This window comes from Streptomyces vulcanius, assembly GCF_042653945.1.
GTDB classification, from domain to species: domain Bacteria; phylum Actinomycetota; class Actinomycetes; order Streptomycetales; family Streptomycetaceae; genus Streptomyces; species Streptomyces mangrovi.
The window spans coordinates 169,320-226,990 of sequence record NZ_JBHSFK010000012.1; the positions used below are offsets into that span (position 1 = coordinate 169,320).

44 protein-coding genes and 2 pseudogenes (2 of these 46 cut by a window edge) are annotated in these 57,671 nt (G+C 71.1%); 11 read left to right on the top strand and 35 right to left on the bottom strand.

Translation table 11 applies throughout. From position 1 onward, the window contains the following. Window positions 1–7,637: the 5' portion of a hypothetical protein gene (locus ACFPIH_RS20330; RefSeq protein ID WP_381173546.1), read on the bottom strand. Its footprint begins 967 nt before the window's first position; the window shows 7,637 of its 8,604 coding nt (coding positions 1–7,637); its start codon is at window positions 7,635–7,637; its stop codon lies off the left edge, out of view. 231 nt (window positions 7,638–7,868) lie between these two features. Between ACFPIH_RS20330 and ACFPIH_RS20335 the strand changes: the two genes are divergently transcribed. The 3 genes from ACFPIH_RS20335 to ACFPIH_RS20345 all read left to right on the top strand — a co-directional run bounded on the left by ACFPIH_RS20335 (window position 7,869) and on the right by ACFPIH_RS20345 (window position 9,553). Next, window positions 7,869–8,810, top strand: coding sequence for a serine/arginine repetitive matrix protein 2 (locus ACFPIH_RS20335; protein ID WP_381173543.1), 942 nt, complete (start codon window positions 7,869–7,871; stop codon window positions 8,808–8,810). A gap of 33 nt (window positions 8,811–8,843) precedes the next feature. Next, on the top strand, window positions 8,844–9,155 hold the full coding sequence (locus ACFPIH_RS20340) for a hypothetical protein (protein ID WP_381173540.1): 312 nt from the start codon (window positions 8,844–8,846) through the stop codon (window positions 9,153–9,155). Between the two features lie 68 nt (window positions 9,156–9,223). Next, window positions 9,224–9,553, top strand: a complete 330-nt coding sequence (locus ACFPIH_RS20345; protein ID WP_381173538.1) for a hypothetical protein — start codon at window positions 9,224–9,226, stop codon at window positions 9,551–9,553. Between the two features lie 55 nt (window positions 9,554–9,608). Here the strand turns inward: ACFPIH_RS20345 and ACFPIH_RS20350 are convergent, their stop codons facing one another. From ACFPIH_RS20350 to ACFPIH_RS20385, 8 genes are all read right to left on the bottom strand, one after another. Next, window positions 9,609–14,186 (bottom strand): FtsK/SpoIIIE domain-containing protein, encoded by a 4,578-nt coding sequence (locus ACFPIH_RS20350; protein WP_381173536.1) that lies wholly within the window; start codon window positions 14,184–14,186, stop codon window positions 9,609–9,611. Then, entirely contained in the window at window positions 14,183–15,439 is a 1,257-nt protein-coding gene (locus ACFPIH_RS20355) for a hypothetical protein (RefSeq protein WP_381173534.1), read from the bottom strand. Before ACFPIH_RS20355 ends, ACFPIH_RS20350 begins: the two co-directional genes overlap by 4 nt. After that, on the bottom strand, window positions 15,436–15,945 hold the full coding sequence (locus tag ACFPIH_RS20360) for a sigma-70 family RNA polymerase sigma factor (protein ID WP_381173532.1): 510 nt from the start codon (window positions 15,943–15,945) through the stop codon (window positions 15,436–15,438). The genes ACFPIH_RS20355 and ACFPIH_RS20360 overlap by 4 nt, the downstream gene beginning before the upstream one ends. A gap of 245 nt (window positions 15,946–16,190) precedes the next feature. After that, entirely contained in the window at window positions 16,191–17,246 is a 1,056-nt protein-coding gene (locus tag ACFPIH_RS20365; RefSeq protein WP_381173530.1) for an aminotransferase class V-fold PLP-dependent enzyme, read from the bottom strand. 96 nt (window positions 17,247–17,342) lie between these two features. After that, entirely contained in the window at window positions 17,343–18,059 is a 717-nt protein-coding gene (locus tag ACFPIH_RS20370; RefSeq protein ID WP_381173528.1) for a DsbA family oxidoreductase, read from the bottom strand. A 65-nt stretch (window positions 18,060–18,124) separates the two neighbouring features. After that, window positions 18,125–18,601: a GNAT family N-acetyltransferase gene (locus tag ACFPIH_RS20375; RefSeq protein ID WP_381173899.1), complete on the bottom strand. Its 477-nt coding sequence runs from the start codon at window positions 18,599–18,601 to the stop codon at window positions 18,125–18,127. Window positions 18,602–18,606: 5 nt separating this feature from the next. Then, window positions 18,607–19,215, bottom strand: coding sequence for a DUF1349 domain-containing protein (locus tag ACFPIH_RS20380; protein ID WP_381173525.1), 609 nt, complete (start codon window positions 19,213–19,215; stop codon window positions 18,607–18,609). A 47-nt stretch (window positions 19,216–19,262) separates the two neighbouring features. Next, entirely contained in the window at window positions 19,263–20,792 is a 1,530-nt protein-coding gene (locus ACFPIH_RS20385) for an aldehyde dehydrogenase (NADP(+)) (RefSeq protein ID WP_381173523.1), read from the bottom strand. A gap of 121 nt (window positions 20,793–20,913) precedes the next feature. Here ACFPIH_RS20385 and ACFPIH_RS20390 point away from each other — a divergent pair, with 121 nt between their 5' ends. The 3 genes from ACFPIH_RS20390 (at window position 20,914) to ACFPIH_RS20400 (ending at window position 23,703) form a co-directional block, all read left to right on the top strand. Beyond that, window positions 20,914–21,687 carry an IclR family transcriptional regulator gene (locus ACFPIH_RS20390; RefSeq protein WP_381173520.1) on the top strand — a complete coding sequence of 258 codons (774 nt, stop codon included), beginning with the start codon at window positions 20,914–20,916 and terminating at the stop codon, window positions 21,685–21,687. Between the two features lie 2 nt (window positions 21,688–21,689). Continuing rightward, window positions 21,690–22,160, top strand: a complete 471-nt coding sequence (locus ACFPIH_RS20395; protein ID WP_381173517.1) for a GNAT family N-acetyltransferase — start codon at window positions 21,690–21,692, stop codon at window positions 22,158–22,160. Window positions 22,161–22,245: 85 nt separating this feature from the next. Then, a complete protein-coding gene (locus ACFPIH_RS20400) occupies window positions 22,246–23,703 on the top strand; it encodes a peptidoglycan D,D-transpeptidase FtsI family protein (protein WP_381173514.1) in 1,458 nt (485 codons plus the stop codon). 9 nt (window positions 23,704–23,712) lie between these two features. Here ACFPIH_RS20400 and ACFPIH_RS20405 read toward each other — a convergent pair whose 3' ends face one another. Next, window positions 23,713–25,113: an NCS2 family permease gene (locus tag ACFPIH_RS20405; protein WP_381173511.1), complete on the bottom strand. Its 1,401-nt coding sequence runs from the start codon at window positions 25,111–25,113 to the stop codon at window positions 23,713–23,715. 206 nt (window positions 25,114–25,319) lie between these two features. Here ACFPIH_RS20405 and ACFPIH_RS20410 point away from each other — a divergent pair, with 206 nt between their 5' ends. Both ACFPIH_RS20410 and ACFPIH_RS20415 read left to right on the top strand, forming a co-directional pair. Continuing rightward, the gene (locus ACFPIH_RS20410; protein WP_381173509.1) at window positions 25,320–25,883 is read left to right on the top strand and encodes a SigE family RNA polymerase sigma factor; all 564 of its coding nucleotides are present in this window, start codon (window positions 25,320–25,322) and stop codon (window positions 25,881–25,883) included. Beyond that, a complete protein-coding gene (locus ACFPIH_RS20415; RefSeq protein ID WP_381173507.1) occupies window positions 25,880–26,752 on the top strand; it encodes a hypothetical protein in 873 nt (290 codons plus the stop codon). The genes ACFPIH_RS20410 and ACFPIH_RS20415 overlap by 4 nt, the downstream gene beginning before the upstream one ends. Before the next feature lie 12 nt (window positions 26,753–26,764). Here the strand turns inward: ACFPIH_RS20415 and ACFPIH_RS20420 are convergent, their stop codons facing one another. Then, window positions 26,765–27,919, bottom strand: coding sequence for a right-handed parallel beta-helix repeat-containing protein (locus ACFPIH_RS20420; protein ID WP_381173505.1), 1,155 nt, complete (start codon window positions 27,917–27,919; stop codon window positions 26,765–26,767). Between the two features lie 164 nt (window positions 27,920–28,083). On the opposite strand from ACFPIH_RS20420, the pseudogene ACFPIH_RS20425 reads away from it, so the two are divergent. Continuing rightward, window positions 28,084–29,226, top strand: a pseudogene (locus tag ACFPIH_RS20425) (family 43 glycosylhydrolase); the annotation flags it as partial. Here the strand turns inward: ACFPIH_RS20425 and ACFPIH_RS20430 are convergent. The 23 genes and pseudogenes from ACFPIH_RS20430 to ACFPIH_RS20540 all read right to left on the bottom strand — a co-directional run bounded on the left by ACFPIH_RS20430 (window position 29,219) and on the right by ACFPIH_RS20540 (window position 54,611). Continuing rightward, window positions 29,219–30,016: an HAD family acid phosphatase gene (locus ACFPIH_RS20430; RefSeq protein WP_381173502.1), complete on the bottom strand. Its 798-nt coding sequence runs from the start codon at window positions 30,014–30,016 to the stop codon at window positions 29,219–29,221. The pseudogene ACFPIH_RS20425 and the gene ACFPIH_RS20430 overlap by 8 nt on opposite strands. A gap of 109 nt (window positions 30,017–30,125) precedes the next feature. After that, entirely contained in the window at window positions 30,126–31,241 is a 1,116-nt protein-coding gene (locus ACFPIH_RS20435) for a right-handed parallel beta-helix repeat-containing protein (RefSeq protein WP_381173897.1), read from the bottom strand. A gap of 53 nt (window positions 31,242–31,294) precedes the next feature. After that, window positions 31,295–32,365 carry a dienelactone hydrolase family protein gene (locus tag ACFPIH_RS20440; protein ID WP_381173499.1) on the bottom strand — a complete coding sequence of 357 codons (1,071 nt, stop codon included), beginning with the start codon at window positions 32,363–32,365 and terminating at the stop codon, window positions 31,295–31,297. Then, window positions 32,346–33,380: a pectinesterase family protein gene (locus ACFPIH_RS20445; RefSeq protein ID WP_381173497.1), complete on the bottom strand. Its 1,035-nt coding sequence runs from the start codon at window positions 33,378–33,380 to the stop codon at window positions 32,346–32,348. The genes ACFPIH_RS20440 and ACFPIH_RS20445 overlap by 20 nt, the downstream gene beginning before the upstream one ends. 1 nt (window position 33,381) lies before the next feature. Then, on the bottom strand, window positions 33,382–34,491 hold the full coding sequence (locus ACFPIH_RS20450; RefSeq protein WP_381173495.1) for a pectinesterase family protein: 1,110 nt from the start codon (window positions 34,489–34,491) through the stop codon (window positions 33,382–33,384). 87 nt (window positions 34,492–34,578) lie between these two features. Next, window positions 34,579–35,892, bottom strand: coding sequence for a pectate lyase family protein (locus ACFPIH_RS20455; protein ID WP_381173493.1), 1,314 nt, complete (start codon window positions 35,890–35,892; stop codon window positions 34,579–34,581). A 28-nt stretch (window positions 35,893–35,920) separates the two neighbouring features. Next, complete coding sequence (locus ACFPIH_RS20460) at window positions 35,921–36,715, bottom strand: rhamnogalacturonan acetylesterase (protein WP_381173491.1); 795 nt, start codon at window positions 36,713–36,715, stop codon at window positions 35,921–35,923. A gap of 100 nt (window positions 36,716–36,815) precedes the next feature. Next, window positions 36,816–38,156, bottom strand: coding sequence for an ABC transporter substrate-binding protein (locus tag ACFPIH_RS20465; protein WP_381173488.1), 1,341 nt, complete (start codon window positions 38,154–38,156; stop codon window positions 36,816–36,818). A 77-nt stretch (window positions 38,157–38,233) separates the two neighbouring features. Next, window positions 38,234–40,204, bottom strand: coding sequence for a pectinesterase family protein (locus ACFPIH_RS20470; protein ID WP_381173486.1), 1,971 nt, complete (start codon window positions 40,202–40,204; stop codon window positions 38,234–38,236). 44 nt (window positions 40,205–40,248) lie between these two features. Beyond that, window positions 40,249–41,748, bottom strand: coding sequence for a glycoside hydrolase family 43 protein (locus tag ACFPIH_RS20475; protein WP_381173484.1), 1,500 nt, complete (start codon window positions 41,746–41,748; stop codon window positions 40,249–40,251). Further along, a complete protein-coding gene (locus tag ACFPIH_RS20480; protein ID WP_381173481.1) occupies window positions 41,745–42,599 on the bottom strand; it encodes a DUF6807 domain-containing protein in 855 nt (284 codons plus the stop codon). The genes ACFPIH_RS20475 and ACFPIH_RS20480 overlap by 4 nt, the downstream gene beginning before the upstream one ends. Next, window positions 42,599–43,864, bottom strand: coding sequence for a Gfo/Idh/MocA family protein (locus ACFPIH_RS20485; RefSeq protein ID WP_381173478.1), 1,266 nt, complete (start codon window positions 43,862–43,864; stop codon window positions 42,599–42,601). Before ACFPIH_RS20485 ends, ACFPIH_RS20480 begins: the two co-directional genes overlap by 1 nt. Then, window positions 43,861–45,153 carry a pectate lyase family protein gene (locus tag ACFPIH_RS20490; RefSeq protein ID WP_381173475.1) on the bottom strand — a complete coding sequence of 431 codons (1,293 nt, stop codon included), beginning with the start codon at window positions 45,151–45,153 and terminating at the stop codon, window positions 43,861–43,863. The genes ACFPIH_RS20485 and ACFPIH_RS20490 overlap by 4 nt, the downstream gene beginning before the upstream one ends. Continuing rightward, window positions 45,150–46,049 carry a carbohydrate ABC transporter permease gene (locus ACFPIH_RS20495; RefSeq protein ID WP_381173473.1) on the bottom strand — a complete coding sequence of 300 codons (900 nt, stop codon included), beginning with the start codon at window positions 46,047–46,049 and terminating at the stop codon, window positions 45,150–45,152. The genes ACFPIH_RS20490 and ACFPIH_RS20495 overlap by 4 nt, the downstream gene beginning before the upstream one ends. Then, a complete protein-coding gene (locus tag ACFPIH_RS20500) occupies window positions 46,046–46,981 on the bottom strand; it encodes a carbohydrate ABC transporter permease (protein ID WP_381173471.1) in 936 nt (311 codons plus the stop codon). The genes ACFPIH_RS20495 and ACFPIH_RS20500 overlap by 4 nt, the downstream gene beginning before the upstream one ends. A 94-nt stretch (window positions 46,982–47,075) precedes the next feature. Continuing rightward, window positions 47,076–48,833 (bottom strand): L-arabinonate dehydratase, encoded by a 1,758-nt coding sequence (araD, locus tag ACFPIH_RS20505; protein ID WP_381173469.1) that lies wholly within the window; start codon window positions 48,831–48,833, stop codon window positions 47,076–47,078. Beyond that, window positions 48,830–49,741 (bottom strand): dihydrodipicolinate synthase family protein, encoded by a 912-nt coding sequence (locus ACFPIH_RS20510; RefSeq protein WP_381173467.1) that lies wholly within the window; start codon window positions 49,739–49,741, stop codon window positions 48,830–48,832. The genes araD and ACFPIH_RS20510 overlap by 4 nt, the downstream gene beginning before the upstream one ends. Then, the gene (locus ACFPIH_RS20515) at window positions 49,738–50,490 is read right to left on the bottom strand and encodes a GntR family transcriptional regulator (protein WP_381173465.1); all 753 of its coding nucleotides are present in this window, start codon (window positions 50,488–50,490) and stop codon (window positions 49,738–49,740) included. Before ACFPIH_RS20515 ends, ACFPIH_RS20510 begins: the two co-directional genes overlap by 4 nt. A 164-nt stretch (window positions 50,491–50,654) precedes the next feature. Next, window positions 50,655–51,407 (bottom strand): MBL fold metallo-hydrolase, encoded by a 753-nt coding sequence (locus ACFPIH_RS20520; protein WP_381173463.1) that lies wholly within the window; start codon window positions 51,405–51,407, stop codon window positions 50,655–50,657. Window positions 51,408–51,595: 188 nt separating this feature from the next. Next, window positions 51,596–52,189, bottom strand: coding sequence for a TIGR03086 family metal-binding protein (locus ACFPIH_RS20525; RefSeq protein WP_381173895.1), 594 nt, complete (start codon window positions 52,187–52,189; stop codon window positions 51,596–51,598). A 144-nt stretch (window positions 52,190–52,333) separates the two neighbouring features. Then, window positions 52,334–52,402, bottom strand: a pseudogene (locus ACFPIH_RS20530) (DUF6010 family protein); the annotation flags it as partial. Window positions 52,403–52,503: 101 nt separating this feature from the next. Beyond that, window positions 52,504–53,667 carry a hypothetical protein gene (locus tag ACFPIH_RS20535; RefSeq protein WP_381173461.1) on the bottom strand — a complete coding sequence of 388 codons (1,164 nt, stop codon included), beginning with the start codon at window positions 53,665–53,667 and terminating at the stop codon, window positions 52,504–52,506. After that, the gene (locus ACFPIH_RS20540; RefSeq protein WP_381173459.1) at window positions 53,664–54,611 is read right to left on the bottom strand and encodes a 5-dehydro-4-deoxyglucarate dehydratase; all 948 of its coding nucleotides are present in this window, start codon (window positions 54,609–54,611) and stop codon (window positions 53,664–53,666) included. The genes ACFPIH_RS20535 and ACFPIH_RS20540 overlap by 4 nt, the downstream gene beginning before the upstream one ends. A 233-nt stretch (window positions 54,612–54,844) precedes the next feature. Here ACFPIH_RS20540 and ACFPIH_RS20545 point away from each other — a divergent pair, with 233 nt between their 5' ends. Both ACFPIH_RS20545 and ACFPIH_RS20550 read left to right on the top strand, forming a co-directional pair. Continuing rightward, entirely contained in the window at window positions 54,845–55,654 is an 810-nt protein-coding gene (locus tag ACFPIH_RS20545) for an NAD-dependent epimerase/dehydratase family protein (protein ID WP_381173457.1), read from the top strand. 248 nt (window positions 55,655–55,902) lie between these two features. After that, window positions 55,903–56,673, top strand: coding sequence for a DeoR/GlpR family DNA-binding transcription regulator (locus ACFPIH_RS20550; RefSeq protein ID WP_381173455.1), 771 nt, complete (start codon window positions 55,903–55,905; stop codon window positions 56,671–56,673). Window positions 56,674–56,750: 77 nt separating this feature from the next. Here the strand turns inward: ACFPIH_RS20550 and ACFPIH_RS20555 are convergent, their stop codons facing one another. Then, window positions 56,751–57,671: the 3' portion of a helix-turn-helix domain-containing protein gene (locus ACFPIH_RS20555; RefSeq protein WP_381173453.1), read on the bottom strand. 78 nt of this gene lie beyond the right edge of the window; 921 of the gene's 999 nt are visible here — the last part of the coding sequence; the start codon falls outside the window, past its right edge — the gene reads right to left on this strand; it ends in the stop codon at window positions 56,751–56,753.

Sequence of the window (57,671 nt, forward strand, 5' to 3'; positions counted from 1 at the left end):
CCGTCGCCGAGGTCGGTCTTGCGGCGGATGTCGATGCCGTTGTCGAACTCCTTCCACACGTTGGAGTTGAAGGTGCCGCCCACGTCCGAGACGTACTCGCGCACCCGGAACGGCGCGTCGGTGGCCCAGGAGTGGATCGCGCCGGTGGCCGGGCGGGCCGGGATCTCCTGCACGGTCATGGTGTTGACGTTGGCCGGGTTGTTCGGGTCCGGGGTCGTCACCTGGTCCTGCCAGCGGGCGTTCGGGTGCCACTGGGTGAGCACGGTGCCGTTGGGGTCGATCCAGGTGCGGGGCCGGTTCGCGGCGCCGTCGCCGAAGTCCATGACGTTGCCGTGCCGGTCGATCTTGTTCCACTGCCAGGTCTCGGCGCCGGTGTTGGGGTCCCGGCTGACACGCCAGGCGTCGACGGTGGTGCCGTCCCCGAGCAGCCGGTGCTCGCGGATCAGCCGTCCCCCGTCGAAGTCCTGGAACGACTCCTTGTCCCAGGCCCAGGTCTCCATGCCCCGCTTGTGCTCCGTCACCCGTGGACCGCGCGTGTTGTTCGGGCCGCGCCACTCCAGGTTCTTCGCACCTGCCGAGCCCGTCGCCGTGATCGTGACGGTGTTGTTGCCGCCCGCGGCCGGGTCGGGCCAGGTGTCCTTGCGGGCGACGACCATGCCGTGCGGGTCGTACCTGGTCCAGTCGCCGTTGCCCGCGTGGACGTTCTGCCGGAAGGCGATGTCCCCGTTGCCCGCCTGGCCGTCCGGGCGGACGGCGGGGGCGGGCCGGTACTCGACCACCGAGCCGTCCTTCAGCCCGGTCCGGGCGACTTCCCACTGCTTGGTCGCGTCGGGCGAGTACCAGTCGCCGTTGGCCCGGTTGGTGGTGAAGCGGTCCTGGAAGAGGATGTCGGCCTGCCGGTAGCCGGCGCCCGGCTGCACGGTGAAGTCGCCCTGGTTGTACGTACGGTGGCCGTCGAGCTTGCCCGCGCCCTCCGACCAGGGCAGGTAGTTGTTGCCCTGCGCGACCGGCCGGCCGTTCGGGCCGTTCGGCAGCGGGACGTTGCCGACGGTGAGGTCGTTGCCGCTGCCCACCTTGCCGGTCACCCGGACGACAGTGCCGTTCCTCGCGATGTCCGTCGTGACACCGCTCATGCTGACGAACCGCACACCCCGCATGGGCGCTCCGCCGTCGGCGGGCATCAGCCTCCACTCGTGGATCTGGTACTTGCCGTCGAACCGCAGCCAGCTCGCGTTGGCCAGACTGGTGGCCCGGTAGTCCCCACTCATCGCCCAGCGGGCGAAGAACGGCGGGCGCTGCTCGGCGAGCCGCTGGGTCTCCAGGAAGTCGCCGTTGCTCAGCGTCGTGCCGCGGCCGTTCTCCTTGCCGTGCGCGGAGTGGGACATCCAGTCCCGCTTGGGGAGACCGTCCGGGCCCATCTCGACCTGGAAGTAGCGGCGTACGTCGTGCGGGGTCGGGGTGAAACGGCCGAACTTCTCGTGGACGAGGGTCGACGCGTTCGTCTTGGGGTGGTTCATGGTGTCGGTCCAGCCCCGGCCCGGACCCCACTTCCTGGCTCCTTCCGCCAGGTGGTTGTAGTCCGCGTCGAAGCGGTGCCAGGTGCTGCGGCCCGCACTCTGTGTCCAGACCGTGCGGTCCAGGTTCGCCAGCACATGGCCGCCGTCGGGGTTCTGCTGGAAGTGGTGGACGCGGGTGTCGACGCCCCGGGCGGTGGTGACGTCGAAGTAGCTTCGGCCACTCTCGCCCCAGTGCCGGGTGCCGTGGCGGGTGGCCGCGCCGGTCCCGTCGAACTCGGTCCACACCCCGCGCTGGTTGAAGCGGCCGAAGGCGCCGGCCCCGGCGGAGGAGTGGTACGCGTCGATCGAGCCGCCGTTGCCGAACGGCAGCGGGCGGCGCTCGAACACCTCGGCGCCGGAGTGGCCGAGCAGCCGGAGCCGGCCGTGGTCGAGGCCCTTGAGGTCGACCGTCCCGCCGTCGTACCAGGGCCGGTTGGCGTTCTGTGGCCGCGGGTTGCCGGCCGCGTTCAGGTGGATGCGTTCCCAGGTGGGTTTGGTGCCGGTGGCCGGGTTCGGGTAGGTGACGTCGATGCGCTGGCCGGGCTTGATCTGGCCTTCGTGGATGACGTTGATCTGCTGGAAGTTGAGCCGGCCGTCGGCGTCGTACAGCTTGAACTCGCCCGCGTGCGGGGCGCCGACGCCGTCGACGCGGTACTGGGTGCCGTTCGCATGGGGGGTGACCGTGCCGGGCGTCGGGGTCAGGTCGCCGTCCAGGACACGGAGATGGTTGAGGTCCGTGCGCAGGAAGCGGGTGCCGATGCCGTCGCCGAGTTGGACGGTGTCGTACAGGCGGGTGCCGTTGGCGTCGTCGACCCGGAAGATTCCGCCCTGGCCGGTGTTGACGACGGAGTGTTCCAGCCTGCCGTTGTTGCCGTGGAGCTGGAAGCCGCCGTCCGCCTGCTCCACGCGGTGACCGCCGCCGGGGCGCGCGGTGACCTTGACGTTCGGGATCTCGGCCAGTTGGTTGTCCAGCAGCTCCAGGGCCCCGCCGGGGTGGATGCGGACGCTCTGCCCGAGGAGCCCGCCTGTCGAGTCCTGGAGCCGGAGGTTGTCGGTTTCGACAGTGCCGTCCGACGCCCGGTGGACTCGGAAGGTGGTCGGGTGATCGACGACGAAGCTGCCGTCGGCGCGGACCGTGAGGGTGGAGTTCGGGAAGCCGGAGCCGTCGGCCTCCTTGAGCACGGCCGGTCCCCCGTTGGCGGGCATGTGGACGAACTCGCCGTTCGCGTGGGGGGCGGTGCCGCCGGTCAGCTCGCGGACGGTGGCGGTGTGGACACCGCTCGCGTCCACGGCGACATGGTCGGTGCCGCGGATGACGCGGAAGCCGTTGCCGTCGCCCGGCTGGGCGACGACGGTCGCGGCCCGGGGACCGTTCAGACTGGGCGTGCCGTTGGCATCGATCCGCAGCACCCCGCCGTGCAACGCGCCCCCGTTCAGGGCGAGGTGGTCGTGCGTGTGGGTGTAGTTGGCATTGTAGAAGGCCGTACGGTTGTTGGCGCCCGGGACGTGGTACTCGCCGCCGACCCGGGTGACCCCGGCCGCCTCGACCGCCCCGGCCGCGTCGGTGCGGATGAGCACGGGCGGCCGGCCCGCCACGCCTCCCACCGGCGTGTGCACGAACTGGCCGTCCGCCGCACCGCCGTTGAGCGGCCGGGCGGTGTGCGTCTGGGTGCCCGCGTTGTCGACCACGACGTGCGGCTGGCCCGCGCCGTGATCGATCCGGAAGCCGCCCGAGCCCGACTGCGGCTGCACGTGGGCGCGCGGCAGCTGGCCGCCGGTCGCGTCCAAGAGGTCGTGGGCCGTGCGACCGCCCTCCGGGAAGCGGACCATGTTGTCGCCCGGCACGGGCAGTACCCGGTGGACGTAGGCGCCGTCGTTCCCGTACACCCTCAGCCAGCTGCCGGTCGCCTCCGACACATGGAAACCGCCATTGTCCGGAACAGTGACACGCACAGTCGGCTGGCCCACCAGATGGGCCGTGTCGTCGGGGTCGATCCGCAGCACCTCGCGGTTCAACGCGCCGCCGTTCAGGGTGAGTTGGTCGTGCGTGTGGGTGTAGTTGGCGTTGTAGACGGCCGTACGGTTGTTGGCGCCCGGGACGTGGTACTCGCCGCCGACCCGGGTGACCCCGGCCGCCTCGACCGCCCCGTCCGCGTCGGTGCGGGTGAGCACGGGCGGCCGGCCCGCCACGCCTCCCACCGGCGTGTGCACGAACTGGCCGCCCGCCGCACCGCCGTTGAGCGGCAGGGCATCGTGGGTGTGCACACCGGAGCTGTCGACGACCGTGTGCGGCTGGCCCCCGCCGTGATCGATCCGGAAGCCGCCCGAGCCCGACTGTGACCGCACTTGGGCACCCGGCACCTCGCCGCCGGTCGCGTCCAAGAGCTCGTGGTCCGCGCGACCGCCCTCCGGGAACCGGATCATGTTGTCGCCCGGCACGGGCAGCACCCGGTGGACGTAGGCGCCGTCGTTCCCGTACACCCGCAACCAGCTGCCGGTCGCCTCCGACACCTGGAAACCGCCATGGGCCGGAACAGTGACATTCACAGTCGGTTGGCCCACCAGGTGGGCCGCCGTGCCGTTGGCGTTGATCCGCAGCACCTCGCCGTTCGACGTGCCGCCGTTCAGCGGGAGTTCGTCGTACGCGTGCTGGAAGTCGGCGTCGTAGACGACCGTACGGTTGTCGGGGCCGGTGACGCGGAACTCGGCGGCCTGGGTGCCCCTGGCCGGGACGTGGGTGCCCCCGTCCGTCTGGAGCGCGCCGTCCGCGTCGACGCGCTGAACGCCGCCGGTGCCGCTCGGCAGGACGTCCGTCGTGACCGTGTGACCGTCGAAAGTGCCGCCCCGCAGAGTGACCTGGTGCTCGGCGCCGACCGGCCGGGTGCCGTTCGCGTCCACGTCGAAGTCCCAGCGGCGGGTCTCGCCCCCGTCGACGTGCGTGATGCGGACGACGTTCCCGTCGCCGATGGGGTCGACGCGCAGCCCGTCGACGGCGTTCGGGTTGGTGATGCTCGGGCGGGACCCGGGAGTGAGGTCGACGCGGACGCCGTTCAGGCCGGGCAGGTTGACCGTGTGGGCGTTGTTGGTCCCGGAGGGTCCTGCCACGGAACCGCCGAGCGGCGGCGGGGCCTGCCGGGCGAGGGGCTGGAGCTCGATGCCCTCGATGACCCTGGTGCCGATCTGCTGGTGGTTCAGGGAGGCGTCCAGGTGGTAGTCCGTCTGGCGGACCGAGCCGCGCCCGAGGTCCTCCTCCACCCGGAGGAACTGGTTGCCGCCGTCCTGCGGGGTCTCGTACCAGGCCCGGACCCCCGGGGTGGCGGGGACGACCCGCGGTCCGGTGGCCGTCGGGGTGACCTCGACGCGCACAGCGGGCGACAGCCCGGGGATGTTGGTGAAGGTGTGCTGGAAGTCGAGGGACTGGCCGCGCTCCATGAACACCTGGATGGTCCGGTGCTGGTCGCGGAACGCGGTCAGGTCGACACGGCCGAGCTTCGGCAGGTCCACGATGAGGCTGTCGTCGCCGGGCAGGCCCGGGGTGCCGTTCCTGCCCGGTCCCCCGGTTGCGGGCGTCGGGACGTCGAGCCCGCCGCCGGGGGTGTGCGGGACGCCGACCGTCGCCGGGGTCACCGCCCCCGGGCTCACGGTGGGTGTGGCACTGACGGGCACGTCCACCCGGCCGAGGGCCGAGACGGGCGGTACGTCCACATGGGCGGCCCCGGTCGGGACGTTCGACACGACTCCCCTGGACCCGGTCACGTTCGCGCTGGCCGGGGTGTCGAGGCGGCCGACGGACGGCATGTCGACGTGGCCGACCGACGCCACGTTGACGCCTCCGGTGGCCGGGATGTCCACGCGGCCCAACGACGGCACGTTCACGCTCCCGGTGGCCGGGACGTCCATCCGGCCCACCGACGGCACGTTCACGCTGCCGACCGACGGGACGTTCACACTCCCGATCGAGGGGACGTTCACGCTGCCGACCGGCGGGACGTCGACCCGTCCCAGGGCCGAGCCCATGCCGTTCGCCGAGGGGATGTCGGTCAGCCGGGCGGACATCGCCGGGGCGTCCACCCGGACGACCGTCGGGCCGGACGTCACCGACCCCAGACTCGGCGTGGTGACCTGGTGCACGCCCACCACGGGGACGTCCGGCACGCCGCCCGTGTTCACCGTCGGCACGTTGACCTGCCCGAGGCCCGTCGTGGGCACGTTGACCTGGGAGACGGACGGGATGTGGACCTGGCCGACGGACGGGTTGGACAGGGACCCGATGCCGTTGGCGGAGGGGATGTCGGTGACCCGCGCGTCCATCGACGGCATCTCCACCCGCACCGCGGTCGGCCCGGACGTCACCGCCCCCAGACTCGGTACGTCGATCCGGGAGACGCCGATGCCCGTGACGCCCCCCGCCGCGAGATCGGCGCCCCTGAACGCGCCGCCGACCGCCCCGACCTGGCTGATCTGGCCCAGCTGCGGCAGGCTCACATTGCCGATGCCGCCCAACTGGGGCATGTTGACGCTGCCGAGTCCGCCGAGCTGGGGCATCTGCACACTGCTGATCCCGGTGACGGCCGGCAGGTCGGTGAAGCGGGCGCCGATCGCTGGCACGGGCGCGTTGAAGGAGCCGCCGAGCCCGCTCAGACCGCCGGTGAGGTTGACGTTCCCGATCGAGGGCGACAGGTTCAGCGGCGGCAGATTCGTCAGCGCCGAGCCGAGTCCGCCGGTCGGGCTGGGGGTGAAATTGCTCAGGTTGATGTGGGACAGGCCGCCCAGGTCGGCCCCGGGCCGCAGCAGCGTGAGGCCCGACGCGGCGGCTCCGCTGATCTTGCTGGAGACGCCGAGGAACTGGCCCCCGGCGAAGGCCCCGTACCGGTACATGCCGAACACACCACGGTCGATGACGCCGATCTTCAGCGCGAAGAGCAGGCCGTTGCCCATCTCGTCCGCGGCGACCGGCAGGAAGAACCGCAGGCCGTTGAGCCCGCGCACGCCGTTCAGCATCGTGCTGCCCAGTGAACTGCCCAGCCGCCCGATGCCGTTGAGGCCGCTGATCACCGTGCGCATCGCGAAGAAGCTCTTCACGCCCAGCAGGTTGATGACGGTCAGTTCGCTGGCCACAGGGACGACGCCGAAGCCCTTGCCGAGGCCGGTCCCGCCCATGGTGAAGCCCTTGAGCCCCGGCATGAACGTCAGGGGTGTGAACCTCACCCCGTTGATGCCGCGCAGCCCGCCGTTCAGCCACACCCCGGTGGCCCGGAAGCCGTCGTCGATACCCAACGTCAGACGGCCGAGCAGCCCGAGCGCGTTGGGCCCGCCCAGGAGCAGGTTCTTGCCGCCCTGGAAGGCCGAGATACCGGCCCCCTTCAGCCCCTTGAACACCGCACCGACGTTGATGCCCTTGGTGGTGGGCGCGATGACGCCCAGGATGGAGAGCACCAGTTCGGTGACGCTCGCCTTGCCCTGGGAGAAGTCCACCGCCGTCTTGATCAGCAGCGCGACGTTGAGCCCGATGGCGAACAACGCCAGCGGCCCGCCGACGATGATCGCCGGGATGATGAGGATCAGCGCCAGCCAGCCCAGCGCCTTCCAGAACGCCTCGCACTCGTCGATCGGCGAGGCGATGCTCTCGGCCGCCGTGGTCAGCGCGGAGGCCGCCGTGTCGGCGGCCTGCGACAGGACGTCCTTGGCGTCCTCGGCGGTGGCCTTGTGCGTCTCGCGTCCCGCGTCGTCGTCCTCGGCCAGGGCGGCCGCCGCGGTCAGGGCGGCGTCGGCCCGCTCCTGCTGGGTGCGCATCACCCCGACGAAGGTCCGCAACGCGGCCTGGGCGTCCTCGTGGGCCTGGCGGAACGTGCTGACGTAGTTGCGCAGATCGCCGTCGATCACCTTGCGCAGCGCGTCCGCCGTCTCACCGATGAAGGCGCCGTCCGTGGTGTTCTTGATCTCCGTCAGACCGGAGTCGATGGTGTCCGCCAGGGTGACCAGAGCGCCCTGAGAGGTGATGATCTCGTCGATCCGGGCGGCGTCGCCCGGGGTGGGGTCGCTGCTCAGGCCGAGCGCACTCCAGTCGGCGGGACGAGCCATCGGGGCGCCTCCTTCTGCTTCCGGGACGTACGCCGGGACGCACGCGGGACATGACAGACGTACTGACGGGCCGTGCTTCGGACGCCCTTGCGGGACATCGTCTGTACCGTCCACGCACCGGGACCCCGAGAAGGTTCAACGCGCCAGAAAACCGTGTCCGTTGAACCTTCCCGGGGTCCTCGTGCGTGGACAGGGCGGAAGAGCCGGACGGCACACCAGGAGGTACGACGCGTGGCGGACTTCTCCATCGACTACTCGGCGCTGCACACGGTCCAGAAGAAGATGCACGAACTGGCCGACCAGGCCGACTCGGGTGGCGCGACCGGTGCGTTCAAGGAGGTGGGCGAGGACACCTCCAGCGAACGCAGGGCGGTCTTCGGCGACGCCGGTCTCTCCTCCGCCTTCAACCTCTTCTACCGCCGCTCCAGCTCCCGTACGAAGCAGGCCAAGGACGGGCTCGGCCAACTGGCCGACGTCTTCAGCTCGGTTGCCAACACGTTCTTCGACGCCGACTCCCAGCTCTCCAGCGCGGCAGGGCTGATGGGCGCCAGCATCGGCCTCGACGACTGGAAGAACGACAAGGAGGCGCACGACGCCTGGCAGGCGGACAAGACCGCCTGGGACGCGTACCTCGACAAGATCGGCGCCGGCGACTACTTCGACCAGCATCCCGACGCCGACATCGGCGAGGTCTGCCGGGCCGACGGCGCCCCTTCCTGGTGCGAGACCTGGCAGAACGACACGGACGCCCCCGATCCGCCGGGCCCCGAGCCGGAGAAGCCCGCCGCCGACCCGCCGACCACGTACACCTACGAGGACGAGAACGGGAAGGTCGAGGTCAAGGTCGAGCTGAACGACAAGTACGACGTCATGAAGGAGACGTCGACGATCACCACCCCCGACGGTCAGTCCTACACGTCGGTCACCACCTACGACTCCGCCCCGAAGATCATCGATCCGGAGGGCAACGGCAGCAAGGACGCCTTCGACGCCCGCGACTACACCATGGTCACCACCTACGCGGACGGTTCGAAGACCACCAGCGTCTTCGTGATCGGCGACGACGGTTCGGGAACCATGACGAGCACCGACCAGGACGGCAAGGTCACCGTCTCCACCCGCTCCGGCCCGGACGCGGAATGGGTGACCCCCGAAGACGACGACGAAGAGTGACGAAGAGCAGAGACCGGGAAAGGAACCCTCCCCATGCCAGCCAACATCAGCCTCTCCTACGGCGAGATCGAGCGTGTCGCCAACCTCCTGGACACGAGCGTCGACCACACCCTCGTCCCGCGGATGGACGAGGCCAAGCTCGAAGTGGACAGCCTGCTGGAGACCGCCCTGGTCCTCACCGAGTCCAGCCCCGCCCTCCAGGCGCAGTACGAGAAGTTCACCGTCTCGCTGAAGGAGGCCACCGACAGCATCAAGGGCTACGCCGAGCAGTTCCGCAAGATCATGGAGTCGGTGAAGGGGATGGACCACGACATCGCCGAGAAGGTCAACAGCAGCGGCCAGTAGCCCGCTGTCACCGTCACCGTCACCAGCCCCGTAGCCCGAGCAGTCGGCCAACCCCCAGGAGGATCACGATGGCAGCAGGAAATCCCGATGTCCTTTTCGATTACGACGAGATCGCCCGGGCCGCCACGACCATGGGCAACAAGCTCACCGACATCTCCAACGAACTGACCGACCTGGAGACCACGGTGAGCGGTCTGCTCCACGACGGCCTCGTCTTCGAGAAGGCCAGCCCCGCGCTCAAGGACGCCTACGACTCCTTCAGCAAGCAGATGAAGTCCTCGGCCAGCAACATCGGGGAGTACGGCAAGAGCTTCCAGGACATCGGCGACTCGATCGCCCAGTCCGACCAGGACATCGCCAACGAGGTCATCAAGGCCCAGAACGAGGCGAACGCCTGACGTGGGATCAGCAGGAGGGGGTGGGCCGCTCGGCCCACCCCCTTGCTTCGTCCGCTCAGCCGTCCAGCACCGTGAGCGGTACCTGGACCGCGATCGGGGTGCCCGCCTCGCTCGCCGTCCAGGCGCGGCCGGGGGCCAGCGGGGTACGGACCTGTTCGGAGGAGATCCGCACCCCGATGAGGTCGCCCTCCCCGATCGACTTCGGCCCGAGCAGGATGCCGCGCCGCGAGCGGCGGGCCATGCCGACCCAGCCGAGGGAGCTCATCGACTCGGGCAGCCCGGCCAGGAGCAGGCCCTGTCGGCGGTCGCGCCCCGAGGTGGCGACCTGCCGGAGCACTTTGTCGGCCCCGCAGGAAAGGAGCAGGTCCGCGTCGTCCACGACGACGACCACCGGCTGCCCCGCGACCGCGCTCAGGGCCTGGGTGACCGAGTCCGCCGAGGGGTCGTGGTCGCTGATGACCTGGGCGAGGTCGTGCGCGGCGAGCTGCCGCAGCTGCGAGTCGCGCGGCGCGAGGACGACGAGTGCCGTGCCGCCGAGGAGCAGGGACACGCACATCGAGGCGAGCGTGGTGCTGCGCCCCGAGCGCGGGGGGCCGGCGACCACGAAGGAGCCGCCGCCGGCCGCGAAGTCGAAGCCGAGGGGTTCGGCCGTGTCGCCGCCGATGCCCACCAGGGCCCACAGCGGGCGGCGCTCGGACTCCGGGACGCGGTCCACCGCCTCCTGGAAGCCGATCAGGGAAGGGAGTTCCTCGATACGGAAGGGGCGTCGGACGACCGGGAGCGCGGAGTCGCGTGCAGTCGTGCGGCGGCCGATCTCGGCCAGGGCCTCGCCCTGGTCGGTGCCGTCCTCGGTGGGCAGCAGCGCGATCTGGGCCTCGACGCCGCTGGGGGCGTGCCAGCCGCGGCCGGGCGGGATGTGCGCCGGGACCTTGTTGCGGCCCATTCCGGCGACGTTGTAGTCACTGAGGTCGGCCTGCTTGAGCAGGAACCGGCTGTCGTTGTGGGCGGCGAGGCGGCCGCCCAGCAGGATGCGCTCGGAGGTGGCGATGACATGGATACCGGCCGCCGCGCCCTCCCTCAGCAGGCGTACGACCTCGGAGTACAGCCGGCCTCCGTCGTAGTCGTCGAGCATCGCGCTGAGCGCGTCCCAGCCGTCGATGAGCAGCAGCAGATGGGCCGGGCGGCGGTCCTTCGGGAGCTTGGCGCGCAGTTCGCCGATGCCGGCGGCGCTGTGCTGCGAAACCAGGCGCTGACGGACCGTCAACTCCGCGGTGAGGCGGGCGATCAGCCGCTCCAGGCGTTCCGTGTCGTGCCGTGAGACGACCGCTCCGCAGTGCGGCAGGGACTCCAGGGCGGCGAGACCGCCGCCGGCCGCGTCGATGCCGTAGATGTGCAGGTCGGAGCTGGGGACGACGAGGGCGGCGGAGCCCGCGACGGTCCGCAGGACCTGGGTGCGCCCGGAGCGGGGCGAACCGATGACGTAGAGGTGGCCGAAACTCGCGAAGTCGATGGTGCCGAGCCGCTGCTGCTGGAACTGAGGGACGTCCATGAGGGCGTACGGCACCAGTGGCAGCCCGCCGGGCTCGGGCGGCGGGCAGGGCGGCAGGGACTCCATCGGGACGGTCTCGGCCAGCGGGGGCAACCAGGGGCTGCGCTGCGGCTTGTAGTCGTCGAGGAGTTCGGCGGCCCGGCCGACGGCCTCGACCAGGGCGCTCAGGTCGGTGACGGGCTCCTCGCTGTCGGTGAGGTGCTCGGCGAGGTAGTGCTCATCCTCCGCCTCCGCGGTCAGGTCGGCCGGGCGGCCCAGCCGGTTCCAGGTCAGCTCGACCCCTCGTACGGGACGGGAGGGCGTCACCGAATCGGGGGTGGCGGCTCCGGCACGCTCGGCGCCCACCCAGGCCGTCTGGAACGGGGTGGGGGCGTCGGAGCCGCGCCGGATGAGGGCGCGGCCGGGAGTGGAGGGCGAAATGCTGGCCGCCTCCGGCGCGTTGATGATGTCCTGGCTCTCGGAGCGGTCGGTCACCCGCAGGGCGATCCGGAGGTTGGTGTTGGCCTTGATCTCGTTGCTGACCGAGCCGCCGGGCCGCTGGGTGGCCAGGACGAGGTGCAGCCCGAGCGAGCGGCCGCGCTGGGCAAGGCTGATCAGACCGGGCACGAACTCGGGCAACTCCCTTACAAGAGTGGCGAATTCGTCGATGACCAGAAGCAGGCGGGGCAACGCGGGCAGCCTCGGGTCGCGGGCCCGCTTGGCCCGGTACTCGGGGTGGTCCTTGGCCTCGACGTCGGCCAGTACGCGCTCACGGCGGCGCAGTTCGGCGTCCAGCGAGGCCAGGGCCCTCTGCACCAGATGGCCGTCCAGGTCGGTGATCATGCCGAGGGTGTGCGGGAGTTCGGCGCACTCGCGGAAGGCGCTGCCGCCCTTGTAGTCGACCAGCACGAAGGCCAGCTCGTCGGGCCGGTTGGCGACGGCCAGCGAGGCGATCATGGTCTGCAGCAGCTCGGACTTGCCGGAGCCGGTGGTACCGCCGATCAGCCCGTGCGGCCCGTCCCTGACCAGGTCGAGGCGGAGTTCGCCCTCGTACCCGGCGCCGAGCGTGAACGTGGTGGAGGCGGGGCGGCGGGCCCAACTCGCCGCCAGCGCGGCCGGGTTGGGCGGTTCCTGGCCGAGCAGCGGCAGCAGCCGTACGCCGGAGGGCAGCCCGGAGTCGCTGTCGACCGTGACGTCCCGCACGGGCGCGAGCGCCCGGGCGACCTCCTCGCACCAGTCGGCGCCGACCAGGTCGGCCCTGACGTCCTCGACGGAGGGCACACCGGAGGCCCGTACGGTCAGCCGGTTGCCCTCCGTCGTGATCACGGCGGTGCACTCCTCGGGCAGCAGCCGTTCGCGCTCGTCCACGCACAGGCTGAAGATCCGCACACCGGGCCCGCCGGTCAGGACCTGGACGACGCCGGGCACGTCCCGCAGCCGCCGGGCGCCGTCGAGGACGACGAGCACGTCCGGTTCGCGGAGCAGGGTGTGGCTCAGAGGGGAGGTGGCGGCGGACGTCCGGGCCTGGATGTCGGCGATCAGTTCGTTCACACGGTGGGCGGTGCTCTCCGGGTCGTTGCCGAGCGCGATGACCGAGCCGCGGCGGTCGGGCCGCAGGTGCGGCAGCCAGCGCACCCAGTTCCAGGCGTCCGCGTGCGCGTCGCTGGTGAGGACGACGATCCTCAGGTCCCGGGGACTGTGCAGGACCGCGGCCTGCGCGACGGCCCAGCAGGCCACCGTACGAGGGGTGTCGCCGGGCCCGGACAGGCCCACGACGCCGAAGTCGGCCAGCTCGACGCCGAACGGCACGTCGGCCAGGCGCCAGTGCACCTGGCGGTGGTTGGACTCGCGGGCCTGGTCGTCGATGCGCTTGAGGGACGGGCGGGTGACCGTGCCGAGCCGGAGGGTGAGGTGGTCGGGGTCGCGGCGGCGGCGCTGCCACAGCAGGCTGCCGGGTCCGGTGGCGGTGAGCAGGACTGTGGCCGGGTCGGGGAACGTGATGTTGCGCAACTGCCGTTCCGCCACGGTCGCGTCGCGCATCTCCAGCTCCAGGGAGGCGCGGCGCAGCCGGTAGATGCGCAGCGCCTCCTCCTGCTGCTTGCGCCCGGTGCGGCGGCCCATGATCCAGTTGCTGACCGCCATCATCGGCGTGAAGAAGATGAAGATGATGAAGTAGAAGGAGCGGAACAGGCTCATCATGACGAGGCCCATGACCAGCGGCATCAGCATCATCAGCAGCGGGAACGGCCGTGAGCCGCGTTCGCCGGGCGGGCCCTGCATACGAATCTGCTCGCCGTCCAGGTGCGGGGCGATGCGCGGCGGCCGGTTGTACTCGATGGCCAGACCGTCGGCCGAAGGGTTGACGGCCGCGTCCGGGTCGAACAGCGGGCCGAGCCGCAGCAGCTGGTCGCCGAGCGAGAGGTCGGCGTACACGGGCCAGTCCGCGGAGCCGTCGTCCGGCGGCGGAAGCATGCCGACCGGGGGCAGCGGGGGCTGTTGCGGCAGGCCGTCGGGGCCCGGCGGGGCGGGCTGCGGGGTGTGCCCGCCGGGGCCGCCGTCCTGCGGGCCCGCCGGTTCCTCGGCGGTCAGCGGGGTCCCGGTCTCCGGGTCCACGGGCGGCGGCGGGGTGAGGCTGCGCAGCCCGCAGCGGGCGGGGTCGGCGTCCTCGGGCAGCCGGTAGGTCACCGTGCCGTCCGTGCCGACGGTGATCCACACGCCCTGCTCGGGCGCGCCCCCGCCGTCGAGCCGCAGCGCGCAGCCCCGGTCGGTGCCGGCCTCGTGACTGCCGGGACCCAGCCGCCAGGACCGCCCGGCGCCGGGCCCGCCCACGTGCCTGATCTCCACCAACTCCGGGTCGGAGGACGGCGGTTCCCAGGCGCGGGTGGCGGTACTGGACGGCACGGGGGCGTCCAGGCCGAGCAGGACGCCCTCGCGGATGCCGCTGGCGCCGATGGGCAGATCGGGGCCGAGCAGCCGGTCGCCCAGATACAGCTGCCCCGCCTGCAGGGCGGCGCCGAGGTCGCCGACGGTGGCTCCCTCGGGCAGGTCCAGCAGATGGTCCGCCCGGCGCCCGGCCGGGTCGGCGGTGGTGAGGATCAGGTTCACGTGGGTCCAACCGGGGGCGAGGGGTCAGCTGTGCGTGGGCGTGGTGCCGGGGGCCGGGGCGGGAGCCGGGCGGGATCCGGGCGGGATGCGGCCGCGCGGGAGGCGCCGGGGAGCGGGGCCTCGCCGCTCTCGTGCAGGGACGTGCCGGACGCGTCGGGCGTACTGCGGGACACGCTCGGCGCTTCCGCCGCCTCTTCCTCTTCTTCGAACAGATCCCGCGCGGAACGGCCGGACAGCCCGGTCGAGGCCTCGGCGGCCGGGGCGGGCGGCAGGACGGGCGGGATCGAGGGCAGCACCCTGGCCACGGCAACGCTCAGCGGGCCGCAGCGGGCCAGCAGCGGGGTCCCGGTGACGGCCACCCGGCCGTGCCGGTCGGTCAGCAGTGAGCGGACGTATCCCCGGCCGGGGCCCAGGACCACGGCCCGGACCGCGGGGTCGTCCCCGGGCGGGGCGGCGAACTCGGGGGGCAGCGGGTCCGGCAGTTCGGCCGCGATCAGCACGGGCGCGATGCCGAGCCGGGGCGGGGTCTCCCGGGCGGTCCGGTAGGCGGACCGCACCGGGGGGCCGGGGTAGTCCCGGTGCACGCCCTCGGCGACGACGACCAGCGGACTCGGCAGCCGTACGTCGAGCTGCGCGGCGACCGCCTGGACCAGGGCCGTGGCCGCCCGGTCGTTCCCGGCGACGGAGAGCACGGGCGGGCCGACGGCCAGGTCGAGGAAGGCCGCCGACCGGCCGGCTTCGCCGACGGCGACGATGATCGGGCGGACGTCGGCCGCCTCCGGTGTCACCGAGGGCAGATCCGCCCGGGCCACGAACCAGCGCTCCGGTTCGTCCGGCTCCGTCCACCACGCCCCGTCGGGGTCGGGTTCGGGTGGTCCGGTCCCGGCGAGGAGCACGGCGACCGAGTCGGAGTCCACCAGCGCGGCGTACGGCCGGGCGGGCGCGGCGGCCAACCGGGCTGCGGCCAGGGCCCGTTCGGCGTCCCGCCAGGTCGCGGGGGCGCCCAACTGCCGTACGAGCAGGCGCAGACTGCTCCGGTGGCGGTACCAGGCCCGCGCGGGCGCGGTGAACGCGTCACGGCTGACGGCCACTTCACGGCGCAGCCGTGCCCAGGCCGTGCGCCAGCCGCCCCAGCGCATCGCCCACACGCGCAGCAGCAGGTAGACCAGCAGCAGCGCCCCGGCGATGCCGAGCAGACGGTAGATGGTGTCGCTGTGCTGCCGGAAGAAGACGAAGGGGTCGGTGTTCCTCATGCCGCCTGGATCCGGTCTCTGAGCGCCAACAGTGCGTAGTGATTGCGCGACTTGACCGTGCCCTGCGGGACCCCGATGGTCCTCGCGGCCTCCGCCCGGGTGCGGTCGCGCAGATGGATGTGGAACAGCACCTCGCGGTGCTCGGGCGACAGCGCCGCCAGGGCCAGCCGGACGACCTGGCGGTCGGCGACACCGTCGGCCAGGTCGCCCGCGCTGTCCGGGCGGTGCAGCATGTCGTCCGGGATCACACCGACCGGGACGGCCCGGTCGCGCCGGTGGGCGTCGACGGCGAGGTTGCGGGCGACGCGGTAGAGCCAGGCGATCCGGCGTTCCTCGTCGTGCCGGTCGAGGTCGTCGGCGGTGAGCCAGGCCCTCAGCATCGTCTCCTGCACGATGTCCTCGGCGCGGTGGCGGTCTCCGGAGGTGAGCCGGTACGCATAGCGGAGCAGCCGGGCGCGGTAGCGCTCAGCGGTGGGGGGAGAGCCAGATAATGGGACGTGAGGCATGTTTTGGCTCCAACGACGCTCTCGGTGGGTCGCCATGGGGACGCTGGGCCCACGGCGGGCCACATTGGCACTCCGAGGCTATTTACATTCCGCGGATTTTTCTTGTGCCATCTTCCGCCCAATAAGAACAAATCAGAGCAGAGTCACCTCAGATAAAGCTCAAAGTTAAATAACCAGCCGGTCGCGTAAACCGCGTGAAATCCAGACTCACAGCGTGGCTTCACCCCGGTGGGCACAGCGGCCGTTCAGCCTCCCAGCACGTCCAGCAGACGGTCGACGTCCGCGGGGGTGTTGTAGAGGTGGAACGACGCGCGCAGGTTGCCCGCGCGGTCGGAGACCTCGATACCGGCGGCGCTCAACTCCGGCTGGCGGAAGCCGAGTCCGGGGACCGAGACGATCGCGGAGCCGGGGGCGGGCAGGGGTTCGTGGCCGAGGGTGGCGAGTCCGGTGCGGAAGCGGTCGGCGAGGGCGAGGTTGTGGTCCCGGATGGCCTCCACGCCCAGTTCCTCGACGAGTTGGAGTGAGGCGCGCAGGCCGGCGTAGGTGAAGAGGGCAGGGCTGACGTCGAACCGGCGGGCGGAGTGGGCGAGTTCGGTGACCGGGCCGTAGCAGCTGTCCCAGGGCTTCTCCGCGGCGACCCAGCCGGCCAGCGTCGGGGCGAGTCCGCCGAAGTCCTCGGGGACGACGAGGAAGGCCGCGCCGTGCGGGCCGAGCAGCCACTTGTAGGTGATGGAGACGGTGAAGTCGTAGGCGTCGGCATCGTACGGCAGCCAGCCGACGGCCTGCGAGAAGTCGACGTAGGTGCGCGCGCCGTGGGTGCGGGCCGCCTCACGCAGGGCGGGCAGGTCGGCGATCCGGCCGTCGGCGGACTGGGCGGCGCTGACCGCGACGAGCGCGGTGCCGGGGCGCACCGACTCGGCGAGCCGCTCCAGGGGCACCGCGCGTACCTTGAGGTCGCCGCGTACGTGGAACGGGTTGAGGACGGAGGTGAAGTCGTCCTCGGCGGTGAGGACCTCGGCGCCGGCGGGCAGCGCGGCGGCGATCAGCCCGGTCTGCGCGGCGGCCGAGGGGCCTGCCGCGACCCGCCGGACGGGCACCCCGGCCAGCCGGGCGAAGGCGGCGCGGGCGGTCTCCACGTCCTCGGAGAGGGCGCCCAGCGGCCGGCCCTCGGCCCGCAGCGCCACCGCCTCGTGGAGGGCGGTGACGGCTCGGGCCGGGAGCAGTCCGTTGCTCGCGGTGTTGAGGAAGGTGTTCTTCGGGGCGAACTCGGCACGGACGAGGGTCTCGAAGGTCGTCTCCATGCCTCCACTGTGCGACCGGGAGACGCCGAAGTCCATCACGGATTGTTACACCGTTCCCCTAAGGAATGCTTATACCCCGGCCGCCGCCTGCCGTTCTCAGTTCTGCGGTACCGCGCATCCGTCCGGGCCGCAGGCCTCCGCGCCGCCGTCGTCGATCAGCTTCAGCGGGGAGCGGTCGCCCCACGCCCGGGTGAGCGCCTGCGCGAAGACCTCGGCGGGCTGGGCGCCGGAGACGCCGTAGGCGCGGTCGAGGACGAAGAAGGGGACGCCGTTGGCGCCGAGCTGGGCGGCCTCGCGCTCGTCGGCACGGACGTCGTCGGCGTACGCGGTGGGGTCGGCGAGCACCCTGCGCGCGGCGTCGGCGTCCAGACCGGCCTCGGCGGCCAGCTGCACGAGCCGCTCGTCGCCCTCGCTGAAGACGGACCGCTCCTCGGCGAAGTTCGCCCGGTAGAGGATCTGGACCAGCTCGTCCTGCCTGCCCTGCTCCTTGGCGAAGTGCAGCAGGCGGTGCATGTCGAAGGTGCTGCCGTGGTCGCGGTCGCGGGTGCGGTAGTCGAGGCCCTCGGCGGTGGCCTGCGCGCCCAGGTTCTCCTCGCCGGCCTGTGCCTGCGCCTCGCTCATGCCGTACTTCTTGGTGAGCATCCTGATCACGGGCTGGACGTCGTCCTTGGCGCGCCCCGGGTCGAGCTCGAAGGAGCGGTGCACGACCTCGACCTGGTCGCGGTGCGGAAACGCCTCCAGCGCCTTCTCGAAGCGGGCCTTGCCCACGTAGCACCAGGGGCATGCGATGTCCGACCAGATCTCGACGCGCATCTTCTCGGCTCTCTCTCCAGCTCGTACGTCCCGAATCAGTACGTGAACATTCAACCGGTCGGGTTTCATTCCCCCGGGTGCACGGTGTACCGCAGAAAGAGGTGGTGATCGCCCTCGGCGGGCGGGTTCTCCGGGTCGGGGAACCAGCCCTGGCGGGCGTAGAAGCCCTGGGCCCGCCGGTTGTCGACGTGCACGTCGAGGACGGCGGTACGGCGGCCGTCCGCCCGCCACTGCTCCACGCAGGCGGTGTGCAGGGCCGTACCGACACCCGCCCGCCAGTGGTCGGGGTCGACGTGGAACTGGAACAGCTTGACCGTGTCCGGGCCGGCCCCTTCCGGGGTCCGGAAGGAGGCGAGGCCGACGATCCGGCCCTCCTCCACACCGCACAGCACCTGCCCGTCGGGGCGTTCGATGGCCGTGCGCCAGTTGGCGAGCCAGTCGGTGCCGTCCCGCGGGACGCCGTCCGGGTAGTACGTCGCCCGGGCGCGCGCGTGCAGCGCGACGATCGCCTCGGCCTCGGCGGGCACGACCGTGCGGATCAGCACGTTCAGCTCCCGTCTCTCAGGTCGTCCGGCCAGGTGTCCCGGAACTCGATGTGGTCGTACGTCACCACGCACCCCTCCCCCATCGGCGACTGCGTCATGAAGCCGACGAGGGCGGCGCCGGTCTCCTTCTCGTCGGCCAGGGTGAACAGCCGGACGAAGGTCCAGCGCTTGCCGTCTCGGGAGGCGTGGAAGGCGAAGGCGCGGCCGGTGCGGCTCACCCTCAGCCAGACCGAACTGCCGTCCACGGTGAAGGAGTTGGCGTCGTCGGAGTGCCCCCGGGTGATCACCGTGCAGACGGTGGCCACGTCCGGGGAGTACTCCAGGCACAGCTTGGCCCAGGCACGTTCACCGGTGTGGACGTACAACGCCCCCGCGTCGAAGGCCCAGTTGAAGCCCACGGTGACCCGGGCGATCAGCTGGAAGTCCCCTTCGGGCGCCCCGAGCAGCCGGGGCGCGTCGGCGGCCGGGTCCAGCGCCTCCCCGGTGGGCGGCACGAAACGGTCCTGCCGGGGCCCCGCCCACCCGCTGAGCACACCGTCGTCGTAGGACCAGTGCCCGTCGGGTCCGTAGGTGCGGAGGGCGAAGGGAAGTTCGGGAAGCTCGACGTCCATGCTCAGAGTTTCCCAGGCTCCCCTTCGACTCGTGCCACTCGGGGGGGTCAGCGTTCGAGACGGTTGTCGAAGCGCCGGGGAAGGCCGAGCGGGTTGTCGTCGCGCAGTTCCGGCGGCAGCAGGGCCTCGGGGGTGTTCTGGTAGGCGACGGGCCGCAGCCAGCGCTCGATGGCCGTACCGCCCACGGAGGTGGAGGCCGACGTCGTCGCCGGGTAGGGGCCGCCGTGGTGCTGGGCCGGTGCCACCGCGACACCGGTCGGCCAGCCGTTGACCAGGACCCGGCCCGCCAGCGGGGTCAGTTCGGCGAGGATCTCCCCGCCGCGCCCCTGCCCGGCGGCCTCCTCCTCGGAGAGCTGGACCGTCGCCGTGAGGTTGCCGGGGAGCCGCGACAGGACCGCCCTGACCTCGTCGTCGTCCTCGTAGCGGGCCACCACGGTGACCGGTCCGAAGCACTCCTCCAGGAGCAGGTCGTAGGCGCCCTCCGCGACCAGCCGCGCGGCCGGCACGGTCAGGAAGCCCGCGCTGACGGTGTGCTCGCCGCCCGCGCCGGGCGTCACCGGCGACTCGACGTCGGGCAGCTCGGCCCGCTCGGCGACCCCGGCGACGAAGTTGTCCCGCATGCGGTGGTCGAGCAGCACGCCCGCCTCGGTGTCGCTGACCGCGTCCGTGAGGGACTTGACCAGCCCGTCACCGGCGGCGCCGGACGGTACGAGGACCAGGCCCGGCTTGACGCAGAACTGGCCGACGCCCATGGTCATCGACCCGGCGAGCCCGGTGCCGATGGCCTCCGCGCGCTCGGCGGCGGCCGCCTCGGTCACCACGACGGGGTTCAGGGACCCCAGTTCGCCGTGGAAGGGGATGGGCACCGGCCGGGCAGCCGCCGCGTCGAACAGCGCGCGTCCGCCCCGGATCGAGCCGGTGAAGCCGGCCGCGGCGACGAGCGGGTGCCTGATCAGCTCGACACCCGCCTCGAAGCCGTGCACGAGCCCGAGGACGTCCTCGGGGATGCCGTGCGCAGCGGCGGCCCTCCGCAGCACCTTGGCGACCAGCTCGGAGAGCCCCGGGTGGTCGGGGTGGGACTTGACGACGACCGGGTTGCCGGCCGCCAGCGCGCTCGCGGTGTCACCGCCGGCCACGGAGAAGGCGAAGGGGAAGTTGGACGCCGAGTAGACGGCGACGACGCCCAGCGGCACCTTGTAGCGGCGCAGGTCCGGGACCGGCGGGGTGGCGGCGCTGTCGGGGTGGTTGATCACGACGTCGAGAAAGGCGCCCTCGTCGACGATGCCGGCGAACGCGCGCAGCTGGTAGCAGGTGCGGGCGAGCTCACCGTTCAGCCGGACCGGGCCCAGCGCGGTCTCCGCGTCGGCGACCTCGACGAGCTGCTCCTTGGCCGCCTCGAGGCGGTCGGCGGCGGTGCGCAGGAAGGCCGCCCGGACCGTGCGGTCGGCGAGGGAACCGCGGGCGGCGTGCGCGGCACGGACGACGGTGTCGACCTCCTCGGCCGTGGCCTCCACCGCGACCTGTTCCCGCTGCTTCCCGTTACGGGGGTCGACACTCCAGACTGGTGCTGCTGCCACCGCGGGTCCCTTCACGTGCTGTGAATCAGCTTTGTTCGATATACTGAACGCTGTCTCGGATGGTGAATATGCTGTCGAGACTATAACTTCAGCTTCTCGTCGAACGAAGGGGTCAAGGGCGATGGCAGCTGGCGAAACGGGGGGCGGGGCTCAGGTCAAGTCCGCGGTGCGGACGGTTGAGCTGCTGGAATACTTCGCCGGACGCCCCGGTATGCACTCCCTCGCGGCGGTCCAGGAGGCCGTCGGCTACCCGAAGTCCAGCCTCTACATGCTGCTGCGCACGCTCGTGGAGCTGGGCTGGGTGGAGACGGACGCGACGGGCACGCGGTACGGCATCGGCGTACGGGCGCTGCTGGTCGGCACCTCCTACATCGACGGCGACGAGGTGGTCGCGGCGGCCCGGCCGACCCTGGACCGGCTCTCCGACGACACCACCGAGACCATCCACCTGGCCCGGCTCGACGGCACCAACGTGGTCTACCTCGCCACCCGCCAGTCGCAGCACTATCTGCGTCCCTTCACCCGGGTCGGCCGCCGGCTGCCCGCCCACTCCACGTCCCTCGGCAAGGCGCTGCTGAGCACCTGCACCGACGAGCAGGTCCGCAAGATGCTCCCGGAGACGCTCCCGGCGCTCACCGAGCACACCATCACCGACCGCGAGAAGCTCATCGAGGAACTGCACCAGGTGCGCGAGCAGGGCTTCGCCGTGGACCGCGAGGAGAACACCCTCGGGCTGCGCTGTTTCGGCGTGGCGATCCCGTACCGTACCCCGGCCCGGGACGCGATCAGCTGCTCGGTGCCGGTGGCGCGGCTGACCCCGGCGCACGAACAGCTGGTCAAGGACGCCCTGTTCGACGCGCGGGACCGACTGACACTGGCCACTCGTAGACTCTGAGCATGCTGATCGCCCTGCGCCGCGTCCACGACAGCGACCTCCCGGTGTTCTACCGGCTGCTCAACGACCCCGAGGCACTGCGGATGGCCGCCTTCACCCCGCCGGACCCGGCCGACCGGGCCGCTTTCGACGCCCACTGGACGCGGGTCAGGGCCAGCAGCGCGCTGACGCGCACGATCCTGGCCGACGGCGACGTGGTCGGCCACGCGGCGGTGTACGGGGAGCCCGGCGAGCGCGAGGTGACGTACTGGGTGGACCGCGCCTACTGGGGGCGCGGCGTGGCGACGGCCGCCCTGCGCGCGCTCCTCGCCGAGGTGCCCGAACGGCCGCTGTACGCGCGGGCTTCGGAGGACAACGCCGGTTCGCGGCGGGTCCTGGAGAAGTGCGGGTTCCGGGTCACCGGTCACGACTCGGGCTTCGCCCACGCGCGCGGCGAGGAGATCGCCGAGGTCGTCATGACGCTGAGCGCATGAACGTATCGCCCGGCGCATGAACGTACGATGAGAAAACCGGCGGAAGGGAACGATTCCCTTCCGCCCGTTCGTCTTTCCGATCGCCATGAACAAGACGATCAGGCGCGCGTCGGTCTTCGCGCTGCTGCTGGTGTTCGCCCTGCTGATCCGGGCGACCTGGGTGCAGTTCTACGAGGCCCAGGCGCTCGCGGACGACACGGACAACCGGCGGGGCGCTATCGAGACGTACTCGGAGCCGCTGGGGAACATCATCGTGGCCGGAAAAGCGGTCACCGGCTCCGCGGACACGACGAGCGGCGACCTCAGATACAAGCGCACGTACACGAACGGCAAGCTGTACGCGGCGGTGACGGGCTACGCCTCGCAGAGCTACGCGCCGACGCAGCTGGAGGGCATCTACGCCGGCCTGCTCAACGGCACCGACAGCCGGCTGAAGACCGTGATGGACACGGTCACCGACCAGCGGGCCGACCCGGGCGACGTGATCACGACGATCGACCCGGCCGTGCAGAAGGCCGCCTACGACGCCCTGGGCGACAAGAAGGGCGCGGCCGTCGCCATCGACCCCGGGACCGGCAAGATCCTGGCGGTCGTGTCGACACCGTCGTACGACCCGTCCTCGCTCACCGATGCCAACACGGCCGGTACCGCCTGGAAGCAGCTCAACGCCGACTCGGACAAGCCGCTCGTCAACCGCGCGCTGCGGCAGCCGCTGGCGCCGGGCTCGACGTTCAAGCTGGTGGTGGCGGCAGCCGCGCTGGAGGACGGGCTGTACTCGTCGGTGGACGAGAAGACGGACAGCAAGGACCCGTACACCCTGCCGGGCACCCGCACGGTCCTGGCGAACGAGAACACGTCCGCGCCCTGCGAGAACGCCACGATCCGGGTGGCGCTCCAGTACTCCTGCAACAACGTCTTCGCGCACATGGCGGTCCAGCTCGGGCAGGACAAGCTGAGGGCGACGGCGGAGAAGTTCGGCTTCAACGACGACTCCCTGGACGTGCCGGTGCGGGCGTACGCGAGCGTGTACCCGTCCGACATGAACGAGTCGTCCACCGCCCTCACCGGTATCGGGCAGTTCGACGTGACCGCGACACCGCTGCAGATGGCCATGGTGTCCGCCGCGATAGCCAACGGCGGGGAGATGGTCTCGCCGCACATGGTCTCCCAGATCACCGACAGCGGCGGTGACGTCCTGAAGGACTACGACGACGAGGCGGCCACGACGCGGATCGTCAGCGCCTCCACCGCCGAGCAGTTGCGGTCGGCGATGCAGACGGTCGTCGAGAAGGGCACCGGCACGAACGCGCTCATCGACGGTGTCACCGTGGGCGGCAAGACGGGCACGGCCCAGAACGGCGAGAACAACAGCAAGGCGCCGTACGCCTGGTTCACGTCCTACGGCACGTCGGACTCCACCGGCAAGCAGATCGCCGTCGCGGTGGTCGTCGAGCAGTCGGACGCGGCGCGGTCCGAGGTGAGCGGGAACGGGCTGGCCGCCCCCGTCGCCAAGGCGATGATGGAGGCGGCGCTCAAGAAGTAGACCCTCAGGTCACTTCACACCCAGGATCTGCTCGATCGGGTCGATCGCGAAGTACACGAGGAACAGCGCCGACGTCGCCCACAGCAGCCAGTGGATCTCCTTGGCCTTGCCGAGGACGGTCTTGATGAGGACGTAGGCGACGAAGCCCGCGCCGATGCCGTTGGTGATCGAGTAGGTGAAGGGCATCACGGCGATGGTGAGGAACGCCGGGATGGCGATCTCGTACCTGTCCCAGTCGATGGTCTTGACCTGCGTCATCATCAGGAAGCCGACGGTGACCAGGGCGGGGGCCGCCGCCGGGAGCGGGACGATGGTCAGGACCGGGGTCAGGAACAGGGCGAGGGCGAACATCCCGCCGGTGACGAGGTTGGAGAAGCCGGTGCGGGAGCCCTCGCCGACGCCGGCCGCGGACTCGATGTAGGCGGTCGCGGAGGACGCGGAGGCCGCGCCGCCGGCGACCGCCGCCGCGCCGTCGATCAGCAGCACGCGGCCCAGGTTGGGGACCTTGCCCTCCTCGTCGAGGAGCCCGGCCTCCGCGCTGATGCCGACGACCGTGCCCATGGTGTCGAAGAAGTCGGACAGCAGAAGCGTGAAGACCAGCAGGACGACGGTGACGGCGCTGATCTCGCCGAACGCGCCGAACAGGCTGAAGTGTCCGATCAGCCCGAAGTCGGGGGTGTCGACGATCTTGTCGGGCCAGGACGGCGTGGTCAGGCCCCAGGACTTGATGTCGGCGACCGAGTTGATCACGATCGCGAGCACGGTCATGGACACGATACTGATCAGGATGGCGCCCTTGACCTTGCGCGCCAGCAGTCCGACGGTCAGCAGCACGCCGAGGCAGAACACCAGGACCGGCCAGCCGGAGAGGGTGCCGGTGCCGCCGAGCTGGACCGGGACGGTGGTGTTCGCGGCGTCGGGGATCCGGCTGACGAAACCGGCGTCGACGAAGCCGATGAACGCGATGAACAGGCCGATGCCGACGCTGATCGCCTGCTTCAGCCCCTGCGGGATGGCGTGCATGACGGCCTCACGGAGACCGGTCACCACGAGCACGCAGATCAGCAGGCCTTCGAGGACGATCAGGCCCATCGCGTCGTCCCAGCTCATCAGCGGGGCGATCTGGAAGGCGACCACCGCGTTGAGGCCGAGGCCCGCGGCGAGGGCGAGGGGCAGGTTGCCGCCGACGCCCATGATGATCGTCATCACCGCGGCCACCAGGGCGGTGGCGGTGGTGAGTTGGACGGCATCGAGGGAGTGACCGAACTTGTCCTTCGCACTGCCGAGGATGATCGGGTTCAGTACAAGAATGTAGGCCATCGTGAAGAACGTGGCGAAGCCGCCGCGTATCTCGCGGCCGAAGGTGGACCCCCGTTCGGAGATCTTGAAGAACCGGTCGACAACGTCCACGTGCTGCTCCTTGCTGCCTGAATGATCGTGTGCGGATGCTGGCTGGATTGTTGCTGCCTTGAACCATGCTCAGGTTTTCGCCGTGTTACGGAATCGGGCTTCCCCGCAGCTCCCGGCCGCCACATGATGTTCGAACCCTCGTGCCAATCCAAGAGGTAGATCGCTGCTACGCTTCCGGATCTCGCCGCACCGAGAAGAGGTCACCCGTGGGCACAGTCGTGGACGACGACGCCTCCGTGGAGTTTCACACCTTCTTCGACCGCCACTACGCCGAACTGTCCCGGCTGGCCCATCTGCTGACCGGCGAGGCCGACGCCGCCGACGATCTCGCGGCGGACGCCCTGCTCGCCCTGTGGAACCGCTGGGACCGGGTGCGCGCGGCCGACCATCCGGTGGCGTACGCCCGTGGCGTCGTCGCCAATCTGGCCCGCACCCGGATCCGCAGCGCCGTCCGCGAGCGCCGCAGGATCGCCCTGTTCTGGTCACAGCGCGAGGAGAAGACGGAGAACCCCGACGTCGCCGGTGTCGTGGACGTCCAGTCGGCACTGCGTAGACTCCCCTTCCGCAAGCGGGCCTGTGTGGTGCTCCGGCACGCCTTCGACCTGTCCGAGAAGGACACCGCGCTCGCCCTGGGGATCTCGGTCGGTACGGTGAAGAGCCAGACCTCCAAGGGAATGGCCGAGTTGCAGAAGCTGCTCGGCGCACAGGGAGCCCCGCTCAAGGTGCATGCGATGGCCCGCACCGGCGAGACTCCGGGAAGGAACCGATGACGATGCGGCGGGACGTGCACGACGAGCTGCGCGCCCGGCTGCACGAGGCGGCCGAGGCGCACGAGCCGAACCGGGAGCACATGCTGGCCCGGATCGAGCGCGGTATGGCGAGCCAGGAACCGGACCGGCGCGCCCACCGGGCGACCCGTCCGATGGTGTGGGGCTGGGCGCGGATCGTGGGCGCCACAGCGGCGGTCGCGAGCATGCTCGCGCTCGGCGGCTACGCGGTGGCCTCCGCGGTCAAGGACGACACCCCGGCTCAGCAGACGGTCGCCGTCTCCTCGCCGCCCGTGGAGTCCCCCGAGGCGACGAGCCGCCCGCCGTCCTCCCCCGACCCGTCCCCGAGCTCCGGCGGCGGTTCGAAGGCACCGGTGAAGCCGAGCACGACCCCCGCACCCACCGCGAAGTCCAGCCCCAGCGCCCCCGCCGTCGGCCTGCTGCCCGCGAACGACGACAACGAGGACGGCCCGCTGTGGTCGGACGGCTCGGTCGACCCGCACAGCAACGACTTCTGGGCGCAGAGCAATGTGACGCTGAAGACGTCCCAGGCGCTCACCTCGCTCACCGTGCAGCTGAAGATCGCGCAGACCGGCGGGGTGTCCACGGCGGGCGCCTGGCGCTCCCCGCCCGAGGACGACTTCACCTTCACGGTCGCCGAGCAGGACGGCTTCCTCGTCTACACCTGGGTCCTCAAGGACGGCCGCACGGTCGCCAAGGGCGAGTGGGTCTTCGCCGGACAGTACGACCACGACCGCGGCGGACGGAACGCCAAGGACGACACATACGCGATCACCGCCAAGTCCGCGGGACAACAGAGCTCGGTGGGAGGCGACTTCGCCTCCCACGATGACGATGACGGCGATTCGTAGCGGTCGGCCGACCTACTTCATCGTCGCGCCGATGGTCGTCGAGCCCGTGGTCAGGAACGTCGTCGCCGGCAGGGAGCCGTCCGCGGCGCGGGTGGCGTACGCCGTCGTCGCGTCGGTCGAGACGAAGGCGGGCGTGCCGACGCCGCTGTCCCAGCTGTTCGCCGCGGACACGGTCGAGCGGCCGAGCTTGTCCTGGCCGCCCCTGTCGCTCACGGCGAGGTTGCGGGCGAGGCGGGCCCTGCCGGTGGCGAAGTAGAAGCCGGTCTGGGCGTTGGAGTAGGCCGTGTTGCGGTTCAGGACGACGGCTCCGGTGTTGGAGTTCTCGGTGAAGCCGTTGAGGGTGTTGTCCCAGGCCGCGTTGCCGTTGACGACATGCGCGACGGCGACGCCACCGCCGCCCAGCTTGAACCCGTTGCCGTTGCCATCGAACGCCGGATCCCCCCACCGGTTCCTGCCGTTGCCGAAGGCCCAGCTGTGCTCGACGGTGACCGGTGTGGAGAACTGCCAGAGGTCGAGGCCGTCGTCCGAGTTGTTGAACAGACGCGCCCCGGTGATCCGGTTCCCCGCGCCCGAGCCGAACTTGACGGCGATGCCGTCGGCGTTCTGGCCGTGTCCTGCGGCGTCGTAGTTGCCGTAACTGTCCAGGTTCTGCACGAGGTTGCCGACGGTGTTGTCGCCGCGCAGGGTGAAACCGGAGTCGCCGTTGTTCGCGGTGACGAGGTTCCTGAAGATCCCGCCGGTCGACGAGGTGACGACGAAGCCCTGTGCCGGGGAGTTCTGGAAGGTGAGGTTCTGGACGGTCCAGTGGCTGCCGTAGATCCCGGCGAGCCAGGAGCCGGCCGCGAGCCTGGAACCGTCGATCTTCACCTTCTCGCCGCCGTACGCCTGGAGCGTGATGCGGGCCGAACCGGTGCCACTGGCCGTGGACTTGAGGGTGGCGGTCGGGTAGTAGGTGCCCGCGCGGACCTGGATGACCGTGCCGGCGACCGCGTTCTTCACGGCCGACTCCAGCTGGGCGGTGGTGGAGACGGTGACCGTCGAGGAGGCGGCCTCCGCACCGCCGTTCGACAGGCCGAGGTAGACACCGCCCGCTCCCGAGGCGACCACCACGGCGGCGGCGATCGAGAGCGTGCGGGTACGGCGGTGGCGTCCGGTGCTCAAACGCACGGGCTTTCCTTTCGAGGAGGGTCGGTTCGCACACCAGTGGCCGCCGTGGCCGGAAACGGTTGCCGTACCCGGCGAAGAAGATCGAAACTTGGCACTCCGAAGGCACCCCTCACGTCCCCGGAGCAGCGCCCATGACACAGCCCGCAGACACCGCCCACCCCTCCGCGTCGGTCGTGGACGCGACGGCGCCGGGGCAGAAGGGGTACGCGGTCGTCACCGAGGCCTCGGCCAAGGTGGTCCTGCCGATGGAACCGGGCGTCGAACTGCGCGGCCTCGCACCCGAGTTGCGGGTGAGCGAGGGCGCGAGCGTCACCCCGCCCTCGGGCACGCGCCGGGACTTCCGCGAGCCGCGGACCTACACGGTCACGGCGGCCGACGGCACCCGCCGCACCTGGACGGTCGAGGCCGTCCCCACCCGTGGCCCGGTCCTGCCCGGTCTCACCGCCGACCCCGAAGTGCACTACCTGGACGGCGAGTTCTGGATCCACCCGACGACGGACGGCTTCCAGGGCTGGAGCGGGACGCGCTTCAAGGCGTACTCCTCCCGGGACCTGGTCCACTGGACCGACCACGGGGTCGTGCTCGACCTGGGTACCGACATCAGCTGGGCGGACGCATACGCCTGGGCGCCCGCCGTGGCCGAGCGCGACGGCAGGTACTACTTCTACTTCTGCGCCGAGCAGCAGATCGGGGTCGCGGTCGCCGGCTCCCCCGCCGGCCCCTTCGAGGACGCGCTCGGCAGGCCGCTCGTCGCCAAGGGCGGCGCCTGGAGCGGTCAGATGATCGACCCGGCGGTCTTCACGGACGACGACGGACAGGCGTACCTCTACTGGGGCAACGGTCACGCGTACGTCGTCCCGCTCAACGACGACATGGTGTCCTTCGACCCCGCGCGGGTGAAGGACATCACCCCGGGCGACTTCCGTGAGGGGTCCTTCGTCGTGAAGCGGGGCGGCACGTACTACTTCATGTGGTCCGAGGACGACACCCGCAGCGAGAACTACCACGTGGCGTACGCGACGGGATCGTCCCCGCTGGGTCCGTGGACCGAGCGGGGGACGATCCTGTCCAAGCGTCCCGAGTACGGCATCCTCGCCACCGGCCACCACTCCGTGGTGAACGTGCCCGGCACGGACGAGTGGTACGTCGTCTACCACCGGTTCGCCCTGAACGGCCCCGGGCGGCCGGTCGGTGACGGCACCCACCGGGAGACGACCGTCGACCGGCTGTGGTTCGCCGCCGACGGAAGCATCGAGCCGGTGGTGCCGACCCTTGAGTCGATCGAACCCGTACGAGACGTCAGCTGACGAAGTACGTGGGGTTCGGCAGCTTGTACGTGCGGTCGGCGTAGCCGCCGTCCAGGTCCGAGTACTGGTCGCCGAAGTTGGCGACGATGTCGTACCCGAGGTCCTTCTCGATGTGCTTGCGGGTGCCGCCCTTGTACTGCACGGTGGTGCAGGTCCAGGCCCCCGGCGTGGCGCAACCGCTCAGGTACGACGGCGGGTTGGCCGTGTCCTTGAGGAACATGTGGCCGGCGTCGAGGTTCACATCGGCGCCGATCTTCTTCAGGTTCTCGACCGCGGCGGTGCGCTGGGCCTCGCTCAGGCCGGAGTTGTAGAAGACCTCGACGCCCTTCTGCTCGGCGTACCGGACGAGTTCGGCGCTGCCGAAGACACCCGGGCGGTCCGCCTTGTTGACGTACGCCGCCCAAGTAGCCGAGTTGTAGGTGTAGTTGTAGCGCTTCTCGTAGTCGAGGCTGAGCAGCAGCGTGTCGTCGATGTCGAAGACGACGGCGGGCTTCGCGTGGTGGCGGAGGCTCTTGCGGGCCGCCTTGTCGATGTACTTCTTGGCGTCGGCGTCGATACGCGCCAGATCCTTGGCGTACGGGCTGGTCGGCGACGCCTGGTAGACGCCATTGGCGTCCGCCGTGGTGCCGTAGTAGGTGTCGATGTCCTTCACCAGGAGCCCGATGTTGTAGGGCTCGTGGGTGGAGTTGGCCGTGGACTGACCGGCCGTGGCCGCACCCGCGCCGTACAGGGCACCGGCGGCGACGGCACAGGCGGCAGCGATCGCCGCGATACGCAGTGGCTTATGCATGACAGGTGTTCTACGCGCGTCACCCCGTCGGGCGCGAGACCCGTTGCCCGATCGAGACCGCGTGCCGGGCAAAAAACGGGTCAAGCGCCCTGGGGCGGGTGACGCCAGGTCAGTCCATCGTCGCGCCGATGGTCGTCGACCCGGTCGTCAGGAAGGTGGTCGTGGGCAGGGTGCCGCTGGAGCTGCGGGCGTTGTACGTCGTCGAGGCGTCCGTGGACCGGAAGGCCGGGGTGCCGATTCCGCTGTCCCAGTTGTTGCCGGCCGAGGTGACCGAGGAGCCCTTGCTGACCGAGCCGCCGCCGTTGCTCACGGCGAGGTTCTTGCCGAGCCTCGCGGAGCCGGTGGCGAAGTAGTAGCCCCACTTGCTGTTGGCGTACGCGGTGGTGCGGTTGATGACGATCGCGCCGGTGTTGGAGTTCTCGGTGAAACCGTTTCCGGCATTGCCCCAGGCGGCCGAGTTGTTGACGACGTGCGCGACGACCTCGCCGTCGCCGCCCAGCTTGTAGCCGTTTCCGTCGCCCGCGAACGCCGAGTCCGACCAGCGGTTGACGCCGTTGCCGAAGGCCCACGTGTGCTCGACGGTGACGGGCGAGGAGAAGGACCAGAAGTCGATCCCGTCGTCCGAGTTGTTGTAGAGGCGGGCGCCGGTGATGAGGTTGCCGGTGCCGGAGCCGAACTTCACGGCCACTCCGTCGGCGTTCTCGCCGTGGTTCGCGGCGTCGTAGTTGCCGTACGCGTCGATGTTCCTGACCGTGTTGTTGACGGTCCCGTCCCCGGTGAGGGTGAAGCCGGAGTCGCCGCCGTTGATGGTCTTGATGTTGTTCCAGACCGTTCCGGTGCAGGACTGGCAGACGACCGCGCTGTCCGGGGAGTTCTGGAAGGTGAGGTTGGAGACGTTCCAGTAGTCGGCGGTGAGCTTGAAGATCCAGTCGCCGTCGGGGAGGGACGAGCCGTCGATCTTCACCGTCTCCGAGCCGTACGCCGTGAGGGTGATCGGCGCGGAGGAGGTGCCGTTGGCCGTGGACTGGAGGGTGGCGGTGGGGTAGTAGGTCCCGGCGCGGACCTGGATGACGGTGCCGGCGGTGGCGTTCTTGAGGGCGTTGGAGAGGTCGGTGGAGTTGCTGACGACCACGGTCGCGGCCTGTGCCTGGGTGGGCAGGACGACGGCGAGCCCGGCGCCCAGGGTGAGGGCGGCGAGGGCGCCGAGAGCGGTGCGACGAGACAGACGGGACAGACGAGACATGGAGTGCGGTCCTTTCTCGTGCGGACGGGGATGGTTCAGGAAGGGGTGGTTCGCAGGACGGAGTCGAGCCATGTGAGGACCTCGTCCTGCATGCGGTCGGCGAAGACATGGCCGAGGTCCGGCCAGGTCTTCACGTGCAACCGCTCCTCGGCGTGGCGGGAGCGCCAGACGGCGCGCAGCTTCTCGTGGGCGGCGCGGACGCCGTCGGCGGGGAAGAGCGGATCGAGCCCGCCGGCGAAGAACAGCATCGGCCTGGGTGCGGCGATGCTCGCCACGTCGGGGAAGTCGAGGTACCGGGGCAGCCCCGGGTGGAGCAGGTAGTACGCGGACTGGCCGCGCAGCAGGTTGTTGCCGGGCACCAGCGTTTCCCGCAGGCCCGTCATCCAGCAGACGGCGGCCGCGGCGGCGAGGTCGTCGCAGAGCGCGGCGGTCTGCCAGGCGCGCAGGGCGCCCATGGAGAAGCCGACGGCCGCGACCCGGCGCGCGTCCACCCGGTCGAGCCCGGCGAGGAAGCCGGCGGCCCGGACGTCCTCGCGGGCCATGAGTCCGGCGAGTGAGGAACCGAGCTGGTAGTGGACCGCGGCGAGGGCCTGCTGGTCGTCGTAGGTGAGCGGGCCGCGGTCGCCCCAGCCGGGGGCGTCCGCGCACAGCACGGCGTATCCCCGCCCGGCCAGTTCGTCGCCCACGAACCGCCCGTCGAAGTGCTCCGCCGCCCAGGCCCGCGCGGAGGCGAGCCGGTCGTCGTCGTACCAGGGCCGGACCAGTTTCTCCTTGCCGATGTCGAACCTCCCGCCGTGGTCGTGCAGGAGGAGGACCGCAGGGAAGGGTCCGGGCCCGTCCGGGGTGAGGAGCACGGCGCGGACACGTTCGTGACGGGTGAGGGAGAGGGTCACCAACTGGGCGCCGTAGCCGTCCTGTTGACAGCGCTCACCGAACTCGGGCGCGTACGGGGTGCCGTCCTGTCGCCCGACGATCAGCGACTCCTCCACCTTGGCGCGGGCGGCCCGGCGCCAGGCGTCGAAGTCCCGGATCGGGGAGTTCCTCCAGGCGAGGGGGAAGGTGAGACCGGCTTTCAGCCGGAGGGGGTCAGGGACGACGACCGTCATAGGGACTCCAGTCCCCGAGATAGGTCCTTCGGGTGTGTGTGGCCGCCTCCTCGGCCGTCAGTCGGGGGCGGTTCTCCGGCACCGAAACCACGGCGCCGGGACCGGAGTTGGCGTACTCGCGGAAGCGCATGGTCTGCCAGGGGTAGGCGTCGCGCATGTTGATGTAGGGGGTGGCGGCGTCGATCCCGGGGCCGATCCAGGTGTCGCGCACGACCAGTGAGGGCCAGGCGGTCGTCTCGTACGTCGGCACCCAGGGGCGGGCGATCTTGTACGCCGCGTCCTCGGCGCCGGAGGTGATCCGGCCGCACAGGGCGAGGAAGCCGTAGGGGTTGGCGCGGGCGGTGGAGGGCGCGAAGACCATGCCCTTGGGGGTGAAGGTCACGTCCCGCTGGAGGGTGTGGAAGCGGCAGGAGTCGAACACGGCCCGGGCCCGCCCGAAGACGAAGTCGACGTCTCCTTCGATGTGACAGTGGCGGTAGTACTGCCGGTCGAAGGCGTCGAGCGCGGTGGTGTCCGCGAACAGGGTGTCCTGGTGGGCGAGGAGGCGGACGTTCTCGAAGTGGCTGCGGTCGCCCGTGACATAAGCGGCGACGGCCTGGGTGCCGGTGATGTCGGGATGGTCGGCGCGCAGCCAGTCGTTGGCGAGCGTGAGGTCGAGGACGGTCAGTCCGGGGGCGGCTGAGGTGAAGGTGGCGGAGCCCGCGGTGCCGTAGGTCCCCGAACCGTCCGGCCTGGGCGTCCCGTTCGCGTTGTCGTGGACGATGACGGCGGCGCGCGGGTCGCGACTCGCTCCGCGCAGGGTCAACTCGCCCTTGTTCGCGGGCACGTTGACGACCTCTCGATACGTTCCCGGGTGCACGACGATCGTCCAGCCGGGGGCCGTGACCGCGTCCACGGCCGCCTGGACGGAGTCGCCGGGGCGGACGTGCAGGACGCGGCGGGAGTGTGCGTGAGCCGGGGTCGCGGCGGTCAGGGCGGCGCCGGTCAGACCGGCGAGGAGGGTACGGCGGCGCATCTCAGCACTCCCCCTTCCATGGTTCCCAGTCGCCGAGGTAGGCGGCCCGGGTCGCGGACTCGGCCTGCTCGTCGGTGAGTTGGGGCCGGTTCTCCAGGACGGTGATCTCCGCTCCGGGGCCGGTGTTGCGGTACTCGGCGAACCGCTGGTCCTGCCAGGGGAAGGAGGCCGACATGTTGGTGTAGGGCGCGACCGCGTCGATACCGGGTCCGAGGTGGGTGTCGCGGACGGTGAGGCTCGGGCGGGCGGTGGTGTCGGAGCTGGGCACCCAGGGGCGGGCCAACTTGTAGGAGGCGGCGGGTGCTTCACCGCTGATCCGGCTCCGGGTGACCAGGTAGCCGAGCGGGTTGGCGCCCGCCGTGGAGGGGGCGAGGACGAAGCCGTAGGGCGCCCCGGCCAGGTCGGTGCGGTTCAGGGTGCGGAAGTGGCAGCGCTCGTAGACGGCGGTGCCACGGCCGAAGACGAAGTCGACGTCTCCCTCGGCGTAGCAGTGCGCGTAGTACTGCCGGGCGAAGGCGGCCAGGGCGATGGAGTCGGCGTACAGGGTGTCCTGGTGACCGAGGAAACGGCAGTGGTGGAAGGCGGAGCGGTCGCCCTGGACCTTGATGGCGACGGCCTGGGTGCCGGTGATGTCGGGGTGGTCGGCGCGCAGCCAGTCGTTGGCGAAGGTGATCCAGCGGGCGGTGAAGCCGTCGGCCTGCACGGTGGTGGTGGCCGAGCCGGTGGTGCCGTAGGTCCCGCCGCCGGGCTTGGGGGTGCCGGCCGCGTTGTCGTAGACGATGACGACGTCCCGGGCGTTCTCGGACGCGCCGAGCCAGGTGGCCCCGGTGCGGGTGGCGTCCAGGACGACGGTCTCCCGGTAGACGCCGGGTGCGAGGACGAGGGTCCAGCCGCTGCCGGTGGTGGCGGCCACGGCGTCGCGGACGGTGGTGAAGTCGCCCCGGCCGAGCGGGTCGACGTACCGGGTCCGCGGGGTGCGGCGGGCGGCCGGGGAGCCGAAGCGGCCGAAGGGCCGGCGGCGGCCGGTGGCCGCGTGCGCGGTCGGGGCGGCGAGGGCGGCGGCGGTTCCCGCGGTCACGGCGAGGAACCGCCTTCTGGAAAGGGGATGCATGCGGGTGCTCCTTCGCGGTGCGGCTCTGCTGAGGAGGGCGGCCGGGGCGGCGGTGGACGTCACCGACCCGGCCGTCGTAGGGACGGTTCAGCCCAGGCGTCCCGCGCCCGCCCCGCAGTCGACGATCCGGGGGACGGAGCGGGCGGGGTCGACCCCGGTGCGCAGGGTGGGCGTCCAGCCCGCGCCGGACTCCAGGGTCTCGGCGGGGATCTCGGCGTTGTGGACGGCGATCAGGTCGGTCTTCACGCCGTTGACGTAGTTGTCGTCGGCCGTCAGCGGCGAGACGTTCCACCGCTTGAGCGCCTTGGCCGCGCTGACCCCCTCGGGCAGCGTGAACGCGTTGTGCTCGGCGACGAGTTGGGACTCCTTGCCGATGCCGAAGCTGTAGGCGTAGTCGCTGTTGGCGATGAAGTGGTTGTTGTAGGAGTCGACCTGTCCGAAGCGGACGCGGGGCGCGCGTTCGACGAGGTTCGAGAACAGGTTGTGATGGAACGTCACCTTCAGATGGCCGCGGTCGCCGACGGCCGTCGACTCGCTGTCGCTGTTGCCGACGAGGATCGTCTTGTCGTGGTCGGTGAAGACGTTCCAGGAGGCGGTGACGTAGTCGGCGCCCCGGACGACGTCCAGTTCGCCGTCGTGCTGCTGGTAGAGCATCCCGAAGTGGGTCGGGGCGGCGCTGTCCGGGTGGGAGCCGTCGGTGAAGGTGTTGTGGTCCAGCCACACGTGCGTGGAGCCGTAGACGACGGCGGTGTCGTACTCGGAGTTCCAGTTTCCGGTGGCGCCGTCGGTCGGGTCCCACTGCGGGAAGCAGTCGAGGGGCGACTCGAAGGCGAGGTTCCGGATGATGACATTGTCGACGGCCTTGATCTGCAGGCTGACGCCCTTGAACCCGGCGTTTCGCCCCACGCCCACGATGGTGGTGTTGGACGGGATGTTCGCCTTGATCGCCTGGTCCTGCGCGGCGGCGGAGGCGCGCCGCAGCCCCTCCGGACTGTCGTCGGGCTCGGCGCTGAGGTCGGTGTCCAGGCCCCAGGTCTCCGGCGAGTACCTGGCGAGGTAGTCGTCGAAGTCGTAACCGGTCGCGGCGAAGGCGTCGCAGCCCTCGGCGACGGCGTCGATGACACCCTTCACCTTGATGATCTTCGGCGCGGAGCCTCCGGCGGCGAGGGCGGCCTTGAAAGCGGCCCAGGTGGTGACGGTGTGGACGTGCGCGGCGTCGGCGGCGGATCCGCCCGTCGTCCCGGTCCCGTACGAGCCCCAGCCGTCGCCGGCGGCCAGGACCTGCCGGCCGAGGTCGCGGGAGGCGGACTGGGCGGAAGCGGTGCCGGTGACGGACAGCGCCAGCGCTGTGCACCCCGCCAGAGCAGCAATGACGCGTCCATGACATCTCCGTGTACGCACTGTGCGGGTCTCCTCTTTGTTGCGGGCGTTACGACAGCGGATCGGGCCAGGTGATCCAGGACGTGGGGATCTCGTCGTGCAGCCGGACGGCGTCACGCGGTCCGAGCACCCGCGTCCGCAGCAGCTCCCGCACGACAAGCCGCGCCACGGCGATCGCGCCCGGCGGATTGAAGTGCGTGTTGTCCTGCTCGGTGTCGGTCCAGTTGAAGTAGGTCTTCGTCTCCTCGACCCCCAGCCGCTGCCACAGCGCGAGCGACAGCGCCTGGATGTCGAGCAGCGCCACCCGCTCCTCCTCGGCGAGCGCCCGCATGGCGGCCGGGTACTCCCCGTGCGTCGGCAGCGCGTCGCCCTCGGCGTCGAACCGCCGCCGCTCCACGGGCGTGGCGAGCACGGGCCGTGCCCCCTTCGCCCGGGCGCCGGAGATGTACAGCCGCAGGTAGTCCTGGTACGTCGTCCAGGGCTCGGTGTAGCGCGTGGGGTCGGCGGCCTTCTCGTCGTTGTGCGCGAACTGGACGAGCAGGAAGTCCCCGGGCCGGATCGCCGCGAGGATCGCGTCCAGCCGACCCTCGTCGACGAAACTCTTCGAACTCCGCCCGTTCAGCGCGTGATTGGCGACGGGCCGCTCGGCTTTCAGAAAGAAGGGAAGCGCCATACCCCACCCGGTCTCGGGTGCGGCATCGGAGTACTTCTGGGCGGCGGTGGAATCACCGGCGATGTAGAGGGTGCGGGGCCGGCCGTGGGCTTCGGCGGTGCCGGACACGGCCAGGGCGAGCGGTACGGCGGCCAACGCCGCCGAGGTGACCTGCCTACGGGTAAGGGACACGAACGTGCACCTCTCGAAGTTTTTGTCTTTTAGGGGCGCGGGGAACTGCGCGACCAGCCACGACCGGCCCGCAGTCGCCCCGCAACCACGACCACCCGAGCTATCCGTTGTTCTTCTTCCAGTCGGCCTGAGCCGCGTTCAGCTGGTCGGCCAACGTGTCCAGAAAGTCCTTCGCACTCATCTTCCCGAGCAGCACCTTCTGGTAGTTCGGCTCGTTGTCGGCCTTGGAAATGGTGTTCCAGTCGGGCAGGTAGTAAGGGAACTGCACGATCTTGGTGTTGGCCCCGTTCAGCGCCTCGGCGGCCAGCTTCGTCGGCTCGGCCTTCTGGATCCACGCGTCCTGCGCGGCCTCGGTGTTGGCCGGGATCTGCCCCGCGGACTCGTTGTACTTGGAGTTCTCCGCGTGCGAGACGGCGAACTCGACGAACTTCCAGGCCGCCGCCTTGTTCTTGCTGGGCTTGAAGACGCTCAGCCCGTCGACCGGGTTGGAGACCTGGACCCGGGTGCCGTCGTCCTGGGTCGGGCTCGGGATGCCCCGGAACTTGCCCGCGCCCAGCGCCTTCAAGTGGTCCTGGTAGGAGCCGAGGTTGTGGCTCAGCATGCCGATGGTGCCGCTGTCCCACTGGGCGACCATCTTGGTGAAGTCGTTGTTGACGTCGGCGGACGGGGTGTCCTTCTTGTACAGGGAGACGTACTTCTCCAGCGCCGCGACGATCTTCGGATCGTTGACGGTGGTCTTCTCGCCGTTCCAGAAGGTGTCGATGCCGGTCTGGCTGTACGCCGCGTCGAGCGCCGGCGCGATGGAGCCCTCGCCGCCGCGGATGGTGAAGCCGAACTCGTTCTTGTCCTTGTCGGTGAGCTTGTCGGCGGCCTCGTAGAACTTCGTCCAGGTGGTCGGCGCGTCCAGGCCGGCCTGCTCGAACAGGTCGGTGCGGTACCAGAGCGTGCCGTTGTTGGACGAGGTCGGGATCTGGTACAGCTCCTCGCCGCCGCCCGCCGCCCGGCTGCTGTCCACGAGGTTCTGGCTCAGCTTGCCCTTGAGGTCGCTCTTCTCCAGGCGGCTGTCCAGCGGCTCCAGCGCGCCCTGCACCGCGACCTCGGCGAGCATCGCGGTGCCCACCCCGCCGACGTCGGGCAGACCGCCGCCCTGGATCGCGGTGTCGTACTTGGACTGGGCGCTCGCGGCGGGGATCCCGACGTACTTGACCTTGATGTCCGGGTTCGCCTTCTCGAAGTCGGCGATGATCTCCTTCCAGATGTCGGTGCGGACACCGCCGTTGTTGTCCCAGAAGGTGATCTCACCCTTGCCGGAACCCTCGCCTCCCTTGTCTCCCGCGCTGCCGCTGCCGTCGTCGCCGCAGGCGGTGGCGGTCAGCGCGAGCACGGAGCCCAGGGCGACGGCCAGGGCGGCGCGCCTGCTTCTGTGGTTGCTGCTCTTCATGTGGTCGGCTCTCTTCTTCCGGATCCAGCGGAGACATGCGGAGTTGTGGAGCAGTGAGGCTGTGAAGCTGTGGGGAGTCAGTGGCGGGCCTGAGGGGCCCAGCCGTCGGCGCCCTCGAGATAGGTGGCGACGCTGTACGTCCTCGCGTCGGCGTCGCTCAGCTGCGGCCGGTCCGCCGAGGTCACCGCACCCGGCCCGTGGTTGCGGTACTCGGCGAAGCGCGCGTCCCGCCAGGAGAACCCGCTCATGTCGGTCCACGGCGCGGACTTGACCGCCGCCGGCAGCTCGGTGTCCCGGATCAGCACCTGCGCGACCGCCGCCGGCTCCCCACCCGGGTGCCAGGGCCGGCCGAGATGGAAGGACTGCTCGGGCGCGTCGCTGACGACCTTCGAGTGGGTGATCAGAAACCCGTACGGGTTGCCGGTCCAGGTCGAAGCGGCCGTCAGGTAACCGTTGTTGGTGGTGGAACCGCGGCTCAGCAGCCGGATCACCGACCGCTCGATCACCGTCGTGGCCCGCCCGTAGACGAAGTCGACGTCGCCCTCGATGTAGGAGTCGCGAAGGTAGACACGGCTGACGGCGGTCAGCCTGGGGCTGTCGGTCATCAGCGTGTCCTGGTTGCCGAGGAAGGCGGTGTCGTCGAAGACGATCCGGTCGCCGGTCGTCTTCATCGCCAGCGCCTGCTCGCCGTTCAGCTCGACCGCGGACTCGTCGAAGTCGTTGCTGAAGGTGAGATGGCGGGCGGTGACGTCGTTCGCGGCGATCCGAACCGTCGCGCTCCCCGTCGAACCCCCGTACTCCGCGGGGGTGTCGTAGACGATGACGGTGTCGGAGCGGTCGCGTCCGGTGCCCTGGAGGACGATGTTCGGCTTGGTCGCCGGGACGAGGACCTTCTCGCGGTACGTCCCCGGTGCGACGGCGATGGTCACGGGCTCGGCGTTGCCGTCGGGCACGGCGTCCACGGCCGCCTGCACGGTCGGGTGGTCGGCCGGGACCCGCAAGGTCACGCCGATCCGTTTCTGCGGTCCTGAGAAACGCCCGACCAGCGCGGGGACAGCGGCGGCCGGGTCCAGCCGGTAGTCGTAGAACGCCCGGGGATCGAAGGCGGCGCCCCAGGTGTCGGTCCGCCCGCCCGTGTTCCGCAGGATCGAACCGCGCTGCACCAACTCGGCGGTGGAGTCGGCCTGGTAGGGGTGCTGGACCCCGTCGTAGTAGCCGTTCTCGATGACCATCTTCGTATGGCCCCGCGACCAGTTCCCGTACGTCCACACCGGGTCCCCGTCGGTCACCTGGGCCGAGACGTAGTTGTTGTAGAGGTGCGCGTAGGCGCAGTTGTCGGCGGACGGGTTGCGCTGCTTGGTGCCCGTGAACCAGTTGTGGTCGATGGTGATCTGGGTCTGGACGTTGGTCGTCCAGCCGATACCGAAGGCCTTGTTGTGGTTGCTGAACTGGTTGTAGGAGACGGTGACGTACTGGCTGTCCTTGCGGATGTCGAGCAGTCCGTCGCCCATGTGTGTGAAGCGGTTGTGATCGATCCAGACGTGGTCGGCGGTGTCCATCTGGATCGCGTCGAAGTCGGTGGTCTTGCCGTCCCAGTCGCCCTCGACGTACGAGTCCCGGATCGTCAGGTTGCGGATGATCACGTTGTGGGTGCCGGGGTCGAGATGCAGCTCGCCGTGGACGATCTCGCCGGTGTCGCCGACCCCGATGATCGTCTTGTCGGAGCCGACGACGATGTCCGACCCGAACGGCTCCACGGCGACCGAGCCCCTGACCCGGATGACGTACGGCTCCTCGGCCGCCGCGTACCTCGCCAGTGACGCCTGGTCGGTGACGGTGACGACCTTGCCGCCGGCGCCCCCGGTGGTGCCCCCGGCGAGGGAGGCGAAACCGTGGGCGCGGTCGGTCCAGCGGTCGGCGGTGACGGACGCCGAGGTGCTCGCCCTCGCCTCACCGGTGGCCCCGAGGCACAGGGCCGCGACCAGTCCGGCCACGGCGGCCCAGACCATCCCTGGTCTCGGCAAGCGCTTGCTAGGGAAGTGCGACATTGCGGCTCCCAACAGGCATACAACGGGCTTACGAGGGACGGGCGTTACAGCGGCCGGATGCGGAATCCCGTGAACGAGGCCGCCCCGGCGTGCCCCGGTCCCGCGGGGGCGAGGGCGAACAGGCCGAGCAGGGCGCCGACCCAGCGCCAGGGGGCGGCGGCGAAGACGGGGCCGGAGTGGTGCGGGCCGTCGCCGAGGTCGTAGGCGAAACGGCAGCGCGCTCCCGCGCCGATCTCGATGCGCAGATGGACCCGCCCGTCGGGGGCGAGGCGTGGCCGGTCGGCGTCCCGTTCCCGCTCGGCGACCTGCTCGGCGAAGCGGTGCACGAGGTGGACGGTGCCGTCGGCGGCCCGCTCCAGGCCGATCCAGCCGAACGCGTCCCCGAGGACGGCCAGTCCGGCCCGTGCGCCCGGTTCCTCGCCGTGCAGGGTCAGCCCCACCTCCACGGCGGAGGGGACCCCCGGGAGCCGCTGGGTAAGGACATGAGGCAGTTTCCGCAGGTCGTGCGCGTGTGCCGTGCGTACGCAGGACAGTCGCAGGCCGTCGCCGGAGTGGTGGGTGGCCCAGCCGTCCTGGGGGTTGGCGGCCCACTGCCACTGCCGGCCGAAGCGTCCGCCGGGGAAGTCGTCGTCGGTGGCGGGCGCGGCGGGCGGCTGTACGGGCAGGTCGGGGCTCCGGTGTTCGAGGACGGGGGCGCCCTCGTCACCGACGACCGGCCAGCCGTCCGCTCCCCAGCGCATGGGCTGGAGGTGGACCACCCGGCCGTAGGCGCCGCGCTGCTGGAAGTGCAGGAACCAGTCCTCGCCGGACGGGGTGCGCACCCAGCCGCCCTGGTGGGGGCCGTTGACGTCGGTGTCCTTCTGCTCCAGGACGATCCGTTCCTCGTACGGGCCGAAGAACTCCCGGGCGCGTAAGGCGCCTTGCCAGCCGGTCTCCACTCCCCCGGCGGGTGCGAGGATCCAGAACCAGCCGTCGTGCCGGTAGAGCTTGGGTCCTTCCAGGGTGAACCAGCCGGGGATGCGGTCCGCGTCGACGATCACCTTGCCCTCGTCGAGAAGTGACGTCCCGTCAGGGCGCATACGGTGGCCGGTGAGCCGGTTCTTGACGCCCGCGCGGGACTTGGCCCACGCGTGGACCAGATAGGCCTCGCCGGTCTCGTCGTCCCACAGCGGGCACGGGTCGATGAGCCCCTTGCCCTCCTTCACCAGGTGCGGGCGGGTCCAGGGGCCCCTGATCTCGGGGGCGTTGACCTGGAAGATGCCCTGGTCGGGATCGCCCCAGAAGATCCAGAAGCGGTCGTCGTGGAACCTCAACGACGGGGCCCAGACGCCGCAGTCGTGCCGGGGCGCCCTGAAGTCGGCCGCCGGTTCCAGGCGTTCGAGGGCGTGGCCGACGAGGGTCCAGTTGACCAGGTCGCGGGAGTGCAGCAGGGGCAGGCCGGGGGCGCGGCCGAAGCTGGAGGCGGTGAGGTAGAAGTCGTCGCCGACGCGCACGACGTCCGGGTCGGACCAGTCGGCGTTGAGCACCGGATTGCGGTAGGTCACTGGCTGACCGCCTTTCTGACCAGCGCGGTCGCCTCGTCGCGGGCCAGGCGGCCGTCCGCGACGACGGTGACGACCCGGCGTACGGCGGTCTCGCCGGGCGGGATCGGCAGCCGTGCGGCGGAGGCGAGGGAGGAGCCGACGCCGGGGTACTCGGCGGTGCGGACGAACCAGGGGTCGCGGCGGGTCGCGTCGGTGGCGCCCGCGAAGACGAGGGTCCAGCCGACGCCGGCCAGGGCGAGCCAGTCGGCGCACCGGCCGTGTGTCTCGGCCTCGCCCTCGGTGTCCGCGGTGAAGACCTCGGGGGCCGAGGCCTCCTTGCGCGCCCGCCAGAAGAAGCCGCCGTAGGCCGCGCCGGGGCGTCCGTTCGTCGCCGGGCTGCCGATGGACAGCGGGGTGGCGGTGACGTTGGTGAGGGAGAAGGTGAAGTCCAACGCCCAGGCGGTGTCGGTGAGTTCGGTGGCCGCGACGGTACGGCGCTCGCGCAGCAGCTCCGTTCCCGAGGCGACCCAGCGCAGTTCCGCCACGAAGCCGTCGGGGTCGCGGAGTTGGAAGGAGCCGTGGCGCTGGGTGCCGTGGTTGTCGAGCTCGGTCGGGCCCTGGTCGCGGACGTAGGTGCGACCGCCCCAGAAGTTGTGCCCCCCGACGTCGGGAACGGCTACACCGACGCCGAGGTGGTGGGTGTGGTCGGCCGGGGTCAGTTCGGTGACCGCCGTGCCGGCCAGGGTGGTGACGGGGTGCAGATAGGGGCGCGGGGAGAGCCGGGCGGGCAGCTCGGGCCGGGTGACGTAGCGGCCGACAGGGCGGCCGGCGACCCGCAGGACGAGCGGCGCGTCGGGTGCTTGTGCTGCCATCACGTGCTCACCTCTTTCGGATGCGCGGTCGTGGACGCCCAGGGGGCGCCCAGTTCGGAGTAGAGGGCGAGGTTGTCGGCGGCCGCCGCCACGAGCCCGTCGATGCCGGGGACCGTCCTGCGGTCCTCGCCGGGCAGCAACCGCCAGGCGTCATCGGGCAGTTGCACCGGATCGGGCGCGGTGCGGATCGCCTCGACGACCCGCATGAAGGCCTCCGTCGCGGCGGGCGGTACGAGCAGTTCGGTGCCGTCGGTGAGGTGGTCGACGAGGTTCTCCAGCAGGTCGGTGCGGCCGTACTCGTACTCCTCGGGGCCGTGGCCGGCGCGCTGGAGCAGGACGCGGTCCTGCTTGTACCAGTAGGTGATCCGGCCGCGCCCGCCGTGCGCGACGACGTACGGCTCGTCGGGGTCCTCGGCGCACAGGGTCACGGCGACCACGATCGGGCGGCCGTCGGCGGTGCTGATCCGGACGCAGGAGGTGTCGTCGGACTCGATGGCGTTGGCGTGCGCGAGTTCGGTCTCGATGCGGGTGACGTCCTCGGCGCGGGTCCCGGCGAGGGCGAGTGCGGTGGCCACGGCATGCGCGAGCGGGTTGGTGAGGGCGCCGTCGACGACGTCGACGCCGTTCAGCCGCCGTTTGCCCGCCCAGGGCGCGCGCCGGTAGTACGACTGCGGACGCGCCCAGGCCCCGGCGCCGCCGAACCCGGTGATCTCGCCGATCACCCCGTCGGAGATCAGCTCACGGATCGCGGGTACGGCGTGCGAACCCAGCGACTGGAAGCCGATCTGGCAGACCACGCCCGTCTCGGCGACTCCGTCGGCCATCCGGCGGAACTCCGCGTAGGAGGGGGCGGGCGGCTTCTCCAGGAGGAGGTGCACGCCCCGCCGGGCCGCCGTCAGCGCCAGGTCGGTGTGGGTCGGGATCGGAGTGCAGATCACCGCGATCCGGGCGCCGGTGGAGTCGAGGAGCGCGCCGAAGTCGGCGGACTGCTCGGGTGCGCCGAGCCCCTCGGGGATCTCGTCGGGGGTCAGCGGGGTCAGCTCGCAGATCCCCGCCAGCCGGACGATCCCCTTGTCCTGGAGCCGGCGGATGTTGTCCAGGTGCCAGTGGCCGTGGCCGCGCGCGCCCGCGAGCACGATCGGGACCGGTGCGCTCAGGGGCTCGGTGGTGCGCTGCGGCTCGGCGGTGCGCTGCGGCTCGGTCGTGCTCAGGGGTTTGGTCGTGCGCTGCGGCTCGGTCGTGTGCTGCGGCTCGGTGGTGCTCATGGGATCCTCCCTGCGCCCGCGCCGCGTGCCACCTCTCGGTCGGCCACCTCGGCGCTGTCGATCTTTCCGTGCAGGGTAGGCGTCCAGCCGACGTCCGCCGTGAGATCCCGCTCGCTGCCGGAGTTGTAGGCGTTGTAGATCGCCAGGAGGTCCACCGGATAGCCGTTGAACAGGGTGCCGCTCTGGTGCAGGGCGGTGCCGTTCCAGCTCTTGACCAGGTCGGCGACCTCGACGTGTCCGGGGGTGTGGAAGACGTTGTTCTCGGCGTAGATGGCGGACTCGGTCGACACGCCGAGCGAGTACCGGTACTCCCCCTCGTCGGGGACGACGTACCGGTTGTCGTACACGTGCACCTGTCCGAAGCGGACGCGCGGCGCGCGCTGGACGACGGACTCGAACTGGTTGTGGTGCAGGGTGACCCGGAGCCTGCCCCGGTCGCCCGTCGCCGTGTCGCCGCTGCCGATCAGCATCGCCTTGTCGTGGCCGGCGAACCGGCTCCAGGAGACGGTGACGAGGTCGGAGGCGTTGGTGATGTCGAGCAGGCCGTCGTGGCGGAGGTAGTTGCGGGCGAAGTAGGTGGGTTCCTTCGCGTCGGGGTGGCCCTGGTCGCTCGCGGTGATGTGGTCGACCCAGACATGGGTGGCGCCGCTCAGCCAGATGGTGTCGTACGCCGTCTTCCAGTCGCCGAGGCCGCCGGAGTTGGGCTGCCAGACGGGGAAGCAGTCGTAGGCGTCGCGCAGGTCGAGGTTGCGCAGGATGACGTTGTCCGCGTTCCTGACCTGGAGACTGGCGCCCTTCAGGACGGCTCCCCTGCCCAGACCGACGATCGTGGTGTGGGAGCCGACGGACAGCACGACCCGCTCGGCCTGCCTGGCCGCCGACGCCTGGCGGGCCTCCTCCTGGGGACCGCTCGGCTTGGCGGAACCCCAGGTGCGGGGGTCGTAGGCGGCGAGGTACTTCTTCAGGGCGTAGCCGTCGGTGGCGTAGTCGGCGCAGTCCAGGTGCCGGCCGTCGTCGTCGGTGCCGGCGTCGATCGTCCCGGCGATCTTGATGATCTTCGGGGTGTCGCTGCCGTTGTCGAGCGCGCGGACCAGTTCGGCGCGGCTGGTGACCGTGTGGACGTGCGCGTCGTCGGCCGCCGCTCCCCCGGTGGTGCCGCTGCCGTACGCCGCCCAGCCGTCGTCGGCCGGGAGGGTGTCGCGGCTGATGTCCCGGGCCTCGGCGTGCGCGGGGACGCAGAGGACCCCCAGCACGGCGGTCGCCACGGTGATCCGACGGAGTCTCCTCATCCCTTCACCGCCCCCGCGCTGAAGCCGGTGATCAGCCACTTCTGGATGAAGGCGAACACGATCACCACGGGTACGGCGGCGATGATGCCGCCCGCGGCCAGCGCGCCCAGGTCGACGCTGTCCGCGCTCATCAGGGTGTTGAGGCCGACCGGGATGGTCTGCTTGCTCTGGTCGGACAGGAACATCAGGGCGAACAGGAAGTGGTTCCAGGCGTGCACGAAGGCGAAGGAGCCGACGGCGATCAGCCCGGGGCGCAGGAGGGGCAGGACGACGATACGGAACGCGGTGAGCCGGTTGCAGCCGTCGACCCAGGCGGCCTCCTCCAGGGAGTACGGCACGTTCCGGATGAAGCCGCTGATCAGGATCATCGACAGCGGCAGCTGGAAGACGGTCTCGGCGATGATGACGCTCGCGAGCGAGTTGATCATCTTCAGCTCGGCGAAGATCTGGAACAGCGGCACCAGGAGCAGCGCGCCGGGCACGAACTGGGTGCACAGCAGCGCCAGCATGAAACCGCGCTTGATCTTGAAGTCGAAGCGGGCGAGAGCGTAACCGCCGGTCAGCGCGACAAGGGTGGTGAGCAGCAGGGTCGCCACACCGGTGAGCACGCTGTTCTGGAAGTAGACGCCGAAGTCCCGGTCGTTCCAGACCTTCTCGAAGTGCTCGAAGGTCATCGGCCAGGGCACGAGCGAGGTCGAGCCGGCCGGGCGGAGCGCGAAGAGCAGGATCCAGTAGAAGGGGATGAGGGTGAAGAGCAGGTAGATCGACAGGGGGACGTAGATCTGCCAGCGGGGGGCCTCGTCCCAGGCGCGGTGCTTCTTTCGCGGCCGCTGGTCGGCGGCGGGGGTCACGGGCGCGGGCGCGGGTGCGGGTGCTGTGGCCTCCTTGGTGATCACTTGCCTTCACCTCCGAACTTGCTGAGCCGCAGATAGACCATGGAGCAGAAGAGCAGGATCACGAACGCGACCGTGGTGAGGGCGGACGCGTAGCCGAAGTTGTGGGCGTCGACGGAGGTGTTGGCGATGTAGAGCGGGAGGGTGGTGGTCTCCCCCGCCGGGCCGCCGCCGGTGAGCGTGTAGAGCAGGTCGACGTTGTTGAACTCCCACACCGCGCGCAGCAGCGTGGACAACACGATGGCGTCCTTCAGATGGGGCAGGGTGATGTGCCAGAACTGCTTGAGGCGGCCGGCCCCGTCGACCTCGGCGGCCTCGTACAGGTCCTTCGACACGGACTGGAGGTCGGCGAGGATGAGGATCGCGAAGAAGGGGACGCCGCGCCACAGGTCGGCGACGATCGCCGCCGGGAAGACGGTGGAGGTGTCCGACAGCCAGCTGGTGCCGTAGGAGCCGATGCCCATGTCCGCGAGGTAACGGGTGATGCCGGTCTGGGAGTTGTAGATCAGCACCCAGATCACCGAGGTCAGCACGCCGGAGACGGCCCACGGGGAGAAGACGAGGGCGCGGCCCAGCGACCGTCCCACGAAGGTCTGGTTGACGATGAGTGCCAGCGCGAGTCCGAACAGCAGTTGCAGCCCGACCTCGACGACGACCCACTTGGCGCTGAAGGTCAGCGTGTCCCAGAACTGCGGGTCGTCGGTGAAGGCGTGGACGAAGTTGTCGAAGCCCGCGAAGCCGTTGCGCCACGGTTTGGTGGGGTTGTAGTTCTGCAGGCTGTAGTAGAAGACGCTGATCACCGGGTAGGCGATGAAGCCCAGCATCAGCAGGGCCGCCGGCGCGATCAGCAGGTACGGGAGCCTGCGGGGCGTGGCGGAGGCACGGCGCCGCCGGTGTGGCGCGGGCGGTTTCGCCACGGCTGCGGCTTGGGCCATGACTGTTCTCCGTTCTCAGTTGCGTCGTGCGTGCGTCGTACAGGAAGCGCTTTCCCCCTGGGCAGGGGTGTGCGCTGTCGTGCGTGTGCCGTGCTCAGCCCGCGTAGGGGTCCGCGACCTTGCCCGGACGGGCCAGGAACTCGAAGTCGCAGCCGGTGTCGGCCTGGGTGATCTGCTCGTTGTAGAGCGCGCCGTAGCCGCGCTCGTACCGGGTGGGCGGCGGGGTCCACGCCGCCCTGCGCCGTTCCAACTCCTCGTCGTCCACGTGGAGATGGAGGGAGCGCGCCTCGACGTCGAGGGTGATCCGGTCCCCGGTGCGCACGAGGGCCAGCGGGCCGCCGACGTACGACTCCGGCGCCACGTGCAGTACGCACGCGCCGTAACTGGTGCCGCTCATCCGGGCGTCGGAGATCCGGACCATGTCCCGCACGCCCTGCTTGAGCAGGTGGTCGGGGATGGGGAGCATGCCGTACTCCGGCATGCCGGGGCCGCCCTTGGGGCCGGAGCCCCGCAGCACCAGCACGCTGTCGGCGGTGATGCCCAACTCGGGGTCGTTGATGGTGCGTTGCATGGTCCGGTAGTCGTCGAAGACGACGGCGGGGCCGGTGTGCTTCAGCAGGTGCGGCTCGGCGGCGATGTGCTTGATGACGGCGCCGTCCGGGCAGAGGTTGCCGCGCAGTACGGCGACCCCGCCCTCGCTCGCCACCGGGTTGTCCCGGGTCCGGATGACGTCGTCGTTGTGGACCTGGGCACCGGCGAGCTGTTCGCGCATCGTGTCGTACGAGATCGTCGGCCGGTCCAGGTGGAGCAGGTCCGGGATGCGGGAGAGGAAGCCGGGCAGCCCGCCGGCGAAGTGGAAGTCCTCCATGAGGTACGTCCGGCCGCCGGGGCGGACGTTGGCGAGGACGGGGACCGTGCGGGCGATGCGGTCGAAGTCGTCGAGGGTGAGCTTGACGCCCGCGCGGCCGGCCATGGCGATGAGGTGGATGACGGCGTTGGTGGAGCCGCCGAGGCCGAGGACGGTGGTCACCGCGTCCTCGAAGGCGTCTCGGGTGAGGATCGACGAGAGAACACGCCCCTTGTGGACTTGTTCAACGATCCTGATGCCGGATTGTGCCGCCATCCGATCGTGCCCCGAGTCCACGGCCGGAATGCTCGACGCCCCCGGCACCGTGACGCCCAGCGCCTCGGCGGCAGCGGTCAGCGTGGACGCCGTACCCATCGTCATGCAGTGGCCGGGTGAGCGCGCGAGGCCGTTCTCCAGCTCGGCCAGTTCGCAGTCGCCGATGAGTCCGGCCCGCTTGTCGTCCCAGTACTTCCACATGTCGGTGCCGGAGCCGAGGACCTCGTTGCGCCAGTGGCCCGGCAGCATGGGCCCGGCGGGCACGAACACGGTCGGCAGGTCGACGCTGGCGGCCCCCATGAGCAGCGCGGGGGTCGTCTTGTCGCAGCCGCCCATCAGGACCGCCCCGTCGACCGGATACGACCGCAGCAGCTCCTCGGTCTCCATCGCGAGGAGGTTGCGGTAGAGCATCGGGGTCGGCTTCTGGAAGGTCTCGCTGAGCGTGGAGACCGGGAACTCCAGCGGGAAGCCGCCCGCCTGCCATACGCCCCGCTTGACCGCCTGAGCGCGATCACGGAGGTGCACATGACAGGGATTGATGTCCGACCAGGTGTTGAGGATCGCGATCACCGGCTTGCCGAGGTGCTCCTCGGGGAGGTAGCCGAGCTGGCGGGTGCGGGCGCGGTGGCTGAAGGAGCGCAGGCCCTCGACGCCGTACCACTGGTGGCTTCTGAGCTCCTCGGGACGCTTCTTCGGGTGCCCCTCCGGGTGATCGTCGAAGCGCTTCATATGGACCACCCGGCGGCGATGGCGGCGACCTCGGCCCGTTCGTCCTCGGACAGCACCCGGCTGGGCGGGCGTACGTCCCGGCGGCACAGGCCCAGGGAGGCAAGGGCTTCCTTGACGACGGTGACGTTGTTCGCGGAGCCGTTCGCGGCGCGCAGTTCCTCGAAGCGGCGGATCTGCTCCCACACCTTCATCGCCGCCGGATAGTCCCCCGATCGAAGCGCTTCGATCATGTTCAGCGAAACGGAAGGGGCAACGTTCACCAGCCCCGAGGTGAAGCCGGTGGCGCCCGCCGAGAAGTAGGAGGGGGCGTACGGCTCGGCGAGGCCCGCGACCCAGACGAACCGTTCCAGGCCGGCGTCCCGCGCGAAGGCGGCGAAGCGGGCCGCGTCCGGGACGGCGTACTTCACACCGATGACGTTCGGGCAGGCGTCGGCGAGTTCGGCCAGGCGGTAGCCGCTCAGCTGGGCGTTGCGGATGTACGGGACGACGCCCACCTCGGGCACGGCCTCGGCGATGGCCCGGTGGTAGTCGACCCAGCCGCGCTGCGAGACATAGGGGTGGACGGGCTGGTGGACCATCACCATCTGGGCGCCCAGTTCCCGGGCGTGGTGGGCGGAGGCGACGGCGGTGGGGACGTCATGACCGACCCCGACGAGGATCGTTGAACGATCCCCTGCCTCATCGATCGTCAGTTCCGTGACGAGCCGGCGCTCCTCGGGGGTGAGGGTGTAGAACTCGCCGGTGTTGCCGTTCGGGGTGAGGGTGGCGATCCCGCCGTCGAGCAGCCGGCGCAGCAGCGCCCGGTGGGCGTCCCGGTCGACGGAACCGTCCTCGGCGAACGGGGTCACCGGGATGGCCACCACGTCGGCCAGGGCGGCCCGCTGGGTCTCGAACGCCACGCTGCTCATTCCTGGCCTCCCTGGTTCGCCGCCCGGCCTGCCGTCTGGTTCGCGGCCCGGCCTGCCGCCTGGTTCGCCGTCCGACCTGCCGTCTGGTTCGCCGCCTGGTCTGCCGCTGCGTCGTCCGCCTGGGGGAACGCCCGCTCGACGAAGGACGCGATGTGGGCGTGCAGGGCGCGGGCCGCGCCGTCGGCGTCGCCGTCCAGCGCGAGCCGCAGGATCTCCCGGTGCTCGCCGGCCTCCCGCTCCCAGGAGGGCGAGGCGGCCCAGGCGACGGCGGAGACGAGGGCCGCCTGGTCGCGGACCTCGTCGAGCATCCGGCCGAGCAGCGGGTTGCCGCACGGCAGATACAGGGCGCGGTGGAACTCCCGGTTGGCCAGGGACCGTTCGGCGGTGTCGGTGGCCTCGTCGGCCCTGGTCAGCGCGTCCTTGGCGGCATCCAGGGAGGCGCTGCGGCGCACCGCCCGCCGGAGCGCCTCGGGTTCGAGGAGCAGCCGTACGTCGTAGACCTCGCGCGCCATGTCCGCGTCCACCATGCGCACCGTGACGCCCTTGTACTGGCTCATCACGACCAGTCCGGTGCCGGCCAGGGTCTTGAGCGCCTCGCGCACAGGGGTCTTGGACACCCCGAACTGGGCGGCGAGTTCGGTCTCGACCAGGGCCTGACCCGGCGTCAACCGCCCGGTGAGGATGCGGCGTTTGATCTCCTCCAGCACGTACTGCGTACGGGAGGGGATCGGCGTGGGCACAGAGGTCATGCGCGCCTCTCGGATCTCACGGATCACGGATCTCGGGATCGGATCTCACATATCGCGTCTCATATATGACGTACGAAGTACGACGCGTTGAAGGTAGGAGGGGCGCTGTGTTTCGTCAATGCTTCTGACAGAAGAAGCAGTCGGCGGAAGACCGGAGCGGAGGATCAGAGGGGGATGGTCTCGCCCTCGCGAGCGGTGCGGGCCGGACCGCCGAAGGCGGCCGCCGCGCGGGCGGTCGCCTCCTCGCGGGTGAGCGAGGGTCCGACGTGGGTGACGAACAGGTCGCGTACACCGGCCTTTCGGGCCGCCTCCCCGGCGTCCTCGGGTGTCATGTGCGCGGGTTCGCCCTTGCCGTGCCGGTCGAGGTCCGCCTCGCACAGGAACAGGTCGGCGCCGGAGGCGAGCTCGGTGAGCGCGTCGCACGGGCCGGTGTCCCCGGAGTACACGAAGACAGTCCCCTGGCACTCGACGCGCAGCGCGTACGCCTCGGTGTCGTGCGCCACCGCGCGGGTGGTGAGGCGCAGGTTCCAGTGCCGGACGGTGTGGCCGTCGTACAGCGGGCGGAAGTCGAAGGCCCCGTTCAGGAACCGGATGTCCGCCCGTCCGAAGAAGCCTGCCAGGCGCAGGGCGCAGTCCATGGGCGCGTACACCGGGATCGGGGCCGGCGGGAGGAGCCCGCCGAAGGCGAAGGCGTAGGCGGCGGCGAGGAGGTCGGCGCTGTGGTCGGCGTGGAGGTGGGAGATCCAGATCGCGGTGAGCCGGTCGGGATCCGTGTGCCTCTGCAACTCCGCGAACGTTCCTGGCCCCGCGTCCACCCAGACTTCGGCGCCCGCGCCGCGCAGCAGATAGCCGGAGCAGGGGCGGCCGGGGCGCGGATACGGGGAGGCTGTGCCGAGCACGGTGAGACTGAGGGGCATGCTGGGGAGCGTACGGTCCGCCCCGGCGCTACGAGCGGCGTTTGCGATTGTCTACGCCGGGCTCGGTGGGCCGACTACGGCGGCCGGCCCGCCCGGCCCGACGATCACACCAGGCGGGGCCGCCGACGGAGCGAAGAACTCACCGGCCTCCCCCGCCGTCCCGGCGCTCACTCCCCCCGTTGCCCGCGTCACCGCGTCCACCCCGGATCACGCCCGCTCAGTCCGACCGCCCGGTCGAGCAGCGGGGCGTCCTGCGGGACGGGTACGACGGGGCCGAAGAGGCCGTTGCCGCGGTCGTCACCCGCCGCCCGCAGGAACTCGTGAGCGGCCTGGAGCGCGGCCGGGTCCGGGGTGTAGTCCTGGCCGGTGGCGCGTGCCAGGTCCCAGCCGTGGATCACCAGTTCGTCGACGGCGACGGCTGCCGCGACCTGGCCGGGCAGGTCCACCGAGCCCGCCCGGGTCATGCCGGTCCAGGCGGCCGGGTCCCGCCAGGCCTCGGCGAGTCCGTCGAGCGCCTCGGGCAGCTCGGCGCGCCAGCCGGGCGTGATGTCCGGCGCGGCGGCGTCGGCCGGGGTGTCGGTCGTGGGCCCAAGGTCCTTGCTCGCGGCGTCCCGGAAGGCGACCGCGAGGCCGGTCAGGTGCCCGAGCATGTTGTGCACGGCGCAGTCCGGGCAGGGCGTCGGGTCCGCGAGCTGTTCGTCCCGGACGCCGGCCGCGAGGCGCGCCACGACCCTGGCCTGGGGGCCGAGGTCGAGAGTGATGGTGGTCGTCGTGTCAGTCATAAGGGGTGGACCGTCCGGGAGCCGGAAACTCATCGGGGCCGACGGTCCGGGGCCCCGGAAAGTCATCGCTCGGCGACCGCCGCCACCCTTCGCGTCCGCAACAGCTCGGCCGGTGACCGTCCCCCGCCCGGGGCACCACACCGCGATCACCGGGTCGCAGATCGCGCAGCCCAGCGAGGAGTCGTGGGCGAACGGGACGATCGGGTTGTTCATGGCCCCGACGGCAGGGCGGGCACCGGACGCGCCCCAGGGGCGTTACCGACAGCCTCCGACGGATTCCCGCCGGGGCGGAACGCCCCTGCCCGAGCGAGCGGTCAGCGCGCCGCCAGCGCCTCCCGTACGGCGTCCAGGTCCCCCTCCGACGCCAGCCCCGCGTGATACAGCCGGATCTCCGTCGCGCCGAGTTCACGCGCGCGTGCCGCGTCCGCCGCGAGCGTCGCCGGGCTGCCGCCCATGCCGGAGACGACGCCGAAGTTGGCGGCGATCACCGCGCCCTCCCGGCGCTGTCCGGCGAACGGCGTCAGCAGGGCGGGTCCGCCCGCGCAGGGCACGACCACGCCGTCCGCGACGGAGAGGATGTGCGCGGGGTCGACGCCCGGGTTGGCGCCGACGTGGTAGGTCACGGGGTCGGCGTGCAGCAGTACCTGGAAGCCGTCGGGAGCGGCGTCCCGTACCGCGCGGACCGCCGTCTCCTGGAGCGTCCGGGCGGTTTCGTCACGCCACGCGCGCGTGGCCGTCGCGTAGGCGGGCCCCAGCAGCTTCTCGACGCCCGCCCAGCCCTCGTCCTCCGTCGCCCCGCGCCAGAGCGGCTCCAGGGCGTCCCGTACGGCGGCGGCGAGCGCGTCCGCGTCCAGGCCCTGGGCGCCGTACCCGGCCCGGCAGGCCGGGCAGAAGCAGAGCGCCATCAGGTACATGCCGGCGTCGCCGAGGCCGACCCCGCCGGTCTTGTCGTGGGCGTGCAGGTGCTGGAGGCCGTACCAGCCGAGGGACTCCAGTTCGGTGCCGTGCGCGCCGGGGCGTACGGCGGCCTCGGCGGCGAGGTCGACGAGGTACGCGCGCGTGGCGGGCTGCGCGATGCAGGGCGCCCAGGGGTAGCGGTCGCCGTAGGCGTTGACGACGGAGGTGTCCGGATGCTCGGCGCCCAGGCGGGAGTTGTGCGCGAGGACGACCCAGGTGTGCACCTCCAGGCCGGCCCCCGCGAGGGCCTCGGCGGCCTCCCCGAATGAGTCTCCGGGGGCCCAGTCGCCGGCCGCGTAGGGGCGCAGCTCACGGCCCGCCCAGCGGTCGTCCGCCGGGTACAGCACGGACGCGTGCTCGGCGGTGACGATGCGGTGGCGCGGATGGCGCGGGGTGAGGGCGCGGGTGGAGTGGTAGGCGGCCGCGAGGGTCACCTGTTCCACGCCGAGGGAGGCGATGCGGTCCGGGGCCGCGGGATCGCCGTTGACGTCCCAGGGGTAGACGAACGTGGACGCCTTCACTGAGCGGTCTCCTCCTCCAGGAGCGCGTGGCCGCGCTCGATCAGCCGGGCGAGCTGCTTGACATGATCCTCGCCCGGTTCGTGCAGCGGCGGGCGGACCTCGCCGACGTCGAGCCCGCGCAGCCGGACGCCGGCCTTGACGAGGGAGACGGCGTAACCGCGGCCACGCGCGCGCAGTTCGACGAACGGCCGGTAGAAGCCGTCGAGCAGCCGGTGGACGGTGGCCGTGTCGCCGGTGGTGAGCGCGCGGTGGAAGGCGAGGGCGATCTCGGGCGCGAAGCAGAACACGGCGGAGGAGTAGAGGGTGACGCCGAGGGCGTGGTAGGCGAGCTGGGTCTGTTCGGCGGTCGGCAGGCCGTTGAAGTAGAGGAAGTCGCCGGGGACCTCGGTGCGCACGGCGCTGATGATCCGCTGCATCAGGTCGAGGTCGCCGAGGCCGTCCTTGAGGCCGATGACACCCTCGGTGCGGGCGAGTTCGACGACGGTCTCCGGGGTGAACACGGCGTTGTCGCGCTGGTAGACGATCACCGGGAGCGGGGTGGCCGCCGCCAGCTCCCGGTAGTGGCGCAGCAGACCCTCCTGGGCGGCGACGACAAGGTAGGGCGGCATCGCGAGCAGCCCGTCCGCCCCGGCGGTGTGCGCGAGCCGGGCGTAGCGCACGGCGAGCGCGGTGCCGTAGCCGGCGCCGGCGACCACCGGTACCCGCCCCGCGGTCTCCGCGACGGCCGCCGCCACGCAGGCCTCGAACTCCTCCGGGGTGAGCGCGTGGAACTCGCCCGTGCCGCAGCAGGCGAACACGGCGGCGGCCCCGGCCTCGACTCCGCGGCGGACGTGCGCGCGGTAGGCGGTGAGGTCGAGGAAGCCGTCGGGGCCGTAGGCGGTGACGGGGAAGAACAGCGGTCCGCTGGGGACGCGGAGGCGGGCGGCGAGGGGGGCTGACGTCACGGCTCTCGGCTCTCCCTAGGGCGACGCGTACGTTCTTCTGATTTACGTCCACATTCGTGAACGCGTCCAGCCTATGGAGGCTCTTCCGGCCCGGTCAAGTTCAAGTACGGCGCAAATGGAACGGAATCAGCAGGTCCACGCCACACTTGACGGGACACGGAGGGATCTTTAGCGTGTCCAAGAATGTGAATACCGTCCACGGATGAGACTGTGCTCGAAAAGGAGACCCGAGGATGCCCGCTCCCCGCACCGTCCTGCTCACCGGCGCCGCCGGCGGCCTCGGCACCCTGATGCGGGACCTGCTCCCCGGATACGGCTACGAGCTGCGCCTGCTCGACCTGCGCCCCGTCGAGGGCGCCCCGGACGCGATCACCGCGGACCTCGCCGACCGGGCGGCCCTCCGGGAGGCCGTACGCGGCGTCGACGCGATCATCCACCTCGCGGGCATCTCCCTGGAAGCCCCCTTCGAGAAGATCCTCAGGGCGAACATCGAGGGGACGTTCAACCTGTACGAGGCCGCCCGCGAGGAGGGCGTCGGACGGATCGTGTTCGCCTCCTCCAACCACGCCGTCGGCTTCACGCCCCGCCCCCAGGGCGACGATCCCCTGATCCCGGTCGACGCCCCGCGCCGCCCGGACACCTTCTACGGCCTTTCCAAGTCCTTCGGCGAGGACCTCGCCCAGCTCTACTGGGACAAGCACGGCCTGGAGACGGTGTCGGTGCGTATCGGCTCCTGCTTCGCCGAGCCGACCAGTGTGCGGATGCTGTCGGTGTGGATGAGCCCGGCCGACGGCGCGCGCCTCCTGCACGCGGCGCTCACCGCCGAGGACGTCGGCCACACCGTCGTATACGGCTCCTCCGCCAACACCCGTCTGTGGTGGGACCTGTCCTCCGCGCGGGCGCTCGGCTACGACCCGCGGGACGACTCCGAGCCGTACGCCGAGAAACTGATCGCCGAGCAGGGCGAGCTGGATCCGGACAACATCGCGCACGCGTACCTCGGCGGGCACTTCGTCAGCGACCCGCCGATCTGGCCGTACTGAGACACCGCTTGGCAGGCGCGGGCGGGCACCGAACGGGCCCGCCCGCCGCCGTATCCGGGCACGCGCGCTGCCCGAACCCACTCGCCCGCCGAGCGCGCCGCAGGTCCGAGGCGGGCAGTCCGCGGCCGAAACGGGCACACCCGGGCACCATCGGGCCCGCTGCGGACCTGGTCAGTGCCGCACACCCGCTGTAGAACTTCCCCCATGGGGCCCACCGGGCCCGAACGGGCAGCGAGGGAGGTGCGGGCATGGTCCCGATGACGGCGGAGGAGCGGCAGCGGGAGATCGTGCGCGCCGCCCGCGCCACCGGCTCGGTCGACGTCGCCGCGCTCGCCGCAGGGCTGGGCGTGGCCAAGGAGACCGTACGGCGGGATCTGCGCGCCCTGGAGGACCACGGTCTGGTGCGCCGTACGCACGGCGGCGCCTATCCCGTGGAGAGCGCCGGCTTCGAGACGACGCTGGCCTTCCGGGCCACCAGCCATGTGCCCGAGAAACGCCGGATCGCCGCCGCGGCGGCCGGACTGCTCGGGGACGCCGAGACGGTCTTCGTCGACGAGGGCTTCACCCCCCAGCTCATCGCCGAGGCGCTGCCCGCGGACCGGCCGCTGACCATGGTCACGGCGTCCCTGCCGGTCGCGGGCGCGCTCGCCGGGAACGAGAACGTGTCCGTGCTGCTGCTGGGCGGCCGGGTCCGCTCCGGCACGCTGGCGACCGTCGACCACTGGACGACGAAGATGCTGGCCGGCTTCGTCGTCGACCTCGCCTACCTCGGCGCCAACGGCATCTCCCGCGAACACGGCCTGACCACCCCCGACCCGGCCGTCTGCGAGGTCAAGGCGCAGGCCGTACGGGCGGCCCGGCGGGTGGTCTTCACGGGCGTGCACTCCAAGTTCGGCGCGGTCAGCTTCTGCCGGTTCGCCGAGGTAGGCGCGGTGGAGACGATCGTGACGAGCACCCTGCTGCCTGCGTCGGAGGCCCACCGCTACTCACTGCTGGGACCGCAGGTCATCAGGGTCTGAAACCCAGCCTGGTCCGCCAGGGCCCCGGCGCTGGAGCAGTTCGCGGCCGGGGCGGGCCGGAAGATCGTGGTGGTGCCCTAGGAGAGCCAGCCTCGCGCGTGCGCTGCCGCACCCGCCTGAAAGCGGTTACGGGCACCGAGGGCCCCCATGAGTGCGGCGACGCGGCGGGTGGCGGTACGGGTGCTGATGCCGAGCTGACGGGCGATGGCGTGGTCCTTGTAACCCGCGTTCAGCATGCGCAGGAGCAAAAGCTCGTCGTCGCCCGGCCCCTCCCGGGGCGCGTCGACCGTGGCCGGCGACGGCCCGGAGCTCAGAGGTTCCGCCCGGTCCCAGTACGCCTCGAAGAGTTCGATCAGGCCGTCCAGCAGCCCGGAGGGATGCACGACGGCGATGCTGTCCTGGCTCCCGCCGACGAGCAGCACCAGCGCCATACGGCGGTCCACTATCCGTGCCTTGAACGGGAGATGGGCCAGCAGCCGCGCCTGTTCGCCCAGTGAGGCCAGATGCAGCAGGGTCCGGAACCTGCCCGGGGGCTCCAGGGACTCGCGGCAGTACACGGTGCGGATGTCGACGCCCCGCTCCAGCCACATCCGGGTGGTCGCCGTCTCCCGGTCGTTGAACCCGGGTTCGCCGACGGCCTCCAGGTAGGGCGGCTTGTCCAGGGTCCATAAGTGCGCGGTGACGGACTCGCTCAGCTCCTCGACCTTGCGCTGGACGGTCTCCCGGCCGGTCAGGACCTCGACGAGGGTGCCGGGATCAGTCTGCAACTGCCCCGTGCGGTAAAGGCGGTTGAGGTCAGGGAGTGCGGACTCGACATCGGTGAAGGCCGTCTCCGCCTCTGAGCGGCGCCGGTTGAGCAGCACGGTGAGCGCGGAGCGCGGCCCCACCGCCTCCCAGCGGCCCGGTCCGGTGCGCCGTACAACTCCCAGTCCCGCGAGCCGTTTGAGGGCGTGTCCGGTGCGGGTCGCGGTGGTGTCGGCGGCCGTGGCGAGATCGCG

Coding starts and splice junctions, on each gene's coding strand:
- ACFPIH_RS20340 (WP_381173540.1), top strand. CDS start 8,844: ATGCCAGCCAACATCAGCCTCTCCTACGGCGAGATCGAGCGTGTCGCC.
- ACFPIH_RS20345 (WP_381173538.1), top strand. CDS start 9,224: ATGGCAGCAGGAAATCCCGATGTCCTTTTCGATTACGACGAGATCGCC.
- ACFPIH_RS20355 (WP_381173534.1), bottom strand. CDS start 15,439: ATGAGGAACACCGACCCCTTCGTCTTCTTCCGGCAGCACAGCGACACC.
- ACFPIH_RS20360 (WP_381173532.1), bottom strand. CDS start 15,945: ATGCCTCACGTCCCATTATCTGGCTCTCCCCCCACCGCTGAGCGCTAC.
- ACFPIH_RS20365 (WP_381173530.1), bottom strand. CDS start 17,246: ATGGAGACGACCTTCGAGACCCTCGTCCGTGCCGAGTTCGCCCCGAAG.
- ACFPIH_RS20370 (WP_381173528.1), bottom strand. CDS start 18,059: ATGCGCGTCGAGATCTGGTCGGACATCGCATGCCCCTGGTGCTACGTG.
- ACFPIH_RS20380 (WP_381173525.1), bottom strand. CDS start 19,215: ATGGACGTCGAGCTTCCCGAACTTCCCTTCGCCCTCCGCACCTACGGA.
- ACFPIH_RS20390 (WP_381173520.1), top strand. CDS start 20,914: ATGGCAGCTGGCGAAACGGGGGGCGGGGCTCAGGTCAAGTCCGCGGTG.
- ACFPIH_RS20395 (WP_381173517.1), top strand. CDS start 21,690: ATGCTGATCGCCCTGCGCCGCGTCCACGACAGCGACCTCCCGGTGTTC.
- ACFPIH_RS20400 (WP_381173514.1), top strand. CDS start 22,246: ATGAACAAGACGATCAGGCGCGCGTCGGTCTTCGCGCTGCTGCTGGTG.
- ACFPIH_RS20415 (WP_381173507.1), top strand. CDS start 25,880: ATGACGATGCGGCGGGACGTGCACGACGAGCTGCGCGCCCGGCTGCAC.
- ACFPIH_RS20430 (WP_381173502.1), bottom strand. CDS start 30,016: ATGCATAAGCCACTGCGTATCGCGGCGATCGCTGCCGCCTGTGCCGTC.
- ACFPIH_RS20440 (WP_381173499.1), bottom strand. CDS start 32,365: ATGACGGTCGTCGTCCCTGACCCCCTCCGGCTGAAAGCCGGTCTCACC.
- ACFPIH_RS20445 (WP_381173497.1), bottom strand. CDS start 33,380: ATGCGCCGCCGTACCCTCCTCGCCGGTCTGACCGGCGCCGCCCTGACC.
- ACFPIH_RS20450 (WP_381173495.1), bottom strand. CDS start 34,491: ATGCATCCCCTTTCCAGAAGGCGGTTCCTCGCCGTGACCGCGGGAACC.
- ACFPIH_RS20465 (WP_381173488.1), bottom strand. CDS start 38,156: ATGAAGAGCAGCAACCACAGAAGCAGGCGCGCCGCCCTGGCCGTCGCC.
- ACFPIH_RS20470 (WP_381173486.1), bottom strand. CDS start 40,204: ATGTCGCACTTCCCTAGCAAGCGCTTGCCGAGACCAGGGATGGTCTGG.
- ACFPIH_RS20480 (WP_381173481.1), bottom strand. CDS start 42,599: ATGGCAGCACAAGCACCCGACGCGCCGCTCGTCCTGCGGGTCGCCGGC.
- ACFPIH_RS20485 (WP_381173478.1), bottom strand. CDS start 43,864: ATGAGCACCACCGAGCCGCAGCACACGACCGAGCCGCAGCGCACGACC.
- ACFPIH_RS20490 (WP_381173475.1), bottom strand. CDS start 45,153: ATGAGGAGACTCCGTCGGATCACCGTGGCGACCGCCGTGCTGGGGGTC.
- ACFPIH_RS20500 (WP_381173471.1), bottom strand. CDS start 46,981: ATGGCCCAAGCCGCAGCCGTGGCGAAACCGCCCGCGCCACACCGGCGG.
- araD (WP_381173469.1), bottom strand. CDS start 48,833: ATGAAGCGCTTCGACGATCACCCGGAGGGGCACCCGAAGAAGCGTCCC.
- ACFPIH_RS20510 (WP_381173467.1), bottom strand. CDS start 49,741: ATGAGCAGCGTGGCGTTCGAGACCCAGCGGGCCGCCCTGGCCGACGTG.
- ACFPIH_RS20515 (WP_381173465.1), bottom strand. CDS start 50,490: ATGACCTCTGTGCCCACGCCGATCCCCTCCCGTACGCAGTACGTGCTG.
- ACFPIH_RS20520 (WP_381173463.1), bottom strand. CDS start 51,407: ATGCCCCTCAGTCTCACCGTGCTCGGCACAGCCTCCCCGTATCCGCGC.
- ACFPIH_RS20525 (WP_381173895.1), bottom strand. CDS start 52,189: ATGACTGACACGACGACCACCATCACTCTCGACCTCGGCCCCCAGGCC.
- ACFPIH_RS20545 (WP_381173457.1), top strand. CDS start 54,845: ATGCCCGCTCCCCGCACCGTCCTGCTCACCGGCGCCGCCGGCGGCCTC.
- ACFPIH_RS20550 (WP_381173455.1), top strand. CDS start 55,903: ATGGTCCCGATGACGGCGGAGGAGCGGCAGCGGGAGATCGTGCGCGCC.